Origin of the sequence: Streptomyces sp. NPDC014727 (assembly GCF_043083485.1) — a bacterium.
Taxonomy (GTDB): domain Bacteria; phylum Actinomycetota; class Actinomycetes; order Streptomycetales; family Streptomycetaceae; genus Streptomyces.
The window spans coordinates 56,000-113,670 of the sequence record NZ_JBIBYR010000012.1 but is presented as its reverse complement, the minus strand read 5'-3'; the positions used below and the strand labels follow the sequence as shown (position 1 = coordinate 113,670).

The 57,671-nt window shown below is 70.8% G+C and carries 48 protein-coding genes, 1 tRNA gene and 2 pseudogenes (2 of these 51 running past the window's edge); 30 read left to right on the top strand and 21 right to left on the bottom strand.

Annotation, left to right across the window (positions count from 1 at the left end; all coding sequences use genetic code 11):
* The 6 genes from tmk to ACF1B9_RS20405 form a co-directional block, all read left to right on the top strand.
* A protein-coding gene (gene tmk, locus ACF1B9_RS20430) for a dTMP kinase (protein WP_391744597.1) crosses the window boundary here: on the top strand, positions 1–2,916 show its 3' portion. The gene continues 333 nt to the left of window position 1, outside the view; the window shows 2,916 of its 3,249 coding nt (coding positions 334–3,249); the start codon falls outside the window, past its left edge; it ends in the stop codon at positions 2,914–2,916.
* A 210-nt stretch (positions 2,917–3,126) separates the two neighbouring features.
* Positions 3,127–4,332, top strand: a complete 1,206-nt coding sequence (locus tag ACF1B9_RS20425) for a DNA polymerase III subunit delta' (protein ID WP_391744599.1) — start codon at positions 3,127–3,129, stop codon at positions 4,330–4,332.
* Positions 4,333–4,457: 125 nt separating this feature from the next.
* On the top strand, positions 4,458–5,990 hold the full coding sequence (locus ACF1B9_RS20420; RefSeq protein WP_391744601.1) for an alpha/beta hydrolase: 1,533 nt from the start codon (positions 4,458–4,460) through the stop codon (positions 5,988–5,990).
* A 151-nt stretch (positions 5,991–6,141) separates the two neighbouring features.
* A tRNA-Thr gene (locus ACF1B9_RS20415) sits at positions 6,142–6,218 on the top strand.
* Positions 6,219–6,665: 447 nt separating this feature from the next.
* On the top strand, positions 6,666–7,022 hold the full coding sequence (locus ACF1B9_RS20410; protein WP_391744602.1) for a hypothetical protein: 357 nt from the start codon (positions 6,666–6,668) through the stop codon (positions 7,020–7,022).
* Between the two features lie 243 nt (positions 7,023–7,265).
* Positions 7,266–7,937: a hypothetical protein gene (locus ACF1B9_RS20405; protein WP_391744604.1), complete on the top strand. Its 672-nt coding sequence runs from the start codon at positions 7,266–7,268 to the stop codon at positions 7,935–7,937.
* A 7-nt stretch (positions 7,938–7,944) separates the two neighbouring features.
* Here ACF1B9_RS20405 and ACF1B9_RS20400 read toward each other — a convergent pair whose 3' ends face one another.
* Positions 7,945–9,114 carry a hypothetical protein gene (locus ACF1B9_RS20400; RefSeq protein ID WP_391744605.1) on the bottom strand — a complete coding sequence of 390 codons (1,170 nt, stop codon included), beginning with the start codon at positions 9,112–9,114 and terminating at the stop codon, positions 7,945–7,947.
* A 174-nt stretch (positions 9,115–9,288) separates the two neighbouring features.
* Between ACF1B9_RS20400 and ACF1B9_RS20395 the strand changes: the two genes are divergently transcribed.
* Both ACF1B9_RS20395 and ACF1B9_RS20390 read left to right on the top strand, forming a co-directional pair.
* A complete protein-coding gene (locus tag ACF1B9_RS20395; RefSeq protein ID WP_391744607.1) occupies positions 9,289–11,034 on the top strand; it encodes a DEAD/DEAH box helicase in 1,746 nt (581 codons plus the stop codon).
* Entirely contained in the window at positions 11,031–13,118 is a 2,088-nt protein-coding gene (locus ACF1B9_RS20390) for a hypothetical protein (protein ID WP_391744609.1), read from the top strand. Before ACF1B9_RS20395 ends, ACF1B9_RS20390 begins: the two co-directional genes overlap by 4 nt.
* A gap of 436 nt (positions 13,119–13,554) precedes the next feature.
* Here the strand turns inward: ACF1B9_RS20390 and ACF1B9_RS20385 are convergent, their stop codons facing one another.
* Positions 13,555–15,873, bottom strand: coding sequence for an ATP-dependent RecD-like DNA helicase (locus tag ACF1B9_RS20385; RefSeq protein WP_391744610.1), 2,319 nt, complete (start codon positions 15,871–15,873; stop codon positions 13,555–13,557).
* A 425-nt stretch (positions 15,874–16,298) separates the two neighbouring features.
* Between ACF1B9_RS20385 and ACF1B9_RS20380 the strand changes: the two genes are divergently transcribed.
* On the top strand, positions 16,299–16,622 hold the full coding sequence (locus ACF1B9_RS20380; RefSeq protein ID WP_391744611.1) for a hypothetical protein: 324 nt from the start codon (positions 16,299–16,301) through the stop codon (positions 16,620–16,622).
* Between the two features lie 11 nt (positions 16,623–16,633).
* Positions 16,634–17,290 carry a nucleotidyl transferase AbiEii/AbiGii toxin family protein gene (locus ACF1B9_RS20375; RefSeq protein WP_391744613.1) on the top strand — a complete coding sequence of 219 codons (657 nt, stop codon included), beginning with the start codon at positions 16,634–16,636 and terminating at the stop codon, positions 17,288–17,290.
* A gap of 482 nt (positions 17,291–17,772) precedes the next feature.
* On the opposite strand, the gene ACF1B9_RS20370 is transcribed toward ACF1B9_RS20375, so the two are convergent.
* Positions 17,773–18,132 (bottom strand): hypothetical protein, encoded by a 360-nt coding sequence (locus ACF1B9_RS20370; protein ID WP_391795926.1) that lies wholly within the window; start codon positions 18,130–18,132, stop codon positions 17,773–17,775.
* Between the two features lie 34 nt (positions 18,133–18,166).
* Here ACF1B9_RS20370 and ACF1B9_RS20365 point away from each other — a divergent pair.
* Positions 18,167–18,487: pseudogene (locus tag ACF1B9_RS20365) on the top strand (TetR/AcrR family transcriptional regulator); the annotation flags it as partial.
* Positions 18,488–18,632: 145 nt separating this feature from the next.
* Here ACF1B9_RS20365 and ACF1B9_RS20360 read toward each other — a convergent pair.
* Positions 18,633–19,313 carry a phosphotransferase gene (locus tag ACF1B9_RS20360; RefSeq protein ID WP_391744616.1) on the bottom strand — a complete coding sequence of 227 codons (681 nt, stop codon included), beginning with the start codon at positions 19,311–19,313 and terminating at the stop codon, positions 18,633–18,635.
* A 38-nt stretch (positions 19,314–19,351) separates the two neighbouring features.
* Positions 19,352–20,443: a DUF2804 domain-containing protein gene (locus ACF1B9_RS20355; RefSeq protein WP_391744618.1), complete on the bottom strand. Its 1,092-nt coding sequence runs from the start codon at positions 20,441–20,443 to the stop codon at positions 19,352–19,354.
* A gap of 106 nt (positions 20,444–20,549) precedes the next feature.
* On the opposite strand from ACF1B9_RS20355, the pseudogene ACF1B9_RS20350 reads away from it, so the two are divergent.
* Positions 20,550–21,601, top strand: a pseudogene (locus tag ACF1B9_RS20350) (alpha-lytic protease prodomain-containing protein); the annotation flags it as partial.
* A 319-nt stretch (positions 21,602–21,920) separates the two neighbouring features.
* Complete coding sequence (locus tag ACF1B9_RS20345) at positions 21,921–22,166, top strand: hypothetical protein (RefSeq protein WP_391744619.1); 246 nt, start codon at positions 21,921–21,923, stop codon at positions 22,164–22,166.
* Positions 22,167–22,178: 12 nt separating this feature from the next.
* Here the strand turns inward: ACF1B9_RS20345 and ACF1B9_RS20340 are convergent, their stop codons facing one another.
* The 4 genes from ACF1B9_RS20340 to ACF1B9_RS20325 form a co-directional block, all read right to left on the bottom strand.
* The gene (locus ACF1B9_RS20340; protein ID WP_391744621.1) at positions 22,179–23,873 is read right to left on the bottom strand and encodes a bifunctional 3'-5' exonuclease/DNA polymerase; all 1,695 of its coding nucleotides are present in this window, start codon (positions 23,871–23,873) and stop codon (positions 22,179–22,181) included.
* A gap of 259 nt (positions 23,874–24,132) precedes the next feature.
* Positions 24,133–25,188, bottom strand: a complete 1,056-nt coding sequence (locus tag ACF1B9_RS20335) for a type III polyketide synthase (protein WP_391744622.1) — start codon at positions 25,186–25,188, stop codon at positions 24,133–24,135.
* 441 nt (positions 25,189–25,629) lie between these two features.
* Positions 25,630–26,835 carry a cytochrome P450 gene (locus tag ACF1B9_RS20330; protein ID WP_391746100.1) on the bottom strand — a complete coding sequence of 402 codons (1,206 nt, stop codon included), beginning with the start codon at positions 26,833–26,835 and terminating at the stop codon, positions 25,630–25,632.
* Between the two features lie 268 nt (positions 26,836–27,103).
* Positions 27,104–28,108, bottom strand: a complete 1,005-nt coding sequence (locus tag ACF1B9_RS20325; protein WP_391746101.1) for a DUF1259 domain-containing protein — start codon at positions 28,106–28,108, stop codon at positions 27,104–27,106.
* Positions 28,109–28,452: 344 nt separating this feature from the next.
* Here ACF1B9_RS20325 and ACF1B9_RS20320 point away from each other — a divergent pair, with 344 nt between their 5' ends.
* Both ACF1B9_RS20320 and ACF1B9_RS20315 read left to right on the top strand, forming a co-directional pair.
* Positions 28,453–29,658, top strand: coding sequence for a DUF2786 domain-containing protein (locus ACF1B9_RS20320; RefSeq protein ID WP_391746103.1), 1,206 nt, complete (start codon positions 28,453–28,455; stop codon positions 29,656–29,658).
* Between the two features lie 197 nt (positions 29,659–29,855).
* The gene (locus ACF1B9_RS20315; protein WP_391746104.1) at positions 29,856–32,006 is read left to right on the top strand and encodes an FUSC family protein; all 2,151 of its coding nucleotides are present in this window, start codon (positions 29,856–29,858) and stop codon (positions 32,004–32,006) included.
* 19 nt (positions 32,007–32,025) lie between these two features.
* Here the strand turns inward: ACF1B9_RS20315 and ACF1B9_RS20310 are convergent, their stop codons facing one another.
* Positions 32,026–32,535: a hypothetical protein gene (locus tag ACF1B9_RS20310; protein WP_391746105.1), complete on the bottom strand. Its 510-nt coding sequence runs from the start codon at positions 32,533–32,535 to the stop codon at positions 32,026–32,028.
* 217 nt (positions 32,536–32,752) lie between these two features.
* On the opposite strand from ACF1B9_RS20310, the gene ACF1B9_RS20305 reads away from it, so the two are divergent.
* The gene (locus ACF1B9_RS20305) at positions 32,753–32,995 is read left to right on the top strand and encodes a DUF397 domain-containing protein (RefSeq protein ID WP_391746106.1); all 243 of its coding nucleotides are present in this window, start codon (positions 32,753–32,755) and stop codon (positions 32,993–32,995) included.
* 79 nt (positions 32,996–33,074) lie between these two features.
* Here ACF1B9_RS20305 and ACF1B9_RS20300 read toward each other — a convergent pair whose 3' ends face one another.
* A complete protein-coding gene (locus ACF1B9_RS20300) occupies positions 33,075–33,572 on the bottom strand; it encodes an ATP-binding protein (RefSeq protein ID WP_391746108.1) in 498 nt (165 codons plus the stop codon).
* Between the two features lie 326 nt (positions 33,573–33,898).
* On the opposite strand from ACF1B9_RS20300, the gene ACF1B9_RS20295 reads away from it, so the two are divergent.
* The 6 genes from ACF1B9_RS20295 to ACF1B9_RS20270 all read left to right on the top strand — a co-directional run bounded on the left by ACF1B9_RS20295 (position 33,899) and on the right by ACF1B9_RS20270 (position 39,410).
* Positions 33,899–34,780, top strand: coding sequence for a helix-turn-helix domain-containing protein (locus ACF1B9_RS20295; protein WP_391746206.1), 882 nt, complete (start codon positions 33,899–33,901; stop codon positions 34,778–34,780).
* 54 nt (positions 34,781–34,834) lie between these two features.
* Positions 34,835–36,292: an aldehyde dehydrogenase family protein gene (locus ACF1B9_RS20290; protein WP_391746110.1), complete on the top strand. Its 1,458-nt coding sequence runs from the start codon at positions 34,835–34,837 to the stop codon at positions 36,290–36,292.
* A 98-nt stretch (positions 36,293–36,390) separates the two neighbouring features.
* Positions 36,391–36,942, top strand: a complete 552-nt coding sequence (locus ACF1B9_RS20285; RefSeq protein WP_391746112.1) for a DinB family protein — start codon at positions 36,391–36,393, stop codon at positions 36,940–36,942.
* A gap of 18 nt (positions 36,943–36,960) precedes the next feature.
* Positions 36,961–37,602, top strand: a complete 642-nt coding sequence (locus ACF1B9_RS20280; protein ID WP_391746114.1) for a PadR family transcriptional regulator — start codon at positions 36,961–36,963, stop codon at positions 37,600–37,602.
* A gap of 78 nt (positions 37,603–37,680) precedes the next feature.
* The gene (locus tag ACF1B9_RS20275; protein ID WP_391746116.1) at positions 37,681–38,628 is read left to right on the top strand and encodes an ATP-binding cassette domain-containing protein; all 948 of its coding nucleotides are present in this window, start codon (positions 37,681–37,683) and stop codon (positions 38,626–38,628) included.
* Positions 38,625–39,410 carry an ABC transporter permease gene (locus tag ACF1B9_RS20270; RefSeq protein ID WP_391746118.1) on the top strand — a complete coding sequence of 262 codons (786 nt, stop codon included), beginning with the start codon at positions 38,625–38,627 and terminating at the stop codon, positions 39,408–39,410. The genes ACF1B9_RS20275 and ACF1B9_RS20270 overlap by 4 nt, the downstream gene beginning before the upstream one ends.
* Before the next feature lie 16 nt (positions 39,411–39,426).
* Here the strand turns inward: ACF1B9_RS20270 and ACF1B9_RS20265 are convergent, their stop codons facing one another.
* From ACF1B9_RS20265 to ACF1B9_RS20255, 3 genes are all read right to left on the bottom strand, one after another.
* Positions 39,427–40,848 carry a glutamate decarboxylase gene (locus tag ACF1B9_RS20265; RefSeq protein WP_391746120.1) on the bottom strand — a complete coding sequence of 474 codons (1,422 nt, stop codon included), beginning with the start codon at positions 40,846–40,848 and terminating at the stop codon, positions 39,427–39,429.
* A gap of 71 nt (positions 40,849–40,919) precedes the next feature.
* Complete coding sequence (gene wrbA, locus ACF1B9_RS20260) at positions 40,920–41,543, bottom strand: NAD(P)H:quinone oxidoreductase (RefSeq protein WP_391746121.1); 624 nt, start codon at positions 41,541–41,543, stop codon at positions 40,920–40,922.
* A gap of 172 nt (positions 41,544–41,715) precedes the next feature.
* Positions 41,716–43,035: an ion channel protein gene (locus tag ACF1B9_RS20255; protein WP_391746123.1), complete on the bottom strand. Its 1,320-nt coding sequence runs from the start codon at positions 43,033–43,035 to the stop codon at positions 41,716–41,718.
* Positions 43,036–43,172: 137 nt separating this feature from the next.
* Between ACF1B9_RS20255 and ACF1B9_RS20250 the strand changes: the two genes are divergently transcribed.
* Positions 43,173–43,931, top strand: coding sequence for a MerR family transcriptional regulator (locus ACF1B9_RS20250; protein ID WP_391746125.1), 759 nt, complete (start codon positions 43,173–43,175; stop codon positions 43,929–43,931).
* A gap of 68 nt (positions 43,932–43,999) precedes the next feature.
* Here the strand turns inward: ACF1B9_RS20250 and ACF1B9_RS20245 are convergent, their stop codons facing one another.
* A complete protein-coding gene (locus ACF1B9_RS20245; RefSeq protein WP_376211244.1) occupies positions 44,000–44,365 on the bottom strand; it encodes a YbjQ family protein in 366 nt (121 codons plus the stop codon).
* Positions 44,366–44,511: 146 nt separating this feature from the next.
* On the opposite strand from ACF1B9_RS20245, the gene ACF1B9_RS20240 reads away from it, so the two are divergent.
* Complete coding sequence (locus ACF1B9_RS20240; protein WP_391746127.1) at positions 44,512–45,210, top strand: DedA family protein; 699 nt, start codon at positions 44,512–44,514, stop codon at positions 45,208–45,210.
* 28 nt (positions 45,211–45,238) lie between these two features.
* On the opposite strand, the gene ACF1B9_RS20235 is transcribed toward ACF1B9_RS20240, so the two are convergent.
* Entirely contained in the window at positions 45,239–46,948 is a 1,710-nt protein-coding gene (locus ACF1B9_RS20235; protein ID WP_391746129.1) for a threonine/serine exporter ThrE family protein, read from the bottom strand.
* A 273-nt stretch (positions 46,949–47,221) separates the two neighbouring features.
* Positions 47,222–47,716, bottom strand: a complete 495-nt coding sequence (locus tag ACF1B9_RS20230) for an inorganic diphosphatase (protein ID WP_003968257.1) — start codon at positions 47,714–47,716, stop codon at positions 47,222–47,224.
* Positions 47,717–47,802: 86 nt separating this feature from the next.
* On the opposite strand from ACF1B9_RS20230, the gene dacB reads away from it, so the two are divergent.
* From dacB to folE, 6 genes are all read left to right on the top strand, one after another.
* Positions 47,803–49,302, top strand: a complete 1,500-nt coding sequence (dacB, locus tag ACF1B9_RS20225) for a D-alanyl-D-alanine carboxypeptidase/D-alanyl-D-alanine-endopeptidase (protein ID WP_391746131.1) — start codon at positions 47,803–47,805, stop codon at positions 49,300–49,302.
* 274 nt (positions 49,303–49,576) lie between these two features.
* Complete coding sequence (locus ACF1B9_RS20220; RefSeq protein WP_391746133.1) at positions 49,577–50,710, top strand: zinc-dependent metalloprotease; 1,134 nt, start codon at positions 49,577–49,579, stop codon at positions 50,708–50,710.
* Positions 50,711–50,910: 200 nt separating this feature from the next.
* On the top strand, positions 50,911–51,975 hold the full coding sequence (tilS, locus tag ACF1B9_RS20215) for a tRNA lysidine(34) synthetase TilS (RefSeq protein ID WP_391746134.1): 1,065 nt from the start codon (positions 50,911–50,913) through the stop codon (positions 51,973–51,975).
* Between the two features lie 99 nt (positions 51,976–52,074).
* Positions 52,075–52,614, top strand: coding sequence for a hypoxanthine phosphoribosyltransferase (gene hpt, locus ACF1B9_RS20210; RefSeq protein ID WP_072487175.1), 540 nt, complete (start codon positions 52,075–52,077; stop codon positions 52,612–52,614).
* Between the two features lie 211 nt (positions 52,615–52,825).
* Entirely contained in the window at positions 52,826–54,856 is a 2,031-nt protein-coding gene (gene ftsH / locus ACF1B9_RS20205; protein ID WP_391746136.1) for an ATP-dependent zinc metalloprotease FtsH, read from the top strand.
* A gap of 151 nt (positions 54,857–55,007) precedes the next feature.
* Positions 55,008–55,613: a GTP cyclohydrolase I FolE gene (gene folE / locus ACF1B9_RS20200; protein WP_391746209.1), complete on the top strand. Its 606-nt coding sequence runs from the start codon at positions 55,008–55,010 to the stop codon at positions 55,611–55,613.
* A 35-nt stretch (positions 55,614–55,648) separates the two neighbouring features.
* Here the strand turns inward: folE and ACF1B9_RS20195 are convergent, their stop codons facing one another.
* From ACF1B9_RS20195 to ACF1B9_RS20180, 4 genes are all read right to left on the bottom strand, one after another.
* Complete coding sequence (locus tag ACF1B9_RS20195; protein ID WP_391746138.1) at positions 55,649–56,131, bottom strand: DUF3180 domain-containing protein; 483 nt, start codon at positions 56,129–56,131, stop codon at positions 55,649–55,651.
* An 83-nt stretch (positions 56,132–56,214) separates the two neighbouring features.
* Positions 56,215–56,826, bottom strand: a complete 612-nt coding sequence (gene folK / locus ACF1B9_RS20190) for a 2-amino-4-hydroxy-6-hydroxymethyldihydropteridine diphosphokinase (protein ID WP_391746139.1) — start codon at positions 56,824–56,826, stop codon at positions 56,215–56,217.
* Positions 56,823–57,182, bottom strand: a complete 360-nt coding sequence (gene folB / locus ACF1B9_RS20185) for a dihydroneopterin aldolase (RefSeq protein WP_093893688.1) — start codon at positions 57,180–57,182, stop codon at positions 56,823–56,825. Before folB ends, folK begins: the two co-directional genes overlap by 4 nt.
* Before the next feature lie 193 nt (positions 57,183–57,375).
* Positions 57,376–57,671, bottom strand: the 3' portion of a protein-coding gene (locus ACF1B9_RS20180; RefSeq protein WP_391746141.1) for a nuclear transport factor 2 family protein. 187 nt of this gene lie beyond the right edge of the window; only the last 296 of its 483 coding nucleotides appear in the window; its start codon lies off the right edge, out of view; its stop codon occupies positions 57,376–57,378.

The following is a 57,671-nucleotide window of genomic DNA, read 5'->3' as shown; positions in this document are numbered from 1 at the left end:
CCGCTGGACCGGCGGTGGCTGATGATCGGCACGGACGGGCTGCGGCTCGCGCTGCTGGTCGTCGCGCCGCTGTGGATCGACTGGATGCCGGACAAGGCACTCATGATGATCCTGATCACCGTCTTCGTCGTCGGTGCGAGCGAACGCCTGTGGACGGTCGCCAAGGACGGTGCGGCCCCGGCGCTGCTGCCCGCCCCGCCCCCCGAGGGTGCCGCGGTACGTCCTCTGCCCGACCGCCTCGACGCCCTGCGCCGGCTGTCCCTCCGTACCGACTTCGCCGCCGTCCCGGCCGCCGCGGCCGTCCTGCTGATCGCCACGCTCATCGGCAACCTGCTGGGCTCGGGCCTGGAGTGGTTCTCGCTCCACCAGGCGGCCCTCGGCTCGTACGTCGCGGCCGGGCTCTTCTCGGCCTCCATCTCGACCCTGTACTTCCTGGAGCTGCCCGGTTCGCAGACGCCCCGCCCGCGTTCGCCGCTGGAGGGCCTGCGCCGGCCGTCGACCGGCAACGGTCCGGACAAGGGCCGCACCGGAGCCGTACCGCTGATCGTCGGCGCCTCGGCCGCCGTCGCCGGAGCGATCGCCGCCGCCGCTGCCGTCGCCGTACTGCACGCCGCCGAGCTGGGCGGCGGACCCGCCGCCTTCGCCCTGCTGGTCCTCGGACTGACCGGCGCCACCGGGGTCGGTATCCGTACCGCCGGGAAGGTGCTGCCCGCGCTGTCGCGGCGCAGGCTGCTCGCCCTGGCCATCGCCGTCACCGGCGTCGCGCTCCTCGCCATGGGACTCGTGCCGGACACGGCGACCGTGCTCATGATCGCGGTGCTCGCCGGTTACGCGGCGGGCGTCGCCGCCCACACCGGTCATGTCCTGGTCGACCAGGAGACCGAGGAGTTCCGCCGGGCCAGGACCACGGAACACCTGCAGGCCGTCGTACGGGTCCTCATCGCACTCGGCGCGCTCGCGGGGCCGCTGCTGGCCGCGGCGATCGGCGCCCACCGGCTGACCTCCGGAGGCTTCGTCTTCGCCCACGGCGGAGCGGCCTTCGCGCTGATGCTGATCGGCGCGCTGCTGCTGCCCGTCGCCGTGGTCGTCCTCGCGAAGACGGACGACCGGTCCGGAGTGCCGCTGCGCCACGACCTGCGTGAGGCGCTGCGCGGCGGCGACCCGGCCGTCGCCCCCGCCGCGACCGGCTTCTTCCTCGCTCTGGAGGGTGGCGATGGCGCCGGCAAGTCCACCCAGGTCGAGGCGCTCGCCGATTGGATCCGCGCCAAGGGCCATGAGGTCGTCGTCACCCGCGAGCCGGGCGCGACCCCGGTCGGCAAGCGGCTGCGCTCGATCCTGCTCGACGTGTCGTCGGCCGGGCTCTCCCACCGGGCCGAGGCACTGCTGTACGCCGCCGACCGCGCCGAGCACGTCGATTCGGTCGTCCGTCCGGCGTTGGAGCGTGGCGCGATCGTCATCTCCGACCGCTACATCGACTCGTCCGTCGCCTACCAGGGCGCGGGCCGTGATCTCTCCCCGACCGAGATCGCCCGGATCTCGCGCTGGGCGACGAGCGGACTCGTACCGCATCTGACGGTGCTGCTGGACGTCGACCCGGAGACCGCGCGGGAACGGTTCACCGAGGCGCCCGACCGGCTGGAGTCCGAGCCGCCCGAGTTCCACGCCCGGGTGCGGTCCGGTTTCCTGACGCTGGCCGCCGCCGACCCGACCCGCTACCTGGTGGTGGACGCGGGCCAGGATCCGGAAGCGATCACCACGGTCGTACGCCACCGGCTCGACCAGCTCCTTCCGCTCTCCGAGGCCGAGATCAAGGCCCAGGAGGAGGCGCGCAGGGCGGCCGAGGAGGAGGCCCGGCGCAAGGCCGAGGAAGAAGCGGCCCGCAAGGCCGAGGAGGAGCGGCTGGAGCGCGAGCGGCAGGAACAGCTCGCCAAGCTCCGTGCCGAGGAGGAGGAGCGCAAGCGCCGCGAGCTGGAGGAGGCGCGTAGGCGCGAGGAGGAACGCCAGGCCGAGGAAGCCCGGCAGCGCGCCGAGGAGGCCCGGCGCCAGGCCGAGGAGGAGCGGGTCAGGCTGGAGGCCGAGGAGGCGGCCCGCGAGGCCGAGCAGGCCCGGCTGCGCAGGCAGGCCGAGGAGGAGGCCCGGCTGCGCAAGGAGGCCGAGGCACGGCGGCTGGAGAAGCAGCGCAAGGCCGAGGAGGCACTGCTGCGGGCCGAGGCGGCCCGTCGGCAGGCCGAGGCGGACGCGGCTGCCGCCGCGGAGGCGGCGCGCGCGGAAGCTGCCGCGGCGGCGTCCGTACCGGACAACGAGATCACGGTGCCGACACCGATCGTCAGCCCGAACGACGTGACACAGCAGGTGCCGTCGCCGGGCACCCCGACCGCGCCGTCCGACGAGGCCGAAACGGCGATGATCCCGAAGATCCACGACCGGTCCGACCGGTCCGACCGGTCCGATCGGTCCGATCGGCCGGATCGGGCCGACTCCTCCGACCAGCGGTCCGACCGGCCTGGCGCCGCTGGTGCCGCGGACGAGACGACGGTGCTTCCTCCAGTACGAGACACCCGGGACGCCCGGGACAGCCGTGGCGCTTGGAACGCTCGGGACGCGAATCCGTCGGACCGGGTTCCGCGGGGCATCTTCCGTGACGAGCGTCCGGCGGACGCCGCGCCGGAGCGCGAGAACGAGCGCACGCGCGAGCTTCCGCAGATGGGCGACCCGGGCGCGGGCACCCCGCAGCCGGTGCAGGACCACTGGGGCGGTCAGGAGGGACAGGAGCGTCGGGGCCGGCGTCCTCGTCCCGACTGGGCCGAGGAGACTCCGCTGGACGATCTGCCCACGCTGGCGGACGAACTGCTCGGCGACCACCGCGACGACGAGGGCCCGGGCCCCTCGGGCCGGGGACGCCGACCGCGCCGCTGATCCGCGACGGCTGCCGGGCGGGTCCGACGATCCCGGCAGCCGGGCAGCCGGGCAGCCGGGATTGTCAGACCCGTCCCCCACAATGAGAAGACGGATCGGGTTGCCGGATCCGGGCAGGGAACGCCGGATCGGCAAGCAGTGACATCACAGCCGCGCGGCCGCGTCGCACGACAGCCCTGCGGCCGCACACCACCGGAAGGGCGATGACCCATGACCGTATGGGACGACCTGGTCGGCCAGGACCGGGTGCAGGAGCAGCTCGGTGCCGCCGCTCGGGACGCCGATGCGCTGGTCACCGCCGCCGCTGCGGGGGAGCCGGTGCCGCCGGGGTCGAAGATGACCCATGCCTGGTTGTTCACCGGGCCACCTGGTTCCGGCCGTTCCACGGCCGCCCGAGCCTTCGCCGCCGCACTCCAGTGCACCAGCCCCGACCGCGCCCTGGGGGGTGCACCGGGCTGCGGCTTCTGCGACGGCTGTCACACCAGCCTCATCGGTACGCACGCCGATGTCGAGGTGGTCCGTACGGATCTGCTCTCCATCGGAGTGAAGGAGACCCGCGAGCTGGTCCGCCGTGCCCAGCTCTCCCCGGCCGTCGGCCGCTGGCAGGTCATCGTCCTGGAGGACGCCGACCGGCTCACCGAAGGCGCGGGGAACGTCCTGCTGAAGGCGGTCGAGGAGCCCGCGCCGCGCACGGTGTGGCTGCTCTGCGCACCCTCTCTCGAGGACGTGCTGCCCACGATTCGTTCCCGCTGCCGTCATCTCACGCTGCGCACGCCCCCGGTCGACGCGGTCGCCGACGTCCTGATCCGGCGTGACGGCATCGATCCGGAGCGGGCCGCGTCCGCTGCCCGTGCCACCCAGGGCCACATCGGCAGGGCCCGCCGCCTCGCCACCGACGAGAGAGCCCGTTCCCGTCGGGCCGCCGTACTCAAGCTTCCGCTGCGGGTCGAGGACATCGGAGGCTGTCTCAAGGCCGCCCAGGAGCTGATCGACACCGCCACCGATGACGCCAAGCAGGTCTCGGAGGAGGTCGACGCCAAGGAGACGGAGGAGATGAAGGCGGCGCTCGGCGCGGTCGCCGGGGGACGGATGCCACGCGGCACGGCGGGGGTGATGAAGGAGTTGGAGGACAGACAGAAGCGCCGCAAGACCCGTACGCAGCGTGACAGTCTCGATCTCGCGCTCACCGATCTGACCGGCTTCTACCGCGATGTGCTGGCCATCCAGTTGGGCTCGCGGATCGCCATCGCCAATGCGGACGCAGAGGACGCCCTCGACCGCATCGCCCGCTCGTCCACGCCCGAGCGCACCCTGCGCCGGATAGAGGCGGTGATCGCCTGCCGTCGGGCGCTGGACCGCAATGTGGCGCCACTGCTCGCGGTGGAGGCGATGACGATGGCCTTGCGCGCGGGCTGACGCCACTCGGACCGCCGCTCATCACCACGGCCCGGCGCTGCTCGTCGTCATCACCGCTTGTCGCCACTTTCACCCGTACGGGCGGAGAATCGGGCGAGCCGCCGAGCGGCGGCTACGCTCCGGGGATGGACACCAGGCGCCCGTTCCGCATCTTCGCCATCGCGCTCGGCACTGCCGGCCTCCTCATCTCCGGCTGCAGCAGCGGAAGTTCGACGAACGCCTCACCGTCCTCGTCCTCGCCGTCCGTCCCCGCCGCGCTCAAGGCGTACTACGCGCAACAACTGAACTGGCGGGACTGCGGCGTCGAGGGATTCCAGTGCACGACGATGAGGGCGCCGCTGGACTACGCCAAGCCGGACGGCGGCGACATCGAACTGGCCGTCTCCCGGGTGAAGGCCACCGGGCCCGGCGAGCGGATCGGCTCCCTCCTGGTGAATCCGGGTGGCCCCGGCGGCTCGGCCATCGGCTATCTGCAGGATTACGCGGGCATCGGGTACCCCGCCCAGGTCCGGGCCCGCTACGACATGGTCGCCATCGATCCACGCGGAGTGGCCCGCAGCGAGCCCGTTCAGTGCCTCACCGGTCCGCAGATGGACGCCTACACCCAGGTCGACCAGACCCCGGACGACGCCGCCGAGGTCGACCGGCTGAGCGCCGCCTTCCAACAATTCGCGAGCGGCTGCGAGCGGCACTCCGGCAAGATCCTTCCGCATGTCTCCACGGTCGAGACGGCCCGCGACATGGACGTGCTGCGGTCCCTGCTCGGCGACGAGAAGCTGCACTACGTCGGGGCGTCGTACGGTACGTATCTCGGCGCGACGTACGCCGAACTGTTCCCCGCCCGGGTCGGCCGCCTGGTCCTGGACGGCGCGATGGACCCGTCTCTCTCGTCTCTCGACGTCAACCGTGATCAGACCGCGGGCTTCGAGACCGCGTTCCAGTCCTTCGCCGCCGACTGTGTGAAGAAGGCGGGCTGCCCGCTCGGCACCACCTCCACCGCCGACGCGGCCGCCCGCCTCGAGCGGCTCTTCGCCGGCCTCGACGCCAGGCCCGTCCCCACGGGTGACTCCCGCGAGCTCACCGAATCCCTCGCCACCACGGGGGTCATCGCCGCCATGTACGACGAGTCGGCCTGGCCCCAGCTCCGCGACGCCCTCGCCGGCGCCGAGAAAGGTGACGGCTCCGGCCTGCTCTCCTTGGCGGACGGCTACTACGAACGCGAACCGAACGGCACGTACGCGAATCTGATGTCCGCCAACACGGCCGTGAACTGCCTGGACCTGCCACCCGCCTTCGCCGACGCCGATGCCGCCGCGCGAGCGCTTCCGAGCTTCGAGAAGGCGTCCCCGGTCTTCGGCAGGACCTTCACCTGGGCAGCACTGAACTGCGCCCACTGGCCGGTCCGGCCCACCGGCACCCCCCACCGCATCGAGGCGAAGGGCGCGGCCCCGATCGTCGTGGTCGGCACCACCCGCGACCCGGCCACTCCGTACAAGTGGGCCCGGTCCCTGGCCGGTCAGCTCTCCTCCGGCACGCTCCTCACCTACCGCGGTGACGGCCACACGGCGTACGGCCGAGGCAGCGACTGCATCGACACGGCGATCAACACCTATCTCCTGGACGGCACCCCGCCGGCCGACGGCAAGCAGTGCTCCTGAGCCCGCCCGGCCTGCCACCGACCGGCCGTCGGCCCTCACTGCCCCACCGCTGACCTGCGAGAAAGGCCCGCAGCCGGGCTGGTGCGGAGCACCCCCGGAAACTGTGTAGACTTGGCGACGCTGCTGATCGCACCATGGTGCGACAGGGCGTGCCGCCTTAGCTCAGTTGGCCAGAGCAACGCACTCGTAATGCGTAGGTCTCGGGTTCGAATCCCGAAGGCGGCTCCATGGTGAACCCCAGGTCTTGCCTCTGACCTGGGGTTTCTTGTTTTCGTTGACCTTGGAATTCGGGCAGGTCGGACACTTGCGGCCTGTGCATCGTAATGCGTCGGTCGCGGGTTCGCTCCTTGTTGTCAGCGGGCCGCGATAAGGCTCTGACCAGCAGTTTTGGCGCATTGGCCCTTTCGGCTGACTACGCAGGCAAACGCTCCGGTGGACAGTCGGTGGACAAGTGTGCGTGACGGCTTGTCAGAAACGCCTCGCCGCCCCTGGGGGAGGCGAGGGGTTCGGGTGCCTTGGGAATGGTGTTCGGCGGCGTAGGGCTTGTGCTGTTCCGACAGGCTGGGGGAAACCCTGGCTGCCGACGGGCGACGTCACTGGTGAGGTTCCCGCCGCAGCGTCGGCCACGGACGGAACCCCCGTCCGTGGCAGGATCGGCAGGTAGGCCGGAGTGCGGTGGAGGTAACAGCGTTGGTGGCGGACGAGGCGATGGCACAGCGCCTGCTGGGTTGGCTGGTGCCCGACGGTGAGCCGCTCGTCGCGCCCTCGGTGGCCGAGATCGAACGCTTCTGCTGGTACGAGCTGCCCCGTAAGTGGCACGCGGACACCCCTGACCAGCGGCGGGCTGTCGCCGTCCTGGCCGACCTGCTGACCGGAGTCGGCCGAGTCCGGGCCGCCTCGGTGTGCACGAGCGCGACCACCGCCCAGGTGCTGGCGGCCTGGCAGCGCTCCGAGGAGGCGGGCTTCGCGGCCTACCGCAAGGCCGCGGCCGCCTCGCCCACGACCCCGCCGGACGTACCCGAGCTGAGCTAGGGGCAGGTCAAGGGCATCCAGGAAGCGCTGGCCCGGGCCAGCCTCGAAGATCGACTGGAGAAGGCGCTGGACGAGGGCGAGCTCGACCCGGACGCGCGTACGTTTCCGGCCGCGCGCCGACGGTTCGTCCAGCACTGGCTCGCCACTGCGCAGCCCGTGTTCGAGGGCCGCGCCCCGCTGGAGGCCATCCGCCGCGAACGGCGAGAGTTGTGGGCCGCAGCTCCCCCGACTGAGCGCCGAGCTTTGCTCGCTGCCGTCCTGCCCGCCCTGGAGTGGCCGGCCGCGGCACCGGTGGACACGGCTGAGCCGCTGCGGTGGCTGCTGGAGCAGATCGGTGACGGCGTCACCCTGACCCAGGCCGGCTACCTGCCTCGGGAACTGGTGGCTGCCGCGTTCGCCCGCTACCCGCACTGGTACCCGATCGGCAAGGGGCCGCGCTCGGAGGCGGACCTGTTCCAGCTGGCCGACCTGCATGAACTCGCTCGCACCCACCGACTGGTGACCAAGCGCCTTCGTACGCTCAAGCTCTCGACTGTCGGCCGCGCCCAGCTGACGGACCACCAGCTACGCGAGCACACGGCCGCGCTGGCCTGGCTCGGCACCACCGCGGCTGAGCGGCAGGTGGCCGAGTCCGCCCTGGGCGCGCTGTGGGCGGAGCCCCGGCTCCGCGAGGACCTGCGCGATGCCGTACATCGGGTGCTTGCGGCGGGCTTCACCCACGGCGACGGCACCGCGATGGAGGCGAAGGACACGGAGCGGCTGCTGTGGAGGTTCTGGCACACCGGCCGCGAACTCGGTTACCTCGACGAGCGGGAACGGTCCGTCGACGCCCCGATCTCCCTGTCCGCGACTGGTTGCCCGGCCGCCCTCGCCGCGCTCCGCCTCCTGGCGGAGGGGCCCCGCGACCACATCTGAGCGCGCCTCAGCGGGCTGTCAGGCCGGCGTCGGTGAAGCGCCGCATCAGCGAGGACTTGCCGCGGTGCTGTTCGCGCAGGTCATGCAGGCGCCGGGCAAACTCCTCGGGGGTGCCCGCCCGGTCGTGGACCTCGCGGAGGTCCTTCAGGAGAGTGACGGCGGCGTCGTAGGGGCCGGGCTGCTTCTGCCCGATCAGGTGGGCGATGTCCTGCCAGGCCTGCTCGGTGTTCTCGGCCAGGCGGTCCAGGTGGCTCTCGCGAGCCCGCTGCTCGGCTCGGCGGGCCTGGGTGAGGGCCTGTTCCTGCTGCTGGGTGTGCTCGTTGCGCACCTCGTGGGCGGCGTCGAGGAGCTCCGCGGCTGAGCGGCGCCGGGCAGCGGTGGGCGGTTCGGCCGTACCACGGGACGCGGCGCGGTGGCGGGCCAGCAGCGCGGGGCCCGGCTGTGGGGCGGTGCCCAGGGCGGCGTCCAGCAGCAGGGCGTCCTTCTCACGTTCCGGCAGGGCGCGGATCCAGGCGGCGACTGCGTCCTTGTCGACTGCCGGGGAAGGGGCGGCACCACTGGCGCGGGCAGCCGCGGTGAGCAGATGCGGGTCGACCTGAAGGAAGTCGGCCAAGGCCTGCTGCGGCCCGGTGAGTTGGGCAAGGCCGGCGGGTACGGGCGGCTCGACGGTGGCGGTGTACTCGTCCTCGTCGACGTCCTCCTCCAGCTCCCAGCGGGTGAGCGCGGAGAGCCAGGCCAGATAGAGGGGGCGCAGGTCGCCCGCGGCGAGTTCGGTACGCAGGGTGGTGAACGAGGCGAGGGTGAAGGGTGTCTCGAAGTCCCATTCGCCGCCGTCCTCGGCCGAGTAGGCGAAGTCGAGCAGCAGGTGCCCGTTCCTGGTCCAGCAGGTCAAGGCGTCTTCCACACAGTACGGTTCGGCGTTGCGGGCGGGCAGCAGTGTGGTGGGCAGGCGCAGCATCAGGCGCCGCGAGCCCCAGTTGGCGAAGTACAGGTGTGCGTCGTACAGCTGCTCCATCAGTTTGCGCTCATCGCCGCGGAAGTTGCCGTAGTGGTACTCGTTGACGAAGTGCGTCGCGCTGATCCGGGCCCGGCTCGACAGGGCCCGGACCCCTTCGAGCTCGTCCTTGGTCAACGGCCGGTCGACGGCCTGGAACTCGTAGTACTGGTACTCGCTCACGGCCGTGCAGACTACCGACAGGCGCTGCGGCTCATCTCGTGGGGCCTGGATGTGATCCCTTGTTCGGGGCCCGTCCACGGTTATGGTCCTGGCGATGCCGTCGGTAGGCTGGCCCGTGCGGGTGACGGAGTGTGCCCGTTTCTATCCGTTCCGCTGCTCCCCGAGCGAGGTCGCTTGAGTACCGTCACGGTTCGCCCTCCCACAGCTGACGGCTCGGCTCCGCGGCCCGAGGGGCTGCCTGACGCGTTCGCGGTGCTGTTGGGCCGGCTGGGTGCGGCTCCGGTGGATCCGGTCACCTCGGTGCTGGTGGACGCGGCGGTGGAGGTGTGGCGCAGGCCCGGTTTCGACTCCTTCCTGTCGCTGCCGCAGCTGTCCTTCGTGCCGTTCGGGTACCAGATGCAGACCGCTCAGACGGTGCTGAGGCGGATGCGCGGCCGGGCGATCCTCGCGGACGAGGTGGGGCTGGGCAAGACCATCGAGGCAGGGCTGGTGCTGTCCGAGCTGCGGATGCGCGGGTTGGCGGACCGGACGCTGGTGCTCACCCCGGCCGGGCTGGTGGAGCAGTGGCGCGAGGAACTGGAGCGCAAGTTCGGCCTGCCGACGGTGATCGCCCGGGGCCAGGGCTGGGAGGAGGCGGACGCGGAGCGGCCGGTGGTGCTCGCCTCGATCGCCGCCGCGCGCCGGGAGCCGCTCAAGTCCCGGCTGACCGAGGGGCAGTGGGATGTGGTGGTGGCTGACGAGGCGCACCGGTTGCGCAATCCGCGCAGCGCCTCGGGGAAACTCGCCCGGGCCCTGCGTGCCCGCTATCTGCTGCTGCTCACCGCGACTCCGGTGGAGAACCGCCTGCAGGACCTGTACGAGCTCGTGAGCCTGGTCGCGCCCGGATTGCTGGGTACCCCTGCGCAGTTCCGCCAGCGGCACGTCGGAGCCGGGACGGATCCTTCGGCGCCGCGCAACCTGGACCAGCTGCGGGCCCGTACCCGTGAGGTGATGGTCCGGCACCGGCGCAGCGAGGTCGAGGTGCTGCTGCCACAGCGGTTGGCCGAGACGGTGCTGGTGACGCCCTCGCAGGAGGAGGCGGAGCTGTATGCGGGGATCGCGGCCAGGATCAGGGCGGAGGCCAGCGGCGCGTCCTCGGCCCGGCTGCTGACCCTGCGGGGTCTGACCCGGCTGGCGGGGTCGAGCCCGCAGGCCGCCGCGCCGACCCTGGCCAAGGCGGGCTGGCCGGACCTGGCGGCGCTGGCCCGCCAGATCGAGGGATCCACCAAGGCGGATCTCCTGCTGGAGCGGCTGCGTCGGCACAACGGACAGGGGGAGAAGGTGTTGGTGTTCACCGCTTTCCGGCAGACCCTGAACGCGCTTGCCGCGCGGCTGGAGCGCGAGGGCGTCCAGGCGGCGGTCTACCACGGCAGCCTCTCGCGCCGGGACAAGGAAGCGGCGGTGGCGGCCTTCCGCGATTCTGCGCCGGTGCTGCTGTCCACCGAGTCCGCCGGAGAGGGCCGCAATCTGCAGTTCTGCCATGTGATGGCCAACGTGGACCTGCCGTGGAACCCCATGCAGATCGAGCAGCGTCTGGGCCGACTGCACCGGGTGGGGCAGGAGCACGACGTGGTGCTGACCAATCTGGTCGCCCGGGGCACCATCGAGCAGCGGATCCTGCACGTCCTCGAATCCAAGATCAATCTGTTTGAGCTGGTCGTCGGCGAGCTCGACATGATCCTGGGGCGGGTGGACGAGGACTTCGACTTCGAGGCCTCCGTCTTCGACGCCTTCGCCACCGCGGGGGACGACGCGGAGTTCGCCGAACGCCTGGAGCGGCTGGGCGAGCGGCTGGTGAGTGCCCGAACGGACTACCTGGACAGCCGCGGCGCGGTCGACGCACTAGTCGGCGGCGATGACGAGCGGGAGGCGGGCCGGTGATCCGCAAGGAGGCCGGGCTGGCCTTCTGGCTGGACTGGGTCGAGCACCGCGGCGGGCTGTGGGAGGACGCCGGGGACACCACCCTGGCACTCCTGCCCACGGCCCTGGCGAGCGAGCTGGAGCTGTCCGAGGAGACCGCGGTCACCGCCGACCCCGATGTCGCCCGCGAAGACGGCGTCCTGCTGCTGGTGACCGGACACCCGGTGGTCGCCAAGGCCGCCGAGAGCGTTCTGGCCGCGGGCGACACCGGCACCCTCACCCTGGCCGCGCCGCGCTCCGTGCCGCCCGATGCCGCCACGTTGCTGTCCAAGGCCCGGGAGCATTTCCCGGTCGACCACGGCCGCCTGGATCCCCGCGCCGACGCCACGCCCGAGCGGGCCCTGCGGCCGGTGCTGCGCGTGGGCGCCCTGGTGGGCTACGAGCTCTCCGCGGAGGACCACTTCCAGGAGCAGGCCGAGGTGTTCGTCGACGTACCCAGCCGCCTGCGGGTGCCGGCGGGCGTCAGCGAGCGCCTTGCCCGCACCGGGCACGACCCCCGTGCCCAGGGCGCGCTGCCGGCCGGGCTGGCCGCCGCCGTGGACTACGCCTCCACCAGCCGGCCGGACCTGTCCGCAGCCCTCGTCGAGGCCCACCGGATGCTGGAGGCCGCCGCCGTGCTGCGCCGTGATGGGCTGGCCGGGCAGATCGGCGACGCGTACGCCAAGGAGCGCGCCCGCGCCGAGGAGTACTACGCCGCCGCCGTGGACTCCTTGGAGCGCCGCGCCGCCACCGCGCCCGAGGACCGTGCGGCGCTGCTGCGCGCCCGTATCGAGAGCACCCGCGAGGAGCGCGCCCGCCGTCTGGCCGAGATCGCCGAAAAATACCGTGCCCGCCACACGCTCACTCCCTACCGGCTGCACTTGCTGAGAGTCCCGGTACTGCGCCTCGCGCTGGACGTCCGCAGGGGCGAGCGGCGCTACCCGCTGGACCTGGACTGGCTGCTGCCCGCCGGAGAGTTCGCCCCATTGCGCTGCCCGGCTTGCGCCCACAGCGGTGCCCAGCTGGTCGCGGCCAAGACCCACCTGGGCTGCGCCCGATGCCTGGCCCCCAAGCGCCCCACCCCGCCTCCGTCCCCGGAGTCCGTACCGCCGCCCCGCGACGGCGCCGCCGCATCCGCGGAAGGCGCGGTGGCACCCATGCGTGCGGGCGCCACCGCCGCTGTGGGGCCGTCGGCCGCACGGAACGCCGAGGCCGCAGGCAAAGCCGCGCCGCGGAGCGGGGGTCGAGCGAAGGCCGGGCGCATCGCCGAGGCGTCCGGCACGCGCGCCGCATCCTCCCGCCCCGCCACACCCGGCCATGCCCCGTCCCCGCCGCAGCGCCGATCTGTCGATCGCCAGACCCTCCACAAGCGCGCCTTCACCTTCTGGGAGCACGCCGCAGGCGGCGACCGCCGCAAGCTGGAGCGGCTGTGCGCCCCGGACTCGCCCGCCGCCGCCCTGCTGCGGCTGTACGGTGCGGCCGGGCCGCTCTACGGGATCGGCGTCGCCCCCCAGGAGCGGGTGGAGTCTTGCAGCGCCGCGGTCTTCCCCGCCGACGGACGACGCGGCTGGGACAGCGCCGGAGGCGAGGTCCACACCGACCGGGGACGCCATGACTACCTGCTGCGCTGGTCCCTCGGGCCCGACTGGCTGATCGCCGAGGTCCTGCCCCACCAGAGCCCCTACGCGCTGAACGCCGGCACCATGATGGCGCGCTACCGCCCAGGTCGTACCGAGGCCGTCAGCCGCCTCCCGCGCACCGGTGCCGAGCTGGACCCGGTCGCCCACCTGCTGTGGCAGCGCACCCCTGCCCGGCACGGGGTGCACCTGGCCGCGCGGGCCCTGGCCTCTTGGTGGCGGCTGACCGACCCGCGGGCATTGCGGGAGCGTTTCCCGGCAGCGATTCTCGCTGCCGCCGCCGAGCGGTCTGCCTGCTACTGGAGTGGCGTCGGCGGGGGCGGTTACGGCGACGCGGCACGGCTGTGGCAGGTCCCCGAAGCCGACCTGCGCAAGGCCGGCACGCACCTGCAGCGCCTGCTGAAACTGACCCAGGACCAGCCCTGGTAACCGCGCACCGCGCCCCGCCCGAGCGGCCGGGCCGTCCCACCCGGAACGCACTGACGAAGACTGCGGGTGCCGATACATCATCCACCAGGTCACGGCCTTGACCGGCCATCTCTTATGCGCCTGCCGGCCGCCCTGTTGTCTTCACCTGCGCAGGCCGCGAACGGCATCATGATCGGTCGTGCTGCTGCGCCTGGCCTTGCCCTTGCCGGAAACCCGGAAATCTCACCCGTCCAAGCGGCAGGCCGCAGTGAACGATTGTTCCTTCTGCGCGGCTGCGGTGAGCGAGTTGTGCCGGGCTGCCAGTGGCCAGACTGAGCAGCAGCGCATGCGCCCCGGGCCCTGCCTGCATGCCTGGGACTCCGGCGTCCGTGAGTCCCCGCTCTTGCTTCAGGCTTTGACGAAGCAGCGGATCATCTCGTCCAGTCCGGTGGCGCCCTCAGCCCCAGGCGAGTTGCCCGGTGGGCGTCTGGCCGAGTGGGGTCGGGACGGCGGGCGTCGCGTCGGTGATGCGGTGGGTCAGGGTTGTGTTGCGGCGCTGTGTGTGGTTGTTGGCGACGGCTCGTTCGACGGCCTCGCTCTGGCCGATGAGCATGATGCCCTGACGGGCGCGGGTGACGGCGGTGTAGAGGAGGTTGCGCTGGAGCAGCATCATTCCGGCTGCGTTGATCATGGGGACGATGACGTACGGGTATTCGCTGCCCTGGGAGCGGTGGACGGTCAAGGCGTAGGCGTGGACCAGTTCGTCCAGGTCGGAGAAGGGATAGGTGGCCGTCTCTCCGTCGGTGAAGGTGACGGTGAGCTGGTGGGTCTCGGCGTCGAGGGCGGTGATGGCGCCGCTGCTGCCGTTGAAGACGCCCACCTCGCCCCGGTGAGGGTTGTTGCGGATCTGCTGGACGCGGTCGCCGAGCCGGAAGGCCGTCCCGCCGTGGTAGTGCTGGGGCTTGTCGGGTGCGGGTGGGTTGAGGCGCTGTTGGAGGCGCAGGTTGAGGTCGGTCATGCCGGCGATGTTCTTCTTGCCCGGGCACAGGACCTGGATGTCCTCCGGGCGGGCATTGAAGTGCGTGGGCATGAGCTCGCAGACCAGGTCCACCACGCGCTGGGCGATGTCCTCGGCGACGGGGACGGGCCGGTTCCAGAACGCCTTGGGGTCGTCGTGCGGGAGTTCGCCGTGCAGGATGCGGTGGGCGTTCGTCACGATCGCGGCGCTGTCGTCGTGCTGGCGGAAGACCTTGGTGAGCCGGGTGCGCGGGATGTCCTCGACATCGAGCAGATCCCGCAGGACGAGGCCGGGGCCGACGCTCGGCAGCTGGTCGGTGTCGCCCACCAAGAGGAGGTGGCAGCCGTCGCGGACGGCGGCGAACAGCTTGCGGGCCAGCGCGAGGTCGAGCATGGATGCCTCGTCGACGACCACTACGTCCGCGGTCTCCAGCACGCCAGCATGGTCGAAGAGGGAGTCGCCGTCGGGTGGACGGATCAGGCGGTGCACGGTCATCGCCGTCTGTCCGCAGGTCTCTTCCAGCCGCTTGGCGGCCTTCCCGGTCGGTGCGGCGAGTGCGACGACGGCGCCGGCTTCGTCGGCGACCTCCACCAGGGTGCGCAGGGTGTGCGTCTTGCCGCAGCCCGGACCGCCCGTCAGGACGGACAGGGGCCGGGTCAGCGCGGTGTGGATCGCCTGGTGCTGCTCGTCGGTCAGCCCGGCCGTCTCCGCCGTGGTGAGTGCGGTCAACCGCTCGCTCCACGGGGCGAGTTCGGCCAGCGCGGGCGAGGAGCCGAGCAGGCGCCGTACGTGCCGGGCAAGCTGGGTCTCGTCGCGGTGCCGGCGTGCGAGCTGGGCGATTTCGGTGTCAGCCGCGGCGTCGGTGCCGTCCATCACGGGCAGCGGGAGTGTCTCGGTGACCAGTTCGCCCTGCCCGCGCAGCATCTCCAGAGCGTGGCGCAGGACCGCGTTGTCGAGGATCTCTGCGGTGGCCGGGTCGTCGTCGGACAGCAGATGGCGGGTGCGGGTGAGCAGCACGCGTACGGGTAGGTGGCAGTGGCCCTGGATGCCGGCCTGGTCGAGTTCGTGGAGCATTGCGGCCTGGAGACGATCGTCGCTGTGCTTGGGTACACCCACGGCGAGCGCGATCCTGTCGGCGATGTGGAATCCGACACCGTGTACGTCCCGGCACAGCCGGTAGGGGGTGTGGCGCACGATGCCGATCGGATCGTCATCAGTGTCGGCGTAGGAGGTGTAGATCTTCACCGCGAGGCCTGGGGTGATGCCCAGGTTCTGCAGGAACAGCATGATCTCGGCGATGGCCTTCTGCTCCTGCCAGGCAGCCGTGATCCGCCCGAGCCGGACTTCGCCGATGTTGTGCACGTCCAGCAGCCGCTTCGGCTCGGCGTCGATGACCTTCAGCGTCCGCGCGCCGAAGGTGTCCACGATCGCGGAGGCGAGGACCGGTCCGATGCCGCGGATCATCCCGGACGCGAGATAGAGGCGAATCGCCCGTTCGTCCGCGGGCATGGTCCGTTCGCACTGGCCGACCGTGAACTGTCTGCCGTGGCGAGGGTGCTGGGTCCATGTGCCGTGCAGGCGCAGGCTCTCCCCCGGCCGCACGCCGAAGAGTGCCTTGCCGAGCGCGGTGACGGTCTCCTCTTCGCCGGTCGTGGCGGTCAGCCGGAGCACTGTGCGCTCGTCGTAGCTGATGTGCAGGAGGTGATCGACGACGCCCTCGACCACATCGTGGGTCTCCAGGCGCACTTGATGTGCCACGTGCTCCGTCTCCAAAGATGCGTACAGCGTCGGACGAGGCCGGGTTGTGGTCCAGCAAGGTCAGCATGAACCTTGAGACGGCGATCTGTCGCACGACTCAGGGACTCTGCTCACCGGAACGAGCGACAGGACTGTCCAAGAAGCCCGGGACCGCGTAAGACGGACGGCCGGTTCGCAGGCGCCAGGTGAGATCGGCACCGGCACGGAGCCAGGCGGCGGGACACCGGCCGCCTCGGGTGAGCGGCAGCTGGCCGTCGTCGCCCAGACGCTCCCCGCGCTCCGTAAAGCCCTGCTCGCCCGGGGCTACCCACTGGCCCGACCCGGACGGATCCGCTCCGGCTCAGCCTCCTGCAGGCCCTGATCGGCGGCGCTCCCTGAAGAGATGGTTGTGGGCGTTCGGGGCCGAGGCTGGGCATACTGGACGCATGGAGACACGGGTGCGGTATGCGGAGATCCGGCCGTACACGGTTCCGGAGACCCTGGATGAGCTGGCCGGGCCGACGGACGGGGTCGTGGTTTTGCCGACCGCGTTGGACTGGACACCGAAGAGCACATACGACCTGTCGGACGACGTTGACCTGCGGATGCTCTATGAGACGGTCATCCGCGAGGCCATGCATGTGGAGGAGCTGCGGCAGTTCCTCGCCCCCGTGCTTCTCTCAGCCGTGTGGCAGAGGCTGTGGCTTCCGCCGCGGGTGCGGCAGATGTGGGAGGGGCGCTTCCCGGAGCTGGCCCGCAGGGCTGCGTAGTATTCGTCGGCATGGATCCGTTTCACTCCCGGCTCGCCCGTATCGGTCTTGGAGCCGCCGCGAGTTACGGCTTTGTCCTGGCCGGCGGGTATGCGGTGCAGGTGCACGGGTTCCTGGAGCGGCTTTCGGACGACGTCGACCTATTCACGGACAACGCTGACCCGATTGCCTTCTCCGAGGCCGTCGATGAGGTGGCTGCGGCGTACCGGGCGGCAGACCTGACCGTTGAGGTGGAGAAGTCCGGTGGGGTGTTCGCCCGGTTCGCGGTTGCTGACGAACAGGGACACACGGCGAAGGTAGAGCTCGGGTGCGACTGGCGGGCTCGGCCACCTGCTGTTTTGGAGATCGGTCCTGTACTGCACCCCGATGACGCGGTGGCTAACAAGGTGACCACGCTGTTCGGACGGGCCGCGCCGCGTGATTACCTCGATGTGAATGCCGCGCTCGCTTCCGGGCAGTACTCGGGTGATCGGCTGCTGGAGTTGGCGTCGGAGCACGATGCTGGGTTTGATCCGGGCTATTTCGCCCAGGCGCTGCGGGCGGTCGACCGTTGGCCGGACCGGGAGTACGAGGCCTACGGCGTCGATGGTGGCCAGGTGGAGGCCATGCGTCGACGGCTGCGTGCCTGGGCTGCCGAGATCCTCGATGAACGTATCGACGAGAGATGACCCAGCCGACCCCGGCGCCAACGGGTGCGGGCTCTTTCACCGGTTATCGGCGCTTCGGCGCACGAGCAGGAGCAATACGGACACGGCGGTCGGCGAGTATTCCGAATGTGAGGCTGGGGGCTAGGTCGCAGCTGCGGTGAGGTGGTACGTGGGGCTGCGCGCAGCCCGCACCCACAGAGGGGCGCTTGTAGAGGTCCCACAGTGACTTCCGCTCGGCCCTCCGACCGCTCGACAGCAGCGCTGATCGCCGGGCGGCAGTCTCACTGGCGGGCCGGTGAGGACTCCACCGGTGGACAGCCGGTGGACAGACGCCTTTGGACGGTGCATCACGGGGTGGCACGGGCCAACCTGTTGCACCTGCTCTGATCAGGAAAAACGTCACTAGGCGGCACGACAAGGTACGACGCAACATGATCGCTCATGGTCTCGTAATGCGTAGGTCTCGGGTTCGAATCCCGAAGGCGGCTCCGGAAAACCCCAGGTCACACAACCCGTGACCTGGGGTTTTGTCGTGTTCGGAGTATGACGGAACGGATCGGCGAATCCGTGAACCGCGAACCCGGCCATGCCGCGCGCCTCGGTGAGGGAATCGGGCCGGTCCGGCATGCGGCCGGCGGGGCCGGTGGCAGGCGGCGGTTGGCAGTCGCGGCGTTCCGGTAGCGGCGCGTCGTGGCCGGGAGGGTGAAGCGGGAGCGTCGCCCGGTCCTATGCCCGGGACACAGCGTGCGGCAGGTCTTCGACGCCGCCCGTTCATCCGCGTCCGCCAGCCAGAAGTACACGGGCGGCAGGACGAGTTCGATCGCGGTCAGGACCAGCTGGAACGAGTCCGGCCGTCCTGCCACGGCGAGCGACGACAGACGGCTGAGTCCACCCACGCACCTCGACTACTTCATCGAGAACAGGAACGCCGTCCTCGCCGCGAACCGGGTCCTCGCCGGCGACCCTGTCATCCAGACGATCATGACCAACGAGCTCGACGGCCTGCTCAATGTGCTCCCCCTGGCCGACGAGAATGCCCGTGAGGCCGTCTCCGGAGTCCTGAAGAGCTGGCTGGTGTTCGTCCAGGTGCTCTGCGTCGACTGGCTGACCCGGGAAACCTACAGCCGCACCGAACTGCGCGATGTCTGCATCGGCGCCGTGCTGGGCGCCATCCGTCCCCTGCTCGCGGTCGACCCCGCATCCGACTGGCCGCGCTGAGAGGCGGCGGCCTCGGTGTCGGTGTCGTCCGCCCCCGAACTCGCGAGACCCCGGGTCGGATCCGTGCCGATGGCTCGGGAAGATCAGCCCGACCGGTACGGGCGGTCGAAGGCGGTTCGGACGGGCCGGGGCGCGGTGTGTCGGTTCACCGCGTCAGCTCGGTGATCAGTGACGTGGCCCGGCCGATGAGTGCCACCTCGTGCGCGCTCATCGTCGGGTTGGCGGCGCGCAGGCCGGCGGCTTCGGCGAGGTGGTGGGCGGGTATGCCGCCGGAGGCGGAGAGACGCGGGATCAGGGCTTCCAGCAGTGCGCGGGCACCCGTCGATGCGGGGGACCGGGGATCGACCGCGACCTGGGCGAGGATCAGGGACGACATGGCCCGGTCGGCGGCCGGTGCGCCCTCCCTGGTGTTGCTCCAGTCGATCACCACCGGGCCCCGGGGCGTCAGCATCACGTTGTCCGGGTGCAGGTCGAGATGGAGGATCCGGTCCCCGGGGTGCGGGGAGAGCCGCGCCGGGACGGTGTGCAGTTCGGCGAGGAGAGCGGCCAGCACGGCGCCGGCCTCGGCCGCGGAGAGGTCCCCGGACAGCAGGGACCGCAGCATCGTCGGACCGGTCAGCCGCTGCAGCATCAGGTCGCAGGGAGCCGTTTCGGCGTCGCGGGGGCCGAGCCGGGGCACCGGGTAGCCGTGGGCGCTGAGGTAGGACATGACCGTCCACTCATGGGTCGCGTCCGTTCCGTCGCGGTAACGGCGCAGGACCCACTTCTCGTCGAGCGCGTACACATCCGCGGACCGTCCGGTACCCAGAAGCTCACCTATTCGCATGGGGCGAACCTATGGGCACCGGCGGCGGGGAGGAGAGATCACCAGCGCATATGGACGTCCTCGGCCCAGCCGAGGAGCTGATCCACGGCGATCTCGCGGCCCTCGTCGTCCCGGACGAGGCCGGTGTAGTGGCCGAAGCACTGGTCGGTGCGGTTGGCGATCAGACCGGCGTCGGTGCGGGTGGAGCGGTTGTGGAAAGGGGTGAACGTCAGGTCCACCGCGGGCCGTTCGCCCGCGGATGTGATGGTCCACGGGGTCATGAAGTCGGTGGGCGACCAGCGCCACTCCAACTCCTCGCCGATCTTGGTGAGTCGGCCGTCCACGCAGAGCGCGTTCTCGGTCGCGCCGGTGCCCCGGGTCCAGCGGCCGCCGAACTGCAGACCCACCGTGTGGCCGCCCGTGCGCCCCGAGGCGGCTCCCCAGTTCCAGTCGACCGAGCGCGGCCAGCGCCCCCGGCCGTGGTCGAGCACGGCCCAGGCGTCCTCACCGAACTCCAGGATCCTGTCGCCGATCCGGACCGTACCGGAGGCGGGGCGGGCCGTGTGCTTCGACGTGTACTGGAAGCGGCGTCCGCTCCACGGCACGACGACGGACAACGTCTCGTGGCCGACGGGCAGCGAGGCGAAGAGGTCGACCTCCACGGTCTCCACGGCCTCTTCGCCTTCCCGCGTGCCCCTGGCGCCCTGCGGTGAGCGCGGCGTCAGGCACCGAGCCCGCAGCCGGGTGCCCCCGTCCTCCCCACGGATCTCGATCCTGACCTTGCCGCCGGTGGGGCGCTGCGGACCGACCACCACGGCGGGTGAGCCGACCGTGCCCGCGATCACCTCCGGGAGACGGACGCCGCGCCCGCCGGGAACGATCGAGGTGCGCTCGAACTCGCGCCCTTTTGGCCCGTATTCCAGTACGTACACCGTGTTCAGGGCCAGGAAGTCGAGGTCACTCACCGTCAGGGCGACGAGATGGGTCGGGGTGGTCACGCACCAGTACTCCCAGCGCTTGGTCCGCCCCCAGCCCCGAAGATTCGCGCGGTGCAGCGGCTGCCTGGACCAGCCGCGGGCCGCCGGGTTCAGCCGGCCGTCCGGCAGGCACAGGTCGACGGGCTCGGTGATCTCGTGTTCACGCGTGGCCATGCGCGGAGCCTACCGACCTGGTGCGCGATGGAGAGTGGATCAGGTCGTATGGGCTGCCCCGTCACCCCGGCGGAAGAGCTGTCGGTACCGCCGGTCAAGGGGCCCCATAACAACCACCGACGCCGCGGACACCGCCCGAATCCGTCGGGCCGGCGCCCGGCCCGTCGTCGTCGAGCACAGCCTGGCCGAACTCGACGCCGCGAAGGCCGCGTTGGACCGGGTCGCGCGGCGCAGGGCCCCGGAGGACATACCCGCCTGGTACGTCGACGTGGCCACCAATCGCGTGGTCGTGGAGGCCGCCCGCGCCTCGGCCGCCGATGCCTTCCTCGCCGCGGCGCATGTGCCGCGCGGGGTGGTGACGGTGAGCCGGTCGGCCGAGCAGCCCCGTACCTTCACGGATCTGCGGGGTGGTGACGCCTACTACATGAACGGCTCCGGGCGCTGCTCCATCGGCTTTCCCGTGAAGCGCGGCAGCGGCCAGTCCGGTTTTGTCAGCGCCGGTCACTGCGGCACCCCCGGGGTCAGCACCAGCGGTTACAACCAGCAGGCCCAAGGCTCCTTCCAGGGCTCCACCTTCCCCGGCCGCGACTATTCCTGGGTCGCCACCAACACCAACTGGACGCCGCGCGCTCTGGTCAACGGGTACGGCAACGGCGATGTGACGGTCACCGGATCACCGAGGCGCTGGAGGGTTCGTCGGTCTGCCGCTCGGGCTCGACGACCGGCTGGCACTGCGGAACGGTGCAGCAACGCAACACCAGCGTCACCTACCAGGAGGGCACCGTCTCCGGAGTCACCCGCACCAATGTGTGCGCCGAACCCGGCGACTCCGGCGGTTCGTTCATCTCCGGCAGCCAGGCGCAGGGCGTCACGTCCGGCCGCTCCGGCAACTGCTCCCAGGGCGGTACGACGTACTTCCAGCCGGTGAACCCGGCGCTCCAGGCGTACGGGCTCACCCTGGTCACCAGTGGCACCCCGACCGATCCGCCCACCGATCCGCCGACCGACCCGCCCGGCTCCACCTGGGCGGCCGGAACGCTCTACAACGCGGGAGACCGCGTCACGTACGGCGGGGTCGCGTACCGCTGTCTGCAGGCGCACTCGGCCATGACCGGCTGGGTACCGCCGAACGTCCCCGCGCTGTGGGAACGCGGGTAGACACGCAGCACGGCAAAGGCGCACCACCGCTGCGCGGGTGCGCCCCGGGGTTTCCCTCGCGGGGCGCACGCCGCGCTCGGTCCGGGCCGGAGCTTCTCATCCGGTCCGGACCCTTCCGCTTCCGCGGGAGGACGCGGGCGCGGACACGGACCGGGAGGGCACAGGGGTGGACACGGACCGGGAGGACACGGGAGCGGACACGGGTGCGGATGCGCCGTCCGGCCGACGAGCGTCCGTCCGGGCGCGGAGTAGCCTGGATGTGTACGGCTCCCGATGAGCCGCTTTCGTCGGCCTGCGCATCGAAGGGGGCCGGTATCGCATGAACACCCTGGTCACCGTGGTGGTCGTCCTCGCGATGATCGCGATCGCGGCGTTCGTCATCCATCGGCTCAATGCCCGGCATCGTCATCAGCATCTGCGTCCCGCACACTACGACCACGGGCTGGCCGGTTTCGGCGAACAGAACGCTCCGGGCGCCCGGCCCGCGCCGGGACATGATGCGCGGCCGGACACGGGTGAACAACGGGGGCGCGGGGAGTCCGGCACGCCTGGCTCCGGTGCGTGAGCGAGGGGCGGGCTACTTCGCGTCCGAATAGCGCTCCACCACCGCCGTGGTGAACGGAAAGCGCACCGGCGTGTCGCCGAAGACGGTCCGCCCGGCGGTGTCACCGGCCGACCGGATCGCCTCCACGACCGCCTCGGTCTCCTCCTGCGGACAGTGCACGATCACCTCGTCGTGCTGGAAGAAGACCAGCTCGGCCCGGAGCCCGGCGGAGCGGAGCGAGTGGCGGAGGGCGGCGAGGAGCAGCAGCGCCCAGTCCGCCGCGCTGCCCTGCACCACGAAGTTACGGGTGAAGCGGCCCCGTGCGCGGGCATGGGACGATGCGTATCCCGGCGTGAACCCACCGTCTCCGGAAGGCTGTTCGGTGCTCTCCTGTGGAATACCGGCCTCGTCGTCGTCACCGCTTCCGGCCGCAGGGGGACTGGTCCGGCCCAGATACGTCCGTACGAGGCGCCCCTCCTCGCCCGCTTTCGCGGCGTCGTCGACATAGGCCACGGCCAGCGGGAATCTTCGGCGCAGGGCGGCCAGATTCTTCAGGCCGTCGCCCGAGGTCTGGCCGTAGATCGCGCCCAGCAGGGCGAGCTTGGCGTGGTCCCGGTCGCCGTGGAAGGCCCGGTCCGACAGCGCCGTGTAGAGATCGCCGTCATGGCCCGCCACCTCCATCAGACCGCGGTCGCGGGAGATCGCGGCCAGGACCCTGGGTTCCATCTGGTCGGCGTCCGCCACGACCAGGCGCCAGCCCTGGTCGGCGACGACCGCCTGCCGTATCACCTTGGGGATCTGCAGCGCCCCTCCGCCGTTGGTCGTCCAGCGCCCGCTGACCGAGCCGCCCGGCTGGTACTCGGGGCGGAAACGCCCGTCGCGCACCCAGTCCTGGAGCCAGCTCCAGCCGTGCGCCGTCCAGATCCGGTACAGCTTCTTGTACCGGATGAGGGGCTCCACCGCGGGATGGTCCAGCTCTTCCAGCTCCCAGCGCCGGGTGGACTTCACCTTGATGCCGGCCTGTGCGAAGGCCTTCACGACGTCGGCGGGGAGGTCGGGGCGGACCCGTCTGCCGAAGGCGGCCGACACCTCGTCGGCCAGCTCGGCCAGCCTGCGGGGCTCGCCGCCGCCCGCATAGCGCTCGCCGAGCAGTTCCTGGAGCACGTCCCGGTGGACATCGGCGCGCCAGGGGAGGCCGGAACGGTTCATCTCGGCGGCGACCAGCATGCCGGCCGATTCGGCGGCCGTCAGCAGGCGCATCCGGCCCGGGTGCGCCGTGGCGTCATGGCGGCGGAGCTGGTCGGCATAGACCTGGAGCAGGTCGTCGAACGGCAGGCCGGTGCCGGACCGCGGCTCGAAGAGGGAGGACTGCGAACCGGGCTCGGCGGAGCGCGGCGGCGGATCGGGGGGCACGGGAGCGCCGTGCAGACGGGCGTGGGCGGCGGCCGCGGAGCGGGGTTCGCCGAGACGGCCCTCATGGGCGAGGAGGAGGGATTCGGCGACCTCGATGTCGTAACACCGGGCCACGGGGACCTCCGCCGCGAGCAGGCGCGGGTAGATCTCGGCAGTGGACCGCCAGACCCAGCGTGTGACCTCCGGGCGGGACCGGACGGCCTCCACGAGGTCCGCCTCGGTCAGGACCGGGGCGGTGGGCAGGCCGGTGGAGTCCAGCGGGGCGAGCAGGGCGCCGCCGGTCTCCGTGGCGGCCAGAGCCCAACGTTCGGTCATGTGGTCGAGTCTGGCACCCGGCACTGACACGGGGGCGTTGCCGGGGCGCGCCGGGGTGGCGGGAGGCCGGGAACGGCGTGAGGGTGCGGGGCGGTGGCGACGGGCGGTGGCGACGGGCGGGACCTCGCGCGGCGCGGTGCGGACCGTCGTGCGCGGTTCCGCCCCGCCCGGTCCTGCCCTGCCGCTCCCCGGAACCGGGGTCCGTCCCCGGAGCCCGTCCCGGGATCCCAGGGCCCTCGCACGCCGGGAGGGCCGTGGCCTAATCGGAGCCCGTCGTCCAGGTTCCCAGGGAGATTTCGGCGGTGATGCCGGGGCCGAAACCGGCCATCAGTCCGCGGTGGCCGTCGAGGGCCGAAGCCTCGTCGAACATTCGACCGAGGGCGTCGAGCACCACCGCGCTGGCTATGTTGCCGTACTCGGTGAGCGTGGCCCGGCTGAAGCGGAACGCTTCGGGCGGCACATCGAGGAAGCGGCTCAGATCATCCAGGATGCGTGGGCCGCCCGCGTGGATGATGTAGAAGTCCAGCTTGCCGGCGTTCCACTGGTGTTCGTCCGCCACGGCGTTCAGGGCCGGAGCGAGGGGCTCCATGGTTCCGGGAACGCGCTTGTCGAGCTGGAAGTGGAACCCGGTGGAACGGACCGCGTAGGAGATCCAGTCCTCGGTGTCCGGAATGATGAACGAGCCGTTGCGTTCCAGGCGGACCCCGGTGCCTCCATGGCCTCGCAGGACGACGGCGGCTATGCCGTCGCCGAACAGGCCGTTGGACAGCAGGGATCCGACACCCAGGTCGGTGGGCTGATAGCACAGGGAGCAGAACTCGCAGGCGACGACCAGCACATTGGCGTCCGGGTAGGCCCTGCAGAAGTCGTGGGCCCGGTTGACGGCCGCGCCGCCCGCGGCACAGCCGAGTTGGGCGATCGGCAGCTGGCGCGTCTGAGGCCGGAAGCCCATCTCTCCGATGAGCCACGATGTCGGCGGCGGCATCATGAAGCCGGTGCAGGAGACGTACACGATCAAGTCGATCTGCTGCGGCTCCAGTTCGGCCTGGTCGAGCGCCCGGCGCACCACTTCCGGAACGCGGGCCTTGGTGTGCTCCTCGTAGGTGATGCTGCGGGCGTCGAAGCCCGGGTGCTGCAGCACCTTCTCGATGGGTTGGATCAGGTGCCGTTTCTGCACCCCGGTGTGTTCGATGAGCCGAAGCACCAGGTCGATCTGCGGATGGTCGCCGTGCAACCGTCGTGCCAGCTCAAGGGTTTCCTCGTTGGTGATGACGTACTCGGGAACCGCGATGGCCGGCTTGCAGAGAACCGCCATGGAACTCCTCCTAGCGGACTTGGTCCACGCCGCCGGGCCCGGGACGGTCACGGGGGCGTCCGCGACGCGGGAACGGCCACCACGGCCCCGTACGCGCGGCGCGGGACAGGGTTTCGGTGGATTCCTGCGCCGGGTTCGGTACCCCTGGAACGGGCGCGGACGGGCCGACCGTCGAAGACTGAGTTCTAGCCGTTCGTGGACGGACGTTTGATCGGTCATTGATCAGACGTTGATCCGCCACGGCTGGGTGGCCGTCGGAACCACGTTACGGCAGGCCGATCGGGGCCGCATGTCGAGCCGGCGCGGGCGGGGCGCCGACGCGCGGCAGGGCGCCCGGCGCCCCGGGACCGTGCCGGGTGGCCGGGCGCCCTGCCGCGACGCATCATCGAGGACAGTCGCCGTCCGTGCGCGGCGGTCCGGTGCGCTGCCGGACCGCCCCTGTCACCAGGTGACGGGCAGTTCGAGGGGATAGCGCCAGATGGCGGTCCTGTTCCAGCGCACCTCCTCGGCCGGCGTCGCCAGCTTCAGAGCGGGGAAGCGCTTCAGCAGGGTTCCGATGGCGGCCTGGAGCTCCGTGGCGGCGAGCGGGGCGCCGAGACAGTGGTGGCCGCCCCAGCCGAACGTCATGTGGGACGGATTCTCGCGCTGCAGATCCAGTTCGTCGGGCCGGTCGAACTTCCGGGGGTCGCGGTTGGCCGTCAGATAGGAGACGTGCACGATGTCCCCCTCCCGGATCAGCACCCCGCTCAGCTCCACGTCCTCCAGGGCGACCCGGGGGATGCCGACGCCCTTGCGGAACGGGATGAAGCGCAGCAGTTCCTCCATGGCCTGCGGGAGCATGTCGGGGCGCTCGCGCAGCATGGCGAGCTCGTTCGGCCTGGTGAGCAGCGTGTAGGCGATGTTGCCGATCTCGTACGTGGTGGTGTCCTGGCCGGTGATGAGCAGGACCATGGCCATGACGGTCAGCTCCTGGTCGTTGAGGATCTCGTCCCCGTCGCGCGCCGTGGCCAGCGCGCTGATCAGGTCGTCGCCCGGGTTCGCGCGCCGCTCGGCCGTCAACTTCTGGAAGTAGGCGCGGAGATCGGCCTTGGCGCGTACCGCGGCGTCCTTGTTCTCGACGGTGGTGTCCATCATGGTCCGGGCGTGGGCGCGCAGTTGTGCGCGGTCACCCTCGGGAATGTCGAGGACTTCGCAGATGGTGGTCAGGGGCAGCGGGGCCGCCAGGTGCTCGAAGAGATCGGCGGGGGAACCGTGCTCCTCCATGCGGTCCAGCAGTTCGTCCACGACATGCTGGGTACGCACCTTCATGCGTTCCATGTGACGGGGCGCGAACCCCTTGGAGATCAGGCTGCGCAGCCGGCTGCTGCCCGGCGGGTCCATCACGTTGATGGCCTCGTCCTGGACGATCGGCTCAGGGGTCATGCGCGGAAAGTTCCGGCCGATGATGGCGCTCCGGCTGAAGCGCCGGTCGGTGGTCACCGTGCGCACGTCGTCGTAGCCGGTGACGAGCCATGCCTCGCCGTCACCGTGCGGCAGCCGGATGCGGGAGACGGGTTCTTCGGTCATCAAGTGCCTGAGCACCGGGTCGAATTCGAGGGCCTCGGCGTAGTCGAACGGGCAGTACCGGGCGCCGGCGACTGGTTCCATACGGAGCTCCAGAGGGGAATCTGACGGGTGGTTCGGGGAATGGGCGGGCTGGACGGGACATGGGTGCCCGGCCGTCCGCACGGGCACGCGCCGCTCCGGGTCGATTGGTCCATATGAAGAGCGGATTCGGCGGCCGGGGTCGCTGGACCGGCGGAATCGGTCCGCGGCCCCGGCCGGCCGGTGGGGAGCAGGGGCCGACGGGCACGGCAGCGTCGGTGGGGGCCCGGCGGCCGGGGAGGGCCGGCGCGTCCGGCGTGCGGGGGCGCTCTCAGCCGGACGGTACGACGTCGGTGGCGTCCACCGCAGGGCGCAGCGCCCGTGCCAGCTCGACGCCGTCACCCACGGCCCAGAAGTGGGTGAAGAACAGGCGGGGGTCCTCCGCCAGGTGGTGGTTGTGCAGCTCGACGAGTTCGATCCCGCCGCGTCGCAGGGCCTTCAGTACGTGCGGAACCTCGTCGGCGAGCATGGCGCAGTCGCCGCTGAGCGCGGCACGCCCGCCACCCAGCGGCTGGAAGGTGAACGCGCTGCTCGACCCCAGACCGGGCGGCAGGATCAGATGGCCGTACATGATGGTCTCGCGCCGGACGAAGAGGATCTTGTAGAGCCCGTCCTCGACGGACCCCTTGGTGCCGAGCACCGCCTCCATCCCCGCGACGTCCAGGTCGACCGTGGTCACGGGGCCGGGGGGCACGGCGGGCGGGGTGCCGGTGCGGTCGAATCCGGCGCGCAGCCCGCGGGCCAGGGCCACCGCGTCGTGGCCGTGGGCGTGGACATGGGTCCACCAGAGGTCGGGGATCTGGGCGAGCAGGTGCTTGTGGAGCGCGGTCTGCTCGATTCCGTGCGCCTGCCAGGCGTCGGTCACCCGCTGCAGTTCCTTCTCGGTGACCACCACGTCGCCCATCAGCATCGTGGAGCCGTCCGCGTAACGGACGAAGGCCACGTGCGTGCCCAGTGCGAGCCCCGGTGTGACGAGGACGCCCTTGGAGACCACGTGGAGGTCCCGCCGGGGGAAGCCCGTGTGGTACGTCGTTCCGCGCAGCATGTTGCCGCTGCGGCCCAGGGCCCGTGCCACGCCCGCCCAGTCCGCCAGGTCGGTCCGCACCGGCTCGATCCGCCCGGTGTGCCCCGTCCCGGCCATCTTCGCGGGCAGGGCGCGAGCGGCGGCGGCGGGCCCTGCCGCGGTCAGCACCGGTGCGAGCGCGGCGGCGGCCAGTACCCGCCGCCGCGACGGGATCGCCCGTGCGCGGGTGTCCTGCTGTCGGTCTCCAGTCATCACTTGATCGCCTCCATGGCGAGATGAAAGCACGCGAAACCTGGATAAAAGGATGAAAGCGGATGCATCGTCAGCGGGTCGGGCTGGATGGACCAATCGCACCGCCCGGCCCGGCCGGGGCGTTCCACCGGGCCAAGCGCCTCGCGCGTGGTCGCCCTGCAGTTCGATATCCACAGGGTGTGGACGGGTGGGTCCATGTCCGGCCTCCGCCGCGGACGGCCCGCACCGCCTCGCCGACGGCCGGGGTTCAGAGCCCGCCGGACCGGACGGTCACGGCCGCCGCGCCCGTCCACGGGCACGGGGCCAGGCGTACCGTGCCGTACCGCCCTGCCTACCCTGACCTCATGGAACCGGTGATCGACCAGGCATTCGCGGCGGCCCTCTATTCGGACGGCGACGCCGGTCTCGACAGCGGCGCCTCCCTCCTGGCCGCCCACCCCGCGGTCGACGCCGAACTGCACCGGCGCGGTGAGGAGTTCGTCCGCCGGGCCTGGGAGCGCGGCTGGCTCCCCGCCGACGTCGTACGCATCGTCCGCCGCGAACTCGACAAGACCGCCGTCGGACTCGTCGCCGGGCTGATCGGCTCGGAGACCGGACGGTACGAGCGGCTGCCGCCCCGCTGGCGGTCCCAGCTCGACGGGCTGCCCGCCGCGCCGGCCCGGAACCGGCCCGACAGGTTCTCCTATGCCTCCGCCCTTCTCGGCCTGTACCGGCTGCTGCTCCGGCTCCCCGCCATCGAACCGGTCGGTCCGCCGCCCGGTGCCCTTCCGCACGGACTCCGTCTGCCGCCCGCGCACGACGAACCCCGGATGCTGACCCGGATCCGCGCCCTGCTCGCCAAGGCGGAGGCGACCGGGTTCCCCGAGGAGGCGGAGGCCCTCACCACCAAGGCGCAGGAACTGATGGCCCGGCACTCCATCGACGAGGCCCTGCTCGCCGCCCGTACCCACAGCAAGGAGGCGCCCGGGGCGTGCCGGATCGGGGTCGATGCCCCGTACGAGACGGCGAAGGCGATCCTGCTCGACGCGGTCGCCTCCGCGAACCGCTGCCGGGCGGTGTGGAACGGCGATCTCGGCTTCTCCACGGTGGTCGGCTTCGATCCGGATCTGGACGCCGTGGAACTGCTGTACACCTCCCTGCTGGTCCAGGGCACGGTGGCGATGACGAAGGCCGAGGCGGGCCAGCGGGCGGGCGGACGCAAGCGGACCAAGACGTTTCGGCAGTCCTTCCTGATGGCGTACGCCCAGCGCCTGGGCGGCCGGCTCGCCGCCGACGCCGCCCGCGTCACCGCGGATGCCGAGGCCGAGGAGGCCGGGACCGGGGCCCGATCCGGGGCTGCGGGGTCCGCGACCCCCCACCTGCTCCCGGTCCTCGCCGCCCGCGACATGGCGGTCACGGACACCGCCGAGCGGATGTTTCCCGAGACCACGACCACGCGCGTCCGGGGCGCCACGGACCTGGACGGATGGACCCACGGCACGGCCGCCGCGGACCGGGCGAGGACGGGCGGGAACGGGCCGGGGATCGACGGCGGGCGCGGGAGCCGGTAGGCGCCTCGGGCGCCCCCTCCGCTCCGGGGCCGTTCCGGCGTTTCCGTCATCGGCCCCTCCGAACGGCCCCGACGGCCCCGATGGCCCCGATGGCCCCGATGGCCCCGACGGCCCCGACGGCCTCGACAGCCCCGGCGGACCTTCCGGTGGTTATGTGGTAATTCCGGCTTATCGGCTGTTCCGGCTAGGCTCTGGGCATGAGCTGGCTCCGGGCGCTGAAGGAGACGGCCCGCTCGGGGCTGACGATCGAGCGGCGGCGTCTCGAACCGCTCATCGCGATCCGCGGTGCGGTCGGTCTCGCCCTCGTCATCGGGGTCGGCCTCGCGTTCTTCGGGCCCGTCGTCGCCGCGAGCTCCGCGTTCGGTGCGTTCCAGGCGGCCATCGCCACGTTCCAGCGCAGCTGGCGTCCCCGGCCCGTCCTCGCCCTGGTCTCCGGGGCGAGCCTCGCCGTATCGACGTTCCTCGGCTATCTCACCGGCTCTCACACACCGCTGTTCCTGGCCCTGCTGGTGCTCTGGACGTTCCTGGCGGGCCTGGCCTGGGCGGCGGGGCCGACGGGCGGGATCATCGCGTCGTCGAACGTGGCGATCATGCTGGTGACGGTCACCCTGCCCAGCTCCGTCGCGAACTCGGCGGTGCACGCCGCGATGATCCTGTTCGGCGGTGTGGTGCAGGCCGCGCTGATCGTCCTGTTCCCGGTACGGAGATGGGGCGCCCAGCGCGACGCCCTGGCCGACGCCCTGGCCGCCGAGGCCGACTACGCGCGGCGGCTGCGCCACGACCCGCTCTCCGCCTTCGACCCGGTACCGCTGATGAAGGCCCGCAGCGCGGCAGCCGTCACGCCCTGGCAGGCCCGCCGCCGACCGCCCGAACTGCGTGGCTCCCGGGGTGTCGCCGAACGGATCAGGCCGGTGCTCGCCTCGCTCGCGGACCCGGCGATGGGCGTGCCGGCCGAGGGGCCGGAGCGGGACCGGGTCCGCGAGCTCCTCGCCGCCGCCGGATCCGTGCTCGACTCGGCGGCACGCGCGATCCGCCACGGCGACCCGGTGAAGCTCTCCCCGTCCGCCGTCGCCGTACTGAAGACGCCCGACACCGGCTCCCTCCTCGTCGGCCCGCCCCGCCGCGCCGCCGACCGGCTCGGCGCGCTGCTCTCCGACGTCATCGAGACGGCCGAGGGGGCGGGGACGAAGGAGGAGGACGCCGAGGCCGAGAAGGCCGCCGAGGCCATCAAGGCCACCGGCGAGGCGCCCGGCGCCCCGCACCGCCGCCGCCCCACCCTGCTGCGGCTGGTCCCGGTCGTCGTGCGGGCGATGCGGGCCGAACTGCGCCCCGGTTCACCGATCCTGCGGCACGCCGTCCGGGTCGCCGTCGTCGTCGCCGTGGGCTACCTCATCGGCGTGTCGCTGCCGTTCGGCCACGGCTACTGGGCGCCCATGGCGGCCGTCATGGCGATGCGGCCGGAGTTCACCCAGACGTACGGGCGTTCCGTGGCCCGTTTCGGCGGGACGATCGTCGGCGTCTCGCTCGCCACCGCGATCGTCCGGACCGCCCACCCCGGCGTGACGCCGTCCGCGGTGTTCGCCGTGCTCTGCGCCCTGCTGATGTATCTGCTGATGCGCACCGGATACGTCGTCGGCCAGGCGTGCGTCTCCGCGTATGTCGTCTTCCTGCTCGGCATGGCGGGCGAGGCCTGGTCGCAGACCGTTTTCGAACGGGTCGTCCTCACCCTCGTCGGCGGCCTGCTGGCGATGATCTCGTACGCCGCCTACCCGGCCTGGGAGACCCCGAGGCTCCGCGGCAGGCTCGGCGACTGGCTGAAGGCGGACGGGCGGTACGCCGCCGCGGTCGTCGACCAGTACGCCGAGCCGGCCGAGCGCGGTCACGACGACGTCCGTTCCGCGCTCCTCGACACCCGTGAGGCACGTGTGGCCTGGCAGGAGGCGCTGGCCACCGCCCAGCACGAACCGGTGCGCAACCGCGGCCTGTCCCGTGCCGCCGCCGACGACACCCAGCACGCCCTCGCCCAGCTCGGCCGGGTCGCGATGCTGCTGGAGGCCCACCTCCCGTGCGGCGGCGCCACCCCCGTACCGGCCGCCGCGCGCCTGGCCGAGGCGCTGCGCCGGGCCACCGAACGAGCGGCGAAGGAGGTGCGGGAGCGGCGCGTACCGGACTGGGCGGAGGTGCGCGAGGCGCTGGAGGCGTGGGACGCGCGGCAGCGGACGGACGAAGGCGGGGCGGATCCGTTCGTACGGAACGGGGCGGGCCTCCTTCTCGAAGCCCTGGAGGAGTTCTCCCGGGGGCTGGACGGGACGTCGAAGCCGGCCCGGCCCCGGGACCGGGCGGACTGACGGGCGGCGCGGTCGGCCGTCAGGGGGTCGGCAGGCCCGGCAGGCCCGAAGGGATCGCTCCCGGTTCGGTCTTGGCCAGGGTGTCCTCCGTCCCGCCGTCCCAGGACACCTTGATGGTTTTGCCGTCGTTGGAGACGACCGATCCCGTGGTGCGGGCGGTGTCGCCGTCGGCGCACTTCAGGGCGAGCGTCACCTTGCCCGTCTCCTTCACGGTGCCCGTGCAGGCCTGCTGCTCGGTGACGAGCACGGCCTTCCCGGACGCGACGGACAGGATCACCGCCTTGCCGTCGGTCTTTCCGGCCCAGCCGCCTTCCAGCGAAGCCGCGTCGGCCCCGGCGCCGGAGCCACCGCCGCCCGGGACCCGGCCGGTCTTCCCGGCGTCGGAGCCGCTGGCCGACTCGCTCTTCCCGTTGCCGCTGCCGCAGCCGGTCAGTGCGACGGCGATGACGATTCCGGCGATGATTACGCCGCCGGAGCGCATGACGGTGTGCACGTGGAATTCCCCCTCGTCGATGAAAGACCGCGCCAAGCTACCAGCGGGGCTCTCGGGTATGGGGTGCTCGGCTCGGGGTAGACGGAGCCGAACAGGCCTCCCGTGCGTCTATGCATATGCCGTAAAGCTGTAATCGTGGGAACACCCCGCGTGCACGTGCATCCGCGCATGCATCTGCTCATGCAGCAATATTTGAACAGAGCTATGATCCGAGACAGTTGACACTTGCACCTTGCAACTCGGGGAGCGTCCTGTGCACGACGTGTACAACGGCATGGCGGCCACAGAGCTTCGCGGAGTCGTCTGGCAGAAGAGCAGACACAGCAACTCCCAGGGTTCCTGCGTGGAGTTCGCGAAACTGCCCGGAGGGGATGTGGCGATGCGTAATTCACGCCACCCCGACGGGCCTGCCCTGGTCTATACGCCCGCCGAGATAGAGGCGCTGCTTCTCGGGGTGAAGGACGGGGAGTTCGACCACCTCATAGCGGGCAGCTGACCGAGCCCCCGGGCCGGTGCCCGGCCCGTACCGGCCCGACGCGATCCGCCGACGGCGGCCACGCGCCGGGCACGCGCCCTCAGTTGTCGGACAGCCGGAACAGCGCCCAGACCACCTTGCCGCGCGGCGCCGCCGCGCTGTTCAGGTTCTCCGCCCCCAGGGCGGGGGAGGGGTGCCAGCCCCAGGAGTCGCTGAAGGACTCCACCAGGAAGAGACCACGGCCCGATTCCGCCGAGTCGGCCGCCTCGGAGGCGACGGGGCTCTCCTGGCTGGGGTCGCGCACGGCGCACACCAGGCGTGAGCTCCAACGCATCAAGTGCAGCCGTACGGGCGGTTCCTGGAAGTCCGGTGCGGTGTCCCCGGGCAGGGCGTGCCGCAGGGCGTTGGTGACGAGTTCGGAGACGACCAGTGCGACGTCGTCGAAGCGATCGTCCAGTCCCCAGCCGCTCAGCGTCTTCCTGGTGAACCGCCGTGCCCCGCCCACGGCTTCGTACCGGGCGGGCAGTGTGCAGGTGGCCGAGCCGGAGACGGCTGAGGGATCGATGGGGGGAAGCCCCTGCCTTAACGGCTCGAGCATCGTCGATCCATTCGTCCCCATGCGAGGCACTCCCGGGATTCGCGGCTGTACCCGTACTACGGGGTACAGCGGCACAACACGAACGAGCACGCAGGTGCGCGAGAGCCATGGTTCCGAATGCGCAGGGCAGATGCAAGGGCAGATGCACGTGCACGCGCCGGACCTGTCCGAACCCGTGCCGGTTCTTGGTCATTTCTTCCTGCGTGTATTTCCGTAGCTTTGCGGCGGCCTTGCCATTTCCGTAATCGAATGAGTACGGGCTGAAGCGTTTTGGTGGCAGAATCCGGCACTTGGGGTTCAGGGGGAGCCCCGGTGTCCAGGAAGCGATGGGGAGGATCGGGTCAGTGGCGGCAGGCGAGTCGAGTGGATCTGTGGTGCGGCGCATCCTGCTGGGCTCACAGCTCAGGCGGCTGCGCGACTCCCGGGGGATCACCCGGGAGGCGGCCGGCTACTCCATCCGGGCTTCCGAATCGAAGATCAGCCGCATGGAGTTGGGACGGGTGAGCTTCAAGGCCAGGGACGTCGAGGACCTGCTCACGCTCTACGGCGTCACGGACGATGCGGAGCGCGACGCCCTGCTCGGCCTGGCCCGTGAGGCCAACATGGCGGGTTGGTGGCACAGTTACGGGGACGTGCTGCCCGGGTGGTTCCAGACGTACGTCGGTCTGGAGGGAGCGGCATCGCTCATCCGGGTGTACGAAGTCCAGTTCGTCCACGGTCTGTTGCAGACCGAGTCCTACGCGCACGCGGTCGTCGCGCGGGGCATGGGTGACGCCCCCGCCGTCGAGATCGACCGCCGCGTCGCGTTGCGGCTGGAGCGCCAGAAGGCCCTCGTCTCCGAACGTGCACCCCGCTTCCACGCCGTACTGGACGAGGCGGCGTTGCGCCGGCCGTACGGCGACCGTGAAGTCATGCGCGGACAATTGCGGCATCTGATCGAAATGTCGGAACAGCCCAACATCACTCTTCAAGTGATGCCCTTCAGTTTTGGCGGGCATGCCGGCGAGAGCGGTTCTTTTACGATGCTCCGATTCCCCGAATCCGATCTGTCGGACATTGTCTACTTGGAGCAGCTGACAAGTGCGCTCTATCTGGACAAGGCCGAAGAAGTCGCTCAGTACGAAAAGGCCATGGCGCGGCTGCACGAGGACAGTCCCGGCCCCGAGGAGAGCCGCGATCTGCTCCGTGGTCTACTCCAACTCACTTGATTCATCAGTACGATGGCGGTTCGACGGGAGTCTGCACCTGAGTTAAGGGATCGCATGTCCTTCTTCTACGAGCTGGCCGACCAGTACATCGACGGTGAGTGGCGGACCGGAACCGGCTCGTGGGACATCATCGATTTCAATCCCTACAACGGGGAGAAACTCGCCGCGATCACCATCGCGACAGCGCACGAGGTCGACCTCGCCTATCGGGCCGCCGAGCGTGCCCAGCGGTCCTGGGCCACCACCGGCCCGTACGAGCGCCGCAGGGTTCTGGAGCGAGCCCTGGACGTCATCGGGAAAATGCGCGACGAAATCGTCGAGGCGATCGTCGACGAACTGGGCGGAACCCGTCTCAAGGCGGAGTACGAGGTCCGGGTCGCCGAGGAATTCCTGCGCGACGCGATCCATCGGACACTGCGCCCCCGGGCCCACATCCTGCCCTCCGTGGCCGATGGCAAGGAGAACCGCCTCTACTGCGAACCGGTCGGCGTCATAGGGGTCATCAGCCCCTTCAACTTCCCCTTCCTGGTGACGATGAAATCCGTCGCGCCGGCCCTCGCGCTCGGCAACGCGGTCGTCATCAAGCCCAATCAGAACGCCCCGGTCGTCGGCGGCGGACTGATCGCCAGGATCTTCGAGGACGCGGGCCTGCCCGCCGGGCTGCTCAACGTCCTGATCACCGATGTCGCCGAAATAGGGAACGCGTTCATCGAGCACCCCGTACCCAAGGTGATCTCCTTCGCGGGCACGGACCGCGTCGGCCGCCAGATCGGCGCGATCGCGGCCGGGCACTTCAAGCGGACGATCCTCGAACTCAGCGGCAACAGCGCCCTGGTGGTGCTGGACGACGCGGACATCGACTACGCGGTCGACGCGGCCGTCTTCAGTCGCTTCGTGTACCAGGGGCAGGTCTGCATGGCCGCCAACCGCATCCTGGTGGACCGCGGTGTCGAGCGGGAGTTCACCGAGAAGTTCACCGCCAGGGTGGCCGCACTGAGGACCGGTGATCCGCGTGACCCGGAGACCCACATGGGTCCGGTCATCAACACCTTCCAGGCGGACGCCCTGACCGCACTGGTCGACCAGGCACTCGCCGAGGGGGCCACCGCGCTCGTGCGGGGCGGGACCCGCGGCAATCTCGTCGAGCCGACCGTGCTCACCGGGCTCCCCGAGGGCTCCCCGCTGCTGTCCCAGGAGATATTCGGCCCGGTGGCGCTGCTGGTGCCGTTCGACGGCGAGGACGATGCCGTACGGATCGCCAACGACACCCCGTACGGGCTGAGCGGCGCCGTGCACACGCGCAGGGCCGAGCGCGGAGTGCGGTTCGCGCAGCGGGTCGTCAGCGGCATGTTCCACGTCAACGACTCCACCGTCCAGGACGATCCGCTGGTCGCCTTCGGCGGCGAGAAGTCCTCCGGGATCGGCAGGCTGAACGGCGAGGCGACCGTCCGCGCCTTCACGACCGAGACATGGATGTCCATTCAGCACGGCCGGAGCGCGTTCCCCTTCTGACAGCCGTTCCGCCACATCGAGGACAGAAGCTGACCGCAAGGGTCCGTAGCTTGGTCGGTGTCAGGAAGAAACCGGCACGGCTCACCAAGGCGGTCATCATGGTCACTCACGTTCCCGCGGAGACCTCTGGCGACGAGCGCGGCGCGCTCCTCTCCTTCGTCGAGGCGCAGCGCGGCGCGATCCGGCGCTCCCTCATCGGTCTGACCGAGGAGCAGGCGGCGAGCCGGCCCAGCGCGAGCGAGCTCTCCCTGTCCGGGCTGTTCAAGCACGTCGCCGAGGGAGAGCTCAACTGGCTCCGGATGGCGCAGCAACGGCCGAGCGAGACCTCCCGGACCGAGGAGACCTGGGCGGACAGCTTCCGGCTCGTCGGCGACGAGACGGTGGAGGGGATGCTGGAGTTCTGGGACGGCGTCGCGGCCGAGGTCGAGGAGTTCATCGGCTCGTTGCCCAGCTTGGACGACACCTTTCCGCTGCCCGACGCGCCGTGGTTCCCGAAGGAGGGGCGGGTCTCGATGCGGTGGCTGCTGCTCCATCTCGTCGAGGAGCACGCCCGGCACGCCGGGCACGCCGACATCATCCGCGAGTCCCTGGACGGCCGTACCGCGTTCGAGTTGGTGGCCGAGGCGGGCGGTTACGCTGATCAAAGTTGAATAGAAGGGGTGCGTGACATGTCCGCGATCCGGCTGCTGGTCCTCTGCGCCGTGCGTCAGCACGGCCGGGCGCACGGCTATCAGGTCCGCAACGACCTGGAGTACTGGGGTGCGCACGAGTGGTCCAACGCCAAGCCCGGGTCGGTCTACCACGCGCTGAAGCAGATGGCGAAGCAGGGACTGCTGATCGCCCACGAGACCGCTCCGAGCACGGCGGGCGGTCCGCCCCGTACCGAGTACGAGATCACCGAGCGGGGCAACGAGGAGTACCTCACGCTGCTGCGTGCGGCGCTGACCTCGTACGACCAGAAGCTGGACGTGCTGTCGGCGGGCCTCGGCGGCATCGTCGACCTGGAGCGGGCCGAGGCGGTCGCGCTGCTCAAGGAGCGGGTGGCCGGCCTCGCGGCCTGGCGGGCCTCGGTCACCGAGTACTACACGCCGGAGGCCGGACCGGGGTCGCTCGGCCACATCGGCGAGATCATGAACATGTGGGTCCACTCGGCGGACGCCGGTGCGGAGTGGACGCGCGGGCTGATCGCCCGCATCGAGGGCGGCGCGTACACCTTCGCGGGGGAGGGTGAACCCTTCATCGGTGTGCTCGCCGAGGGGCAGGAGAACCCGTACGCGACGGGTGTCCGGGACCCCGGCGACGACGAGTAATCAAGTTTGACGAATGGGGTCGGCGGCGTTACCTTCGACCTCGCTAGTCAAGTTTGACTACGGGAAGGTGTGGGGACTTTGACCGACGCGATCGTTGTCGAAGGTGTGCACAAGCGATACGGGGAGAAACGCGCCCTGGACGGCTTGGACCTCACGGTCCGCCGCTCCACCGTCCACGCCGTGCTCGGCCCCAACGGCGCGGGCAAGACCACGGCCGTACGCATCCTGTCCACGCTGCTGCGGCACGACGAGGGGCGGGTCGAGGTGGCGGGGTTCGACGTACGGGAGCGGGCCGGCGAGGTCCGGCGCCGCATCGGGCTGCTCGGGCAGTACGCGGCGGTCGACGAGGAACTCGGCGGTCGGCAGAACCTGGAGATGTTCGGCCGGCTGTACCACCTGGGCGCCCGCCGGGCGGGCGCGCGGGCGGACGAGCTGCTGACCCGCTTCGGTCTCGTGGACACCGGACGGCGGCCGGTGAAGCAGTACAGCGGCGGCATGCGGCGACGGCTCGATCTGGCCGCCTCGCTGATCACCGACCCGGAGGTGCTCTTCCTGGACGAGCCGACCACCGGACTCGACCCGCGCGGCCGGGCCGAGGTGTGGTCGGCGGTGCGCTCCCTGGTGGGCGGCGGCACGACCGTACTCCTGACCACGCAGTACCTGGAGGAGGCCGATCAGCTCGCGGACCGGATCTCGGTCGTCGACGCCGGACGAGTGGCCGCCGAGGGGACGTCCGACGAGCTGAAGGCGATGGTGGCCGGGGACCGCATCGATGTCGTCGTCCGGGACGGGTCCCGACTGGCCGCCGCGGCACGACTGCTGGGTGACGGCGCGGTCGTCGACGCGGACCGGCGGCTGATCGGGGCACCGGCGCCGGACCGGATGGCGGCCCTGACCCGGACCGTACGGGCCCTGGAGGAGGCGGGCATCGAGGCGGAGGACATCGCGGTGCGACGCCCGACACTCGACGAGGTCTTCCTCGCGCTGACCGAGCGGAAGCTGGAACACACGGAGGTGGCGGCATGAGCGCGATGAGCTGGGCGGTGTCCGACTCCTGGACGATGACCCGGCGCGAACTGGCGCACTGGGCGCGCCAGCCGGTCCGGATCGTCGTCGGACTGGTCTTCCCCGTGATGCTGCTGCTGATGTTCAACTACCTGGTGGGTGGCGGGCAGGGAGTCGACGGCGACAATACCGAGTTCCTGGTGCCCGGCATGCTCGCGCTCACCGTGGCCTTCGGCCTGGAGTCGACCATGATCGCGGTCACCCAGGACCTCGACAAGGGCGTCATCGACCGGTTCCGCGCCATGCCGATGGTCTCCGGTTCGGTACTGGTCGGCCGGAGCGTCGCGGACATGCTCCAGTCGGTGGCCGCGCTCGCCGTGATGACCGGCGTCGGCTACGCGGTCGGCTGGCGCTGGCACCACGGGCCGGCCGCGGCGCTGGTGGCGATGGGGCTGCTCCTGCTGCTGCGGTTCGCGATGCTGTGGACCGGCATCGAGCTGGCCCTGGTGGCCGGGAAGCCGGAGCTGGTGCAGGCGGTGCAGATCCTGGTCTGGCCGGTCGGCTTCCTCTCCAATGTCTTCGCCACCCCCGATTCGATGCCGGGGTGGCTGGGCGCGGCCGTCGAATGGAACCCGATGTCGGCCACGGCCACGGCGGTGCGTGGCCTGTTCGGCAATCCGGGCGGGGCGGGCGGCACCTGGGCGTCCGACCATGCCGAACTGCTCGCGGTGGTCTGGCCGCTGGTGCTGCTTGCGGTGTTCTTCCCGCTGGCCGTAAGAAGGTTCGCCCGGATCGGCCGCTGATCGGGGTGCTCGGCGCTCAGTGGTGGAAGGACGTCGCCGCCTGTTTGTCCTGGCTCAACGGGTGCGGCTGGCGGCGCAGGTCGGGCAGGATCAGCCGGAGGTCCTCCAGCAGCAGCTCGGCGAGGTCCGACGAGAAGCCGTTGCGGCACACCACCCGCAGCACCGACAGGTCCTGCCGGTTGGCGGGGAAGGTGTACGCGGGCACCAGCCAGCCCTGCTCCCGCAGCCGGCGGGACACGTCGAAGACGTCGTACGCCTCCACGTCCGGCGCGGTCGTCAGCGCGAAGACGGGCAACTGGTCGCCCTGGGTGAGGAGCCGGAAGTCTCCGAGCTTCTCGATCTGCTGCGCCAGCGCGGTCGCGACGTCCCGGGAGGCCTGCTGAACGGCCCGGTAGCCGTCCCGGCCCAGCCGCAGGAACGTGTAGTACTGCGCCACCACCTGTGCGCCGGGCCGGGAGAAGTTCAGCGCGAAGGTCGGCATGTCGCCGCCCAGGTAGTTGACCCGGAAGACCAGCTCCTCGGGCAGCTCGGCGGGCGAGCGCCACAGCGCCCAGCCGACCCCCGGGTAGACCAGGCCGTACTTGTGCCCGGAGGTGTTGATCGAGGAGACCCGGGGCAGCCGGAAGTCCCACACCAGATCCTCGTCCAGGAACGGCGCCACCATCGCACCGGACGCCCCGTCCACGTGGACGGGGATGTCCAGGCCGGTGCGTTCCTGAAGGGCGTCCAGGACCGCGCAGAGCTCCGCGACGGGCTCGTAGGAACCGTCGAACGTGGAGCCCATGATGCCGACGACGCCGATGGTGTTCTCGTCGCAGAGATCGGCCGCGGCCTGCGGGTCGAGATGGAAGCGGTCGCCCTCCATCGGGACCAGCCGCGGCTCGACCTCCCAGAAGTTGCAGAACTTGTCCCAGCAGACCTGCACATTGATGCCCATGACCAGGTTCGGCCGGGCGGTCGCCGGGTAGCGGTCGGCGTTCCTGGCGGCCCAACGGCGTTTCAGCGCCATTCCGGCGAGCATGCAGGCCTCGCTGGAGCCGGTCGTCGAACAGCCCACGACGGTCGAGGGGTCGGGGGCGTTCCACAGATCGGCGAGCATCGCCACGCACCGCCGTTCCAGCTCGGCGGTGCGGGGGTACTCGTCCTTGTCGATCATGTTCTTGTCGCGGCACTCGCCCATCAGCACCCCGGCCTGGGGCTCCATCCAGGTGGTGACGAAGGTGGCCAGGTTGAGCCGTGCGTTGCCGTCGAGCATCAGCTCGTCGTGGACCAGGCCGTAGGCGATCGAGGGTGACATCGGCCCGTCGGGAAGCCGGTGCCGGGGCGGCGCCGACTCCATTCCGGCGATCGGGTCGGCCTCTCCGTAGAACGGGTTGAGGGCGAGTCTGCGGCGCTTCTCGGACGGCTCCGTACCATGCGAACCCTTGTGGAGAGGCATCGGTGAACAGCCTTTCTCGGCTCTCGGCGGTCTTTTGTGAACCGCCACGGTCCTGTGGGCGTGCGGTGCGTTCAGCTCTCGGCGGCGAGGCCGTCCTTGATGGCCCGGGTGAACCTCACGACCCGTTCGGCTTGGACCCGGGCGGCGGTCAGGGTCTGCACACCGACCGGGATGTCGCCCTGGCCCGCCACGTGCGAGGTGCCGTACGGGTTCCCGTCGACGAACTTCGACGGGTCCGTGTAGCCGGGGGCGATCAGGATGCCGCCGAAGTGGTGGACCGTGTTGTAGAGCGCGAGCAGCGTGGACTCCTGGCCACCGTGCGCGGTGCTGGTGGAGGTGAAGCCGCTGTAGACCTTGTCGGCGAGACGGCCCGCCTGCCAGAGGCTGCCGAGGGTGTCGATGAACTGCTTGAGCTGGGAGGCGACGTTGCCGAACCGGGTCGGCGTACCGAAGATCACGGCGTCCGCCCAGATCACGTCGTCGTGCGACGCCTCGGCGACGTCCGCGGTCGCCCGCGCGTTGGCGGCCCAGGCCGGGTTGGAGTCGATGGCCGCCTGCGGGGCGAGTTCACGGGCCCTGCGCAGCCGTACCTCCGCACCGGCCTTCTCGGCGTCCTGCGCGATGGCCTCGGCCATCGCGGCGACGGTGCCGGTCGAGGAGTAGTAGATGACGGCTACGTTGACGGGCGTGGGCATCGCGGCGACCTCCGGCAGAGCCTGAAGGGGCGTATCGGGGCATATCCGTACGGAGGAGACGATACGGATACCGGTGGCATCCGGCGCGTCGAGCGGAGTCCGGGCCGGAGGGCGCGTCGTACGCTCCGGCGCCGCTCGGGGCTGGGGCCCGGTACTCGTCGCCGCGCCGGGCTCACCTCAGCGGCGTACCGTCCTCGTGCAGTTGCATCTGCGGTCGCCCGGTCACCAGCAGCCAGGCCGGCAGCGAGGCGATGCACAGTATCGGGAGGACGGCCGCGCCGCCGACCAGCACCGCCGCGGTGAACAGGCTCAGCCAGCCCTGCCGGGTGACGGCCAGCAGTACGCCCAGCACCGCACACGGCGCCGCGAGCGCCACCGGCACCGAGGGGACCAGGGCGTGGGCGCAGAGCCCCAGGGCCACCCCCGCGAAGACGGCGGGGAAGATCCGCCCGCCCCGGAAGCCGCAGGTCGCCGCGATCAGCAGTGCGGCCGTCTTCACCACGGCCATGACCGCGAACTGCCCCGCCGACCAGCCGCTCGGGTCGGCGGCGAGCACCCTCACCTCGTCGAGCCCCTTGAACAGGGTGAGATGACCGCCCAGTGCCCCGAGCAGGCCGAGCAGCAGCCCGCCGAGGGCCGGCGCCAGGACCGGGTGCTTCAGTGCCCGGAAGAACCGGTGCGTGTACGGGAAGGCGTACACCGCCGCCAGGCCCAGTACCGCACCCGCCAGGGCGATGACGACCGAGGAGAGCAGATCGCCCCAGTGCGGGCGGGTGTACGGCGGCAGCGACAGGTCGAAGCTGGGGTGGGCCAGCAGCGTCATGGTGAGCGCGCCGGCGGTGCCCGCCGCGAGCGGGCCGAACAGCCGGTCCCAGAGCGCACCCGGTCCGGGGCGCGAGGCGAGCGTCTCGGAGAGGATCAGCGCGGCGGCGACCGGGGTGCCGAAGAGCGCGCCGATGGTGCCGGCCGCCGCCAGCGAGATCCACAGCTCCGCCGTCGTGCCGGGAGCGAACCGGCGGCCGAGCCAGTAGGTCAGCGCGATATTGGCGGCCGTGATCGGATTCTCCGGGCCGAGGCTGATCCCGCCCGCGAGCGTGAGGACGGTCACGAGCAGCAGTCCCGGAACCACGACCGGCGCGAGAGGCGGATCCACCAGCCCGGTGGTCGCCGGATCGGGACCGGCGTGACCGGGCACCACCCGGACCAGCAACCCGACCACCAGCCCGCAGGCGGTGAGCATCACGATCATCCAGAGCGAGGAGTAGCGGCCGATGGAGAGCGCGTCGGGGACCGTCCCCCAGAGCACGTCCTGAAGCTTCTCCGCGAGCAGGCTGATCCCGAGCAGGACGAGGGCCGAGGCGACGCCGACGGCGAGGGCGGGCACGATGACGGGCAGCAGCCGGTGTACCGGAGTGGTCCCGGCGCGGGCGGTTGTGGCGGACGTCGGTCGGGCGGGAGGGATTTCGGCGGGCGGGGGAGAGTCTGCGGCCATCGGCTCACCATAACGACGCAAAAGCCATATAACCCCTCCAATGGCGCCGGAGGTGGTGGTGTTCCGGGCTTGCACCTCACGTCACGTCAGGACCCAGGCTCGGTACGTACCGGAAACGGAGAAGGGAGCGGGGAGTCGTGGACTACTCCGTGGGACAGGTCGCCGGATTCGCCGGGGTCACGGTGCGCACTCTGCACCACTACGACGGCATCGGACTGCTCTCGCCCGGCGGGCGCAGCCACGCGGGGCACCGCCGCTACGACGACGCCGACCTCGACCGGCTGCAGCAGATCCTGTTCTACCGGGAGCTCGGCTTCCCGCTCGACGAGATCGCGGTACTGCTCGACGATCCGGCCGCGGACCCGCAGGAGCATCTGCGCCGCCAGTACCGGCTGCTGACCGACCGGATCGCCGAGCTCCGGAAGATGGCAGCCGCCGTCGAGACAGCCATGGAGGCACGGAAGATGGGCATCAACCTCACGCCCGAGGAGAAGTTCGAGGTCTTCGGGGGCAAGGACCCCGAGGAGCACGCGGAGGAGGCCGAACGCCGCTGGGGCGGCACCGCCGCCTACGCCGAGTCGCAGCGCCGGGCCGCCCGCTACACCAAGGAGGACTGGAAGCGGATGCAGGCGGAGGTCGCCGACTGGAGCGCCGCCTACGACGCGCTGATGGAGGCCGGTGAACCGGCCACCGGCGAACGGGCGATGGACCTGGCCGAGGCCCACCGGCTCCACATCACCGGGTGGTTCTACGAGTGCACGCCCGAGATGCACCGGGGGCTCGGCGAGATGTACGTGTCCGACCCGCGGTTTCGCGCGTACTACGAGTCGATGTGGCCGGGCCTGGCCGCGCACCTGCGGGACGCGATCGACGCCAATGCGGAGCGCCTCTCATAACCCGCGCACGTAACCCGCGCACGCGCGGCCGGCACGGGGGCGGAAGCGCCCCCCCGTGCCGGCGTCACTCAGATCTTGCTGATCACGGCCGCCGTGCCGTACGCGCAGACCTCGGTGCCCACGTCGGCCGCCTCGGTCACGTCGAAGCGCATCATCAGGACCGCGTTGGCGCCCCGTGCCCTGGCCTGTTCGACCAGCCGCTCCATCGCCTGGTTCCGGGTCTGGACGAGCGTCTTGGTCAGCCCCTTCAGCTCGCCGCCGATCATGGACTTCAGCCCGGCGCCGATCTGGCTGCCGAGGTGGCGGGAGCGCACGGTCAGACCGAACACCTCACCGATCACGCGGGTCACCTGGTAGCCCGGTACGTCGTTCGTGGTGACGACCAGGACATCCGACTGGTCCGCCTGCCCGCCGCCGAAATCCTCGATACTCATCGTGTGGCACCTCCTGGAGAGAGCTTTGTCCCGGTTGGCCCCGTGCCTATTTTCGCGGGGGCCACTGGAACCCGTGGACGTCATTCTCCGTTGATAGCTTTGGGCGGCCACGCAGCCCCCATCGAACGATCCAGGAGCCCGGACCCTTGAATACGCTTGCGCTCGGACCGAGCTGGCTGGACCCGGACTATCTCATCAACACCTTCGGACTTCCCGGCGTCCTCCTCGTCGTGTTCGCCGAGTCCGGACTGCTGATCGGCTTCTTCCTGCCCGGTGACTCCCTGCTGTTCACCACGGGGTTGCTGGTGACCACGGGGCAGCTGAAGTCTCCGCTCTGGCTGGTCTGCGTCCTGGTGGCGCTGGCGGCGATCATCGGCGACCAGGTGGGGTATCTCTTCGGCCGCAAGGTCGGCCCGTCGCTCTTCAAGCGCCCGGACTCCCGCCTCTTCAAGCAGGAGAACGTCGAGAAGGCACACGAGTTCTTCGAGAAGTACGGGCCCAAGTCGCTGATCCTGGCCCGTTTCGTGCCCATCGTGCGTACGTTCACGCCGATCATCGCCGGTGTGAGCCGGATGAACTACCGCTCATTCATCACGTTCAACATCATCGGCGGGGTGCTCTGGGGCGTCGGGGTCACGCTGCTCGGCGCCGCACTCGGCAAGATCGAGTTCGTGCACCAGAACATCGAGGCGATGCTCATCCTGATCGTGCTCATCTCGGTGGTGCCGATCGCGATCGAGTTCCTGCGGGCCCGCTCCAAGTCGAAGAAGGAGGCGGCGGTGGCCGGCGGTGGCGAGGGCCAGAGCCCGGTCACCGGCCAGCGAGGCCGCCACGCCAAGCGCTGACCCGGGGAGCCGGTTACCCGGCGGCCGGTCAGAAGCCGCGCGTCCGCTTGGCCGCGCGGCGGTTCGCTCCGCCGACCGCCCCCGGCACCCGCATGAACAGCCGGGAGATCTCGCTTCCCAGGTTGACCCCGATCGCGATGGCCAGCGCCGTCGCGACCGCGGTCGACAACGAGACGAGCCCCGCGTTCACATCGCCCTGCGCCATGCCCAGCAGACCGAAGTACGTGGCCGAGCCGGGCAGCAGCGGGCCGATCGCCGCCGTGATGAACGGCAGTGACGAGGTGTTCCGGTAGCGCGCGAGCAGCTGCCCGAACAGACCCACCAGGCCGGCCGCCGTCGCCGTCGCCAGCACCGGTGAGATGTGGGCGGTCCTGGCCATCGCGCCGAAGATCACCCACGCCACGGCGCCGTTGAGGGTCACCGCCAGCACCGTGGACCGGTCCTGCTGGAGCAGGATCGCGAACGCGAGACAGAGCGCCATCGACGCCAGGATCTGCACCACGGGCCGGTCCGGGGCGAAGAACCGGGTCCCGGGGTTCAGCTGGGCACCCAGCTGAACGCCCAGATACAGCACGAGCAGCACACCGACGACGATGCCGATGAACAGGTACATGACTTCGAGCAGGCGCGCGGCGGCGGTGATGTAGAAGCCGGTCAGCCCGTCCTGCACGCCCGCTACCAGAGCCCGCCCCGGCAGCAGCGCGAACAGCCCACCGGTGATGACCGCGGACGGCCGCACGTCCGACCAGTGGGTCAGCGTCAGCGCCACACCCAACGCGGCGGGAGGCATCGCCGCCACCACGAACTGGTAGAACTCCGGCAGCCCCCGCCCGGCACAGAGCCAGGCGAGCCGGTCGCCGAGCATCGCGCCGACAGCGGCCACCACGAACACCAGCGCACCACCGCCGACCAGTACTGATGCCGCACCGGCGAGTCCGCCGCCGGCCAGCGTCAGCACCCAGCCGGAATAGGGATGCCGGTTGCGCCGGATCTCCGCCAGGCGCCGGTACGCGTCCTCCAGCGTGACCTCGACATCCTCGGCGGTGATGTCGTCGATGAGCCGGAAGACGGCGGCCAGCCGGGTGTAGTCGGTACCACGACGGCGTACGGTACGGCTCGCCGTCACCGGGTCGTCGACCAGCGAGGGCTGGTGCGAGATCGACAGCAGGGTGAAGGTGACGGTGGGCTCGCTGCGGTCCAGACCGTAGCTGCGGGTCACCGCGAACATCGCCGCCTCGACGTCCTCGGCACCCTCGCCGCCGGCGAGCAGCAGCTCGCCGATGCGCAGCGTCAGGTCGAGCACGCGCGGCACCGCGGGGCCCGCCTCGTCGGACTTCTGCACCGGCTCGGGCGCTGGGCGCTCGGCGACCGGCATCCGCAGCATCGTGCGCATCCGGTCCTGCCAAGGGGCCTCCTTGGTCAGCCGGATCATCGGGCTGCCGTGCGCCGGGGTGAAGGCGGGCGGTGAGTGCTGGGCGCTGTAGGTGCGCGGCGGGGCGAAGGCGGAGCCGATCGTGTCCGAGCCTGAAGTCTGACCGGAACCGGAACCCGAAGCGGAGCCCGTTCCCGCCCCCTGGGGCTCGGTCGTCAGACCAGCCGGAATGGCAAACTCCGATGTCGGCTGGTCGTCCTCGGACGCGGACGTCCGCCGTCCCACCCCGGTCGGCGGGACGAAGGCGCTGCGCGCCTCGTCGGACTGGGGCTTCTGGTCCTCCGGACCGCCCGGTTCCGCCACCACTCGGCCTCGCTCCTCATTGGCTGCGCGTCTTCGATTGCGCTTGTGCCCAGTATGGCCACGGACAAGTACGCGGAGGCGAGGCGGGCGGAATCACGGGGCGCACGGACCCGCGGAGGGACCGGTACGCGGTCCGGACGGGCGGGCGCACGGAACGGGCGCGGCACACGGAAAACGGGCGGCACTCCATTGAGAGGAGTGCCGCCCGGTCCAGCACGGAACCGTAAACGGAACCGTGCGACGTACCTCGGCCGGAATCCGGACGTGACCCTCGGGTCAGTGCGCGCCGCCCTGCGCCTCAAGGCGCTTGTAGGAGGCCTCGATCTCGGCCTCGGCCTCGGCGCGGCCGACCCAGTCCGCGCCCTCGACGGACTTGCCGGGCTCCAGGTCCTTGTAGACCTCGAAGAAGTGCTGGATCTCCAGGCGGTCGAACTCCGACACGTGGTGGATGTCGCGCAGGTGCTCCACCCGGGGGTCGGAGGCCGGCACGCACAGCAGCTTGTCGTCGCCGCCGGCCTCGTCGGTCATCCGGAACATGCCGATGGCGCGGCACTTGATGAGGCAGCCGGGGAAGGTCGGCTCGTCCAGGATGACCAGCGCGTCCAGCGGGTCGCCGTCCTCGCCGAGGGTGTTCTCGACGAAGCCGTAGTCCGCCGGGTAGCTGGTCGAGGTGAAGAGTCGACGGTCCAGGCGGATCCGACCGGTCTCGTGGTCCACCTCGTACTTGTTCCGCGAACCCTTCGGGATCTCGATGGTGACGTCGAACTCCACGGGTGGCTCCTCCATGATCAACACATACGACTGGTGATTAAGTGTCCCCCACGCAGATGTGTGCTCGCGAAAGGGGCTGGTCAACGGTGGACGAGCCGGTGAAGAGACCGTCGGTCGACCTGCTGGACAAACTGAGCAGGCTCACCCGGCAGAGTGGCTTGATCGGGTTGAGGGGACTGAGTGATCGGCAGTTCACGGCCGTCTCCGCGGGCCTCGGCCTGGCGCTCGCGGCCGGCGTCGTCCTTGCCGCCGGCCCCTGGGACTCGGGTCAGCGTAAGGCCGAGCAGGACTGGGCCGCCGCCCGGATCCGTACAGGTGGCGCAGATCACGGATCCGGCACACCGTCCGGACCGGAACCCGCGCCCAGCGCCCCGGCCGTCCTCCAGCCCCTCTCCGCCGCGACCGACAACTCCGCCCCGGACGCGCGCGACACCCCGAACGGCGCAGCCGCCCTCCGCGCCGCCCTCGGACCGCTGCTGAAGGCCCCCGCCCTGGGGACCGTGCGCAGCGCCGTCGTCATCGACACCGCCACCGGCGAGCGGCTGTACGGCCAGGGTGCCGACACACCCATGACGCCCGCCTCCACCATCAAGATCGCCACCTCGGCCGCGGCGCTGAGCGCGCTCGGCCCCGGTCACCGCATCGCCACGACGGTCCGGGCGTCCCCCGACTCCCGCGGTCTCACCCTGGTCGGTGGCGGCGACCCCACCCTCGACAAGGCCGCTCTGCGCGCCCTGGCCGCCGACACCGCCCGCGCCCTGAAGGACCGCGGCGTGACATCGGTCCGCCTCGCGTACGACACCTCCCGCTACTCCGGCCCCGCACGGCACCCGATCGGCCCCAACGAGAACATCGCCCCCGTCAGCGCCCTGATGACCGACGAGGGCAGGCTCGACACCAGCGACAGCGGGCCCGCCCCCCGCAGCGACGACCCGGCCGGCGACACCGCCCGGACCTTCGGCGAACTGCTGCACGACGCCGGGATCGCGACCCGGTCCGACCCGGTGCGCGGCCGGCCGGCCGCCAAGTCCCGGACGGTCGCCACGCATCTGTCGGTCCCGCTCTCCGCCCTGGTCGAACGGGCCCTGACCAACAGCGACAACGACATCGCCGAGGCACTCGCCCGGCAGACCGCCCTGGCCACGGGCGAACCGGCCGACTTCGACGGCGGCCGACGGGCCGTCACCGCATGGCTCAAGAAGCTCCGCCTGCCGCTGACCGGTGCGAACCTCGCCGACGGCAGCGGGCTGAACCGCAAGGACAAGGTCACCGCCGGACTGCTGGCCGGACTCCTCGCCCGTGCCGCCGATCCGGACCACCCCGAACTGCGCCCTGTCCTCACCGGCCTCCCCGTGGCCGGCTTCACCGGCACCCTCAGCGGCCGGTACGACGAGAAGTCCGAGGGCACCGGCCTGATCCGGGCCAAGACCGGCACCCTCACCGGCGTGAACTCCCTCGCCGGGACGGTCGTCGACCGGCGGGGCCGACTGCTCGCCTTCGCCTTCCTGGCATCCGGGACGACATCCCCGTCCGAGGCCCAGTCCTCCCTCGACGCCCTCGCCACCGGCCTCAGGTCCGTCCGGTGATCCCCGGCGGGCGCGCGACGACGGCCGGGGCGCCGCGCCGCGTCACCGGAACGCCTCCCGCACAGGGGCGTCCTGCGCCTCGCGGGGCTCCCCTACCCGGGCGCTCCCCGGCCTCGTGCGCGTCCGGTGCGTGAGCGCCCCTGCGCCGTGCGACGCACCGCCTTCGGCCCCCCGCGCGGATCCGTCGGGGAGCACCGGACCACCCTCGCCGCCGGTACCCGGTGAGCCGGTCAACACCACACCGCGGACGGAGCCGAGCACGTACGGTTGACGCATGACGAGCATCGGTGGTGCAGAGATGGTCGACTGGAATCTCGCGGTCGCGACCGCGACCCGACTTGTGCGGCCGGGGCCCGAGATCAGCCGCGAGGAGGCCCGCGAGGTCGTCGCGGAACTGCGCCGGCATGCCAAGGCCGCGGAGGAGCACGTCCGCTCCTTCACCCGGATGATCCCCGAGGGGACCGAACCGGAGGACACCCCGGTCCTGATCGTGGACCGGGCGGGCTGGATCAAGGCCAATGTCGCGGGATTCCGCGAACTGCTCCGCCCCCTGCTGGGAAAGATGCAGGACCGGCGTGGCAACGGGCCCGGCGGCGCCGTGCTCGGCGCGGTCGGCGGCAAGGTGACCGGTGTCGAGGTGGGGATGCTGCTGTCGTTCCTGGCCTCCCGGGTCCTCGGCCAGTACGAGACGTTCGCCCCCGCCACCCGTGACTTCCCGGCCTCGGCCGTCGGCGGCGGCAGGCTGCTGCTCGTCGCCCCGAACATCGTCCACGTGGAGCGCGAGCTGGAGGCCGACCCGCACGACTTCCGGCTCTGGGTCGCCCTCCACGAGGAGACCCACCGCACCCAGTTCACCGGGGTGCCCTGGCTCCGCGACCATCTGCAGGGCGAGATCCAGTCATTCCTCGAAGAGACCGATGTCGACCCGGTGACCGTGCTGGAACGACTCCGCGAGGCCGCCCAGTCCCTGGCCGGGGGCCGCCCCGAGGGAGAGAACGGCGAGGACGGCGGCCGCAGCCTCGTCGAACTCGTCCAGACGCCCGCCCAGCGCGAGATCCTCGGCCGGCTCACCGCCGTGATGTCCCTGCTCGAAGGGCACGCCGACTATGTGATGGACGGCGTCGGCCCCGAGGTCGTCTCCTCCGTCGGCGAGATCCGGGAGAAGTTCCAGCAGCGCAGGGCGCGCGGTGCGAGCCGCCTCGACCAGGCGCTGCGCAAGCTCCTGGGCCTCGACGCCAAACTGCGTCAGTACCGGGACGGCGAACGATTCGTCCGCGCCGTGGTCGACGAGGTCGGCATGGACGGCTTCAACCGGGTCTGGACCTCGCCGAACACCCTCCCGACCAAGGCGGAGATCGCGAAGCCGGCGGACTGGATCGCGAGGGTGCACCGTAAGGCAGAGTCCTGATCGCGACGGGCCCGACGGCGGACGACAGGACGAGAACGCGCCGGTAATCACCCATCCGAGGGACCGTAGGGGCATGGGAAGGCGTGCAATGCTCGATGGACGGCTTGCCTCTGTCACCATCGACGCACTCTGAGTGACGGCACTCTCCCGTCCCGGCACTCCGAGCAACCTCCCCCCGAACTTCACGAAGGGCACCGGACATGGGTCCCCATCCTGCGGTCGCGGCGATACGCCTGGCGGTCCGCCGCGTACTCCACGACGTACTCACCGAACACACCCGGCGCACCCCGCACCCCGAGCTCGCCGAAGCCGGTGCGGGCAGGCGGCGCGCCCTGCTCCCCGACCGCCCGGACACCCCACTCGTGCTGGTGGCATGCTCCGGCGGCGCCGATTCCATGGCACTCGCCTCCGCCCTCGCCTTCGAGGCCCGCAAGCTCGACGTCCGGGCCGGCGGCATCACCGTCGACCACGGTCTCCAGGACGGATCCGACACCCGGGCCGCGGAGGTCGTCGACCGCCTCACCGCCATGCATCTCGACCCGGTCGAGTCCGTCGCCGTGCAGGTCGGCCAGGAGGGCGGCCCCGAGGCCGCCGCCCGCGACGCCCGCTACGCCGCGCTGGACGCGGCGGCCGAACGGCACGGCGCCGCCGCCGTCCTGCTCGGCCACACCCGTGACGACCAGGCGGAGACGGTGCTGCTGGGACTGGCCCGCGGCTCCGGGATCCGCTCGCTCTCCGGCATGGCCGCCGCGTCGGGACCGGCCGGCCGCTACCGCCGCCCCTTCCTCCAGCTCGACCGCCAGACCGCCCGCAAGGCCTGCCTCGTCCAGTCGCTGCCCGTCTGGGACGACCCGCACAACATCGACCCCGCCTACACCCGCTCCCGACTGCGCCACGAGGGCCTGCCCGCCCTGGAGAAGGCGCTGGGCAAAGGAGTCGTCGAGGCCCTCGCCCGTACGGCGCAGCTCTCCCGCGACGACGCCGACGCCCTGGACACCTGGGCCGCCGAGGCCGACCGCACCGTGCGGGACGACGCGGGCCGGCTGGAGTGCGCCAAGCTGTACGCGCTGCCGCCCGCCGTGCGCCGCCGGGTGCTGCGCCGGGCCGCCATGGAGGCGGGCTCCCCGCCCGGTTCCCTCTTCGCCCGCCACATCGAGGAAGTCGACCGTCTGATCACCGGCTGGCGCGGCCAGCGGGCCATCAACCTGCCCGGCCGCGTCGAAGCCAGGCGGCAGGGTGGCAGACTGGTGATTCGGCAGAGCTGAAGCACGAGCGGCTGACACGCAGGCGAGCGGCCGCGCAGGGCCGGGGCACCACCCCGGACCCGGCAGGCAAAGAAAGAGACGCGGGTGAACGAGAAGGACATGGGCACCGACCTTCAGTCGGTGCTCCTCACCAAGGAAGAGATCGACGCGAAGCTCGTCGAGCTGGCCGCGAAGATCGACGCGGAGTACGCGGGCAAGGACCTGCTCATCGTCGGCGTCCTCAAGGGCGCAGTGATGGTGATGGCGGACCTGGCGCGTGCGCTGTCCACCCCCGTCACCATGGACTGGATGGCCGTCTCGTCGTACGGCGCGGGCACCCAGTCCTCCGGAGTCGTCCGGATCCTCAAGGACCTGGACACCGACATCAAGGGCAAGCACGTCCTGATCGTCGAGGACATCATCGACTCGGGCCTGACCCTGTCCTGGCTGATGTCGAACCTCGGCTCGCGCGAGCCCGCGTCCCTGGAGATCTGCACCCTGCTGCGCAAGCCGGACGCGGCCAAGGTCGCGCTCGACTGCAAGTGGGTCGGTTTCGACATCCCCAACGAGTTCGTCGTCGGATACGGGCTGGACTACGCGGAGAAGTACCGCAACCTCCCCTTCGTCGGCACGCTCGCCCCGCACGTCTACGGCGGCTGACCGCCTCCCGGTCCTGGGGGCCGGCGCGACCGCGACGGGGCGCCGGGAACCTTTCACCGCATTCCCGCCGTTGAGGATTCGAAGGCGGGTTTTGACAGACGTCCCCGGCGGTCGCGGGTGACAATGCTGGGGTACCGTCCGAAGAACAGTCTTTTCTCACAGCAGCATTTACCTACGGGCAGGAGGGACGGGGCGTCATCGCCCCGTATGGATGGACGTGAAGCGATACTTCCGTGGGCCGGTCATGTGGATCGTGCTGGCCGTCCTCGCCGTGGTCGTGTTGATGCAGGTCGTCGGCTCGTCAGGCGGCTACAAATCGGTGGACACCGGCAAGGTGGTCCAGGCGATCAGCAAGGACCAGGTGGCGCAGGCCAAGCTGACCACCGGTGACGAACAGATCATCAAGATCGAGTTGAAGAAGGACCAGAAGCTCTCGGGCGAGTCCGGCAGCAAGTTCCAGGCGAGCTACATCGGCGACCAGGGTGTCCAGCTGGCCGACACACTGCAGCAGAAGTTCGAGAGCGGCAAGATCGACAAGGGCTACACCGTCTCGCCGTCGAAGCAGTCCCCGTTCATCTCGATCCTGCTCTCGCTGCTGCCCTTCGTCCTGATCGTGGTCGTCTTCCTGTTCCTGATGAATCAGATGCAGGGCGGCGGCTCCCGGGTCATGCAGTTCGGGAAGTCCAAGGCCAAGCTGATCACCAAGGACACCCCGAAGACGACGTTCGCCGATGTGGCGGGGTCGGACGAGGCCGTCGAGGAACTCCAGGAGATCAAGGAGTTCCTCCAGGAGCCGGCGAAGTTCCAGGCCGTCGGCGCCAAGATCCCCAAGGGTGTCCTGCTGTACGGGCCTCCCGGTACGGGCAAGACGCTGCTCGCGCGTGCCGTCGCGGGCGAGGCGGGCGTCCCGTTCTACTCGATCTCCGGCTCCGACTTCGTCGAGATGTTCGTCGGTGTCGGTGCCAGTCGGGTCCGTGACCTCTTCGAGCAGGCCAAGGCGAACGCCCCGGCGATCGTCTTCGTCGACGAGATCGACGCCGTCGGCCGGCACCGCGGTGCCGGAATGGGCGGCGGCCACGACGAGCGCGAGCAGACGCTGAACCAGCTGCTCGTGGAGATGGACGGCTTCGACGTGAAGGGCGGCGTCATCCTGATCGCCGCCACGAACCGGCCGGACATCCTCGACCCGGCGCTGCTGCGTCCGGGCCGCTTCGACCGGCAGATCGCGGTCGACCGGCCGGACATGCAGGGCCGTCTCGAAATCCTCAAGGTGCACCAGAAGGGCAAGCCGGTCGCGAAGGACGTCGACCTCGGCGCCGTCGCCCGTCGTACGCCCGGCTTCACCGGTGCCGACCTGTCGAACGTGCTGAACGAAGCGGCGCTCCTCACGGCGCGCGGCAACCAGAAGCTGATCGACAACAAGATGCTCGACGAGGCCATCGACCGCGTCGTGGCGGGCCCGCAGAAGCGGACCCGGATCATGTCCGAGAAGGAGAAGAAGATCACCGCGTACCACGAGGGCGGACACGCCCTGGTCGCGGCGGCTTCCCCCCAGGCGGACCCGGTCCACAAGATCACGATCCTCTCCCGCGGCCGCGCCCTCGGTTACACGATGGTGCTCCCGGAGGAGGACAAGTACTCCACGACGCGCAACGAGATGCTCGACCAGCTGGCCTACATGCTGGGCGGGCGCGCGGCCGAGGAACTGGTCTTCCACGACCCGACCACCGGTGCCGCGAACGACATCGAGAAGGCCACGGCAACGGCCCGCGCGATGGTCACGCAGTACGGCATGACGGAGCGGCTCGGCGCGATCAAGTTCGGCGGCGACAACACCGAGCCCTTCGTGGGCCGGGAGATGGGCCACCAGCGCGACTACTCGGAAGAGGTCGCGGCCCTCGTCGACGAAGAGGTCAAGAAGCTCATCGAGACCGCGCACAACGACGCGTGGGAGATCCTCGTCGAGAACCGCGACGTGCTGGACGCCCTCGTTCTCCAGCTTCTGGAGAAGGAGACGCTCGGCAAGGAGGAGATCGCCGAGATCTTCGCCCCGATCGTGAAGCGCCCGGCCCGCCCGGCCTGGACCGGTTCCGCCCGACGCACCCCGTCGACGCGGCCGCCGGTGCTCTCGCCGAAGGAGCTCGCCCTCACCAACGGCGCCACCACGGCGAACGGCTCGGTCGTCCCCACGGACACCGTCCCGGCCACCGAGGTGATCCCGGAGGAGCGCCCGGAGAATTGATCCGCGACCCCGGTGTGGCCCCTGTCACGGGGCCGCACCGGGCCCGGAATGGATGCCGCGCCTCCGCAGGTTCTAGCCTGTGGGGGCGCGGCATTTTCGTACGCCCGTACGGAGTTAGGTGCGGGTGACAGCTCAGAGGAACGAGGCACAGATGACCGACCCGGTGACGTTGGAGGGCCAGGGTCCGATCGGTGAGTTCGACGAGAAGCGGGCCGAGGCCGCCGTTCGCGAACTCCTCATCGCCGTGGGCGAGGACCCGGACCGTGAGGGACTGCGTGAGACACCGGGACGGGTGGCACGGGCGTACAAGGAGATATTCGCGGGTCTCCACCAGGAGCCCCAGGATGTTCTGACGACCACGTTCGACCTCGGCCACGACGAGATGGTGCTGGTCAAGGACATCGAGGTGTTCAGCACCTGCGAGCACCACCTGGTGCCGTTCCGGGGCGTCGCGCATGTCGGGTACATCCCGGCGACCAGCGGAAAGATCACCGGCCTTTCGAAGCTGGCCCGTCTGGTCGACGTCTACGCCCGGCGACCGCAGGTCCAGGAGCGGCTCACCACCCAGATCGCCGATTCACTCATGGACATCCTGGAGCCGCGCGGGGTCATCGTCGTCATCGAGTGCGAGCACATGTGCATGTCGATGCGCGGTATCCGCAAGCCCGGTGCGAAGACGCTCACGTCGGCGGTGCGCGGGCAGCTCCGTGATCCCGCGACGCGAGCCGAGGCGATGAGCCTGGTCATGGCGCGCTGAGTTCCGGCACAGCGACGAAGGAGAGCTCGGTGGCCCTACGCGGCCGCCGAGCTCTTGTCGTTGTCCTCGTCCTCCGGGAGCTTGCAGATGCGCTCCAGCCAGAGGGCCGCGGCCACCACCCCGATACCCGCCAGCACCGCGAAGCCCGCGTAGATCGCCTGGTCGCGACGGGCGGGGATGTCGAGGGAGCCGAGCAGGAAGACGCCCGTGCCCCCGTACATGCCGGACACCAGGGAGACGACCAGCGCGCTGGCCTGACCGAAGACGAGGGCTCGCGCCGCCATCAGTGGTTCGACGCCCTTGGCTCCCGGCCGACGCTCGCGCTGGGCGCGCAGCCGGGAACGGATGGAGAGTGCCGTGGCGAGCAGGATGACCGCGATCACCGCGAGCACGATCGGTGCGGCGAGGGGAACGCTCGGCAGGCTGCCGACGGAGTCCCAGAGGCGGGCGCCGCCCCAGGAGAGCACTCCGGCCGCGGCGAAGAGGCCGGTCAGTACCCCGAGCCGTAGTTGCTTCACCGAGTGCTCCGCCCTTCGCTGCCGGTGGCCCGTGTCGCCACCGGTCCGTATCGCCAGTGATCCGTGTCCGTCGAGCCTAACGACTACTCGGGCAGACGGAGTTCCAGATCGGCCCGGGGCAGTACGCCCTCCCGGCCGACACCGGCCAGCAGCTCCGCGACGGGGCCGGCGCCGGGCAGCTGGGCCTCGGGGTCGACGTCGTGCCACGGAGCGAGGACGAAGGCCCGCTCACGGGCCCGGGGGTGAGGCAGGGTGAGCACCGGGTCGTCGGAGACGACGTCCGCGTACGCCACGATGTCGACGTCGATGGTGCGCGGGCCCCAGCGTTCCTCACGGACCCGGTCGAAGGCCTCCTCGATGGCCTGGCCGCGTTCCAGGAGCGAGGACGGGGGAAGCGTCGTCTTCACGACGATCACCGCGTTGAAGTACGAGGGCTGAGAACCGGGAGCGACGCCCCAGGGCTCCGTCTCGTACACCGGGGAGACCGCCTTGACCCGCAGGCCGGGGGTGTCCTCCAGAGCGTCTATGGCGCCCTGGAGGGTCTCCAGGCGGTTGCCGAGGTTGGAGCCCAGGGAGATCACGGCACGTTTGGGATTGGAGAGGGTGATGTCCGCGGCGTCCACCTGCTCGACCACGGAGGCGGGCACCGGCTGTACGGTCGGGTCGCTCTGCCCCTCGGTAGAAAATGCAGTCATACTCGGCTCCGGGTGATGGTGATGGTCACATCGTCAAACGGGACGGTGATCGGCGCATCCGGCTTGTGCACCACCACCTCCACCTCCTCGACTCCTTCGTGCTTGAGGCACTTCTGGGCGATGCGCTCCGCGAGCGTTTCGATCAGATCGACCGGTTCTCCCTGCACCACGTCGACGACCTCCTCGGCGACGACGCCGTAGTGCACGGTCTTCGTCAGGTCGTCGGCGGCTGCCGCGGGGCGGGTGTCGAGGCCGAGCACCAGGTCCACGATGAACGTCTGACCCTCTTCGCGTTCCCGGGGGAAGACGCCATGGTGTCCACGGGCCTTGAGGCCGCGCAGCGCGACACGATCCACGCGAATCACTCCTGCTGTCGTAGGGCGTAGAGACACGGGGCCGCGTGCGGACGGCGAGGTGCTCTCTTTCGAATCTACCTGCGAGCACCGACAGTGCTCGCCCGCGGGGGGCTGTGGGGAGGCCTCGCGGGGCTGGTAGCCGCTACTACCCGCGGACCCGGATTCCAACCCACCCATCGGGCGGATGCCTCGGTCAGGAGGGGGTTTCCTCGTCCTCGTCCTCATCGGATTCGGTCAGTACGGGCGAGCCGTGATGGGACCAGAGCTTCCAGCCGTCCGGAGTGCGCCGGAACACATTGGTGGCCACGACGAGTTGCCCGACCAGCGGTCCGAGCGCGTTGCCGTCCTCCGCGGGGCCGCCGCTGAGAATGTTCTCGGTGCAGGTCACCAGTGCCGTGTCGCCGGTCATCGAGATCCCGACGTCGGTCAGGAAGAACTGGATGTACTCGGTGTTCGCCATGATCAGGGCGTAACTCCGCAGCACCTCGC

Coding starts and splice junctions, on each gene's coding strand:
- ACF1B9_RS20425 (WP_391744599.1), top strand. CDS start 3,127: ATGACCGTATGGGACGACCTGGTCGGCCAGGACCGGGTGCAGGAGCAG.
- ACF1B9_RS20420 (WP_391744601.1), top strand. CDS start 4,458: ATGGACACCAGGCGCCCGTTCCGCATCTTCGCCATCGCGCTCGGCACT.
- ACF1B9_RS20380 (WP_391744611.1), top strand. CDS start 16,299: ATGGAGACACGGGTGCGGTATGCGGAGATCCGGCCGTACACGGTTCCG.
- ACF1B9_RS20375 (WP_391744613.1), top strand. CDS start 16,634: ATGGATCCGTTTCACTCCCGGCTCGCCCGTATCGGTCTTGGAGCCGCC.
- ACF1B9_RS20360 (WP_391744616.1), bottom strand. CDS start 19,313: ATGCGAATAGGTGAGCTTCTGGGTACCGGACGGTCCGCGGATGTGTAC.
- ACF1B9_RS20355 (WP_391744618.1), bottom strand. CDS start 20,443: ATGGCCACGCGTGAACACGAGATCACCGAGCCCGTCGACCTGTGCCTG.
- ACF1B9_RS20345 (WP_391744619.1), top strand. CDS start 21,921: ATGAACACCCTGGTCACCGTGGTGGTCGTCCTCGCGATGATCGCGATC.
- ACF1B9_RS20340 (WP_391744621.1), bottom strand. CDS start 23,873: ATGACCGAACGTTGGGCTCTGGCCGCCACGGAGACCGGCGGCGCCCTG.
- ACF1B9_RS20335 (WP_391744622.1), bottom strand. CDS start 25,188: ATGGCGGTTCTCTGCAAGCCGGCCATCGCGGTTCCCGAGTACGTCATC.
- ACF1B9_RS20330 (WP_391746100.1), bottom strand. CDS start 26,835: ATGGAACCAGTCGCCGGCGCCCGGTACTGCCCGTTCGACTACGCCGAG.
- ACF1B9_RS20325 (WP_391746101.1), bottom strand. CDS start 28,108: ATGACTGGAGACCGACAGCAGGACACCCGCGCACGGGCGATCCCGTCG.
- ACF1B9_RS20320 (WP_391746103.1), top strand. CDS start 28,453: ATGGAACCGGTGATCGACCAGGCATTCGCGGCGGCCCTCTATTCGGAC.
- ACF1B9_RS20315 (WP_391746104.1), top strand. CDS start 29,856: ATGAGCTGGCTCCGGGCGCTGAAGGAGACGGCCCGCTCGGGGCTGACG.
- ACF1B9_RS20300 (WP_391746108.1), bottom strand. CDS start 33,572: ATGCTCGAGCCGTTAAGGCAGGGGCTTCCCCCCATCGATCCCTCAGCC.
- ACF1B9_RS20295 (WP_391746206.1), top strand. CDS start 33,899: ATGGGGAGGATCGGGTCAGTGGCGGCAGGCGAGTCGAGTGGATCTGTG.
- ACF1B9_RS20290 (WP_391746110.1), top strand. CDS start 34,835: ATGTCCTTCTTCTACGAGCTGGCCGACCAGTACATCGACGGTGAGTGG.
- ACF1B9_RS20285 (WP_391746112.1), top strand. CDS start 36,391: ATGGTCACTCACGTTCCCGCGGAGACCTCTGGCGACGAGCGCGGCGCG.
- ACF1B9_RS20280 (WP_391746114.1), top strand. CDS start 36,961: ATGTCCGCGATCCGGCTGCTGGTCCTCTGCGCCGTGCGTCAGCACGGC.
- ACF1B9_RS20270 (WP_391746118.1), top strand. CDS start 38,625: ATGAGCGCGATGAGCTGGGCGGTGTCCGACTCCTGGACGATGACCCGG.
- ACF1B9_RS20265 (WP_391746120.1), bottom strand. CDS start 40,848: ATGCCTCTCCACAAGGGTTCGCATGGTACGGAGCCGTCCGAGAAGCGC.
- wrbA (WP_391746121.1), bottom strand. CDS start 41,543: ATGCCCACGCCCGTCAACGTAGCCGTCATCTACTACTCCTCGACCGGC.
- ACF1B9_RS20255 (WP_391746123.1), bottom strand. CDS start 43,035: ATGGCCGCAGACTCTCCCCCGCCCGCCGAAATCCCTCCCGCCCGACCG.
- ACF1B9_RS20245 (WP_376211244.1), bottom strand. CDS start 44,365: ATGAGTATCGAGGATTTCGGCGGCGGGCAGGCGGACCAGTCGGATGTC.
- ACF1B9_RS20220 (WP_391746133.1), top strand. CDS start 49,577: ATGACGAGCATCGGTGGTGCAGAGATGGTCGACTGGAATCTCGCGGTC.
- tilS (WP_391746134.1), top strand. CDS start 50,911: ATGGGTCCCCATCCTGCGGTCGCGGCGATACGCCTGGCGGTCCGCCGC.
- hpt (WP_072487175.1), top strand. CDS start 52,075: ATGGGCACCGACCTTCAGTCGGTGCTCCTCACCAAGGAAGAGATCGAC.
- ftsH (WP_391746136.1), top strand. CDS start 52,826: ATGGACGTGAAGCGATACTTCCGTGGGCCGGTCATGTGGATCGTGCTG.
- folE (WP_391746209.1), top strand. CDS start 55,008: ATGACCGACCCGGTGACGTTGGAGGGCCAGGGTCCGATCGGTGAGTTC.
- folK (WP_391746139.1), bottom strand. CDS start 56,826: ATGACTGCATTTTCTACCGAGGGGCAGAGCGACCCGACCGTACAGCCG.